Genomic DNA, 57,671 nt, shown 5'->3' on the forward strand with positions numbered 1-57,671 from the left:
GCGGAGCCGTTGTTGTTGGCGCCGGAGGTGTAGGCGTAGAGGATCTCGGAGAAGCCGTGCGCGCCGGAGTTGGTCATCGAGCGCGCCGGGGTGTCCAGGACGAACGAGGCCGCCGTGAAGCAGAGCACGAGCGCCGGGGTGACCAGGATGTAGCAGGCGGCGAACGTGATCTCGCGGGTGCCGATCTTCTTCCCCAGGTACTCCGGGGTGCGGCCGACCATCAGGCCCGCGAGGAACACGGCGATGACCGCCATGACGAGCATGCCGTAGAGGCCGGAGCCGACGCCGCCGGGCGCGATCTCGCCGAGCTGCATGCCCAGCAGGGTGATGCCGCCGCCGAAGCCGGTGTAGGAGGAGTGGAAGGAGTTCACCGCGCCGGTCGACGTCAGCGTCGTGGCCACCGCGAACAGCGACGAGCCGGCGATCCCGAACCGGGTCTCCTTGCCCTCCATGGCCCCGCCGGCCAGCTCGAACGCCGGGCCCCTGCCGGCGAACTCGGTCCACATCATCAGGGCGGTGAACCCGAGCCAGATGGCGGCCATCGCGCCGAGGATCGCGTACCCCTGCTTCGGCGATCCGGCCATGCGGCCGAAGGTGCGGGTCAGGGCGAAGGGGATGAGCAGGATCAGATAGATCTCGAAGAGGTTGGACAGGGGGCCGGGGTTCTCGAAGGGGTGGGCGGAGTTGGCGTTGAAGTAGCCGCCGCCGTTGGTGCCCAGCTCCTTGATGACCTCCTGGGAGGCGACCGCGCCGCCGTTCCACTGCTGGGTGCCGCCGGTGAACTGCCCGACCTCGTGGATGCCGGAGAAGTTCTGGATCGCGCCGCAGGCCACCAGGACGAGCGCGCCGACCACGGAGATCGGCAGCAGGATCCGGACGACGCCGCGGACCAGGTCGGCCCAGAAGTTGCCCAGTCCACCCGTGCGCGACCGGGTGAAGCCCCGCACGAGGGCGACCGCCACGGCCATGCCGACCGCCGCCGACACGAAGTTCTGCACCGCGAGGCCGCCGGTCTGCACGACGTGGCCCATGGCCTGCTCGCCGTAGTACGACTGCCAGTTGGTGTTGGCCACGAAGGACGCGGCCGTGTTGAACGCCTGGTCCGGGTCGATCGACACGAAGCCGAGCGAACCGGGCAGCGACCCCTGCACCCGCTGGAGCAGGTACAGGAACAGCACGCTCACGGCGGAGAAGGCGAGCACCCCGCGCAGATAGGCGGGCCAGCGCATCGCCACCGACGGGTCCGCGCCGATCGCCTGGTAGATCCACCTCTCGGGCCGGTGGTGCTTCTCCGAGGAGTACACCCTGGCCATGTGGTCGCCCAGCGGCCGGTAGGAGAGGCCGAGGGCGACGACCAGTGCCAGGAGCTGGAGCACACCGGAAAGAACAGGACTCATCTCTTGGCTCAGAACCTCTCCGGCTTGAGGAGGGCGAGGACGAGATAGCCCAGGAGGGCGGCGGCGACGAGCAGACCGACGACGTTCTCGGCAGTCACGGCTTCGTCACCCCCTTGGCGATGAACGCCACCAGCGCGAAGATCGCGACCGTGGTGGCGACGAAGGCCAGGTCGGCCATCGTGAACTCCCGATGAAGAGGGAAAGCGGATTCTCGGACGAGATGAGGAAACGCCCTTTCCAGCCGCCCTCCGCCTTCGTTGACGAGGCCCTTACGCCCCTGGCGCCCCTTTTGACGCGTCCTCTACGCGGAGCCGTTCCCGCGCGGCCCGGGACGCCGGATCGGGACGGCCCCGGGGGACGGCCTCAGGAGACGTAGGCCGCGGGAGGGTTCCAGATGGTGTGGCCCGCCGCCCACCGCCGTACGAACGGCCTCGCCCTCGGGAGCAGCCGCGGCGTCAGCGCCTCCAGGTCGGCGGACGGATCCGTACGCGCCCTGAGCAGCAGCGCCACGGACAGCGGGCACCGGAAATCGCCCGGGAAGAGCTCGTCGAGGATCTCCACGAGGCCCGCGCACAGGTACGTCATCCCCGTCAGGGCGCCGCTCGCCCCGACGTGCCCGACGTCGCTCCCCCGCTCGTACAGCATCCGGAAGGCCCGGTCGCAGCGGACGGCGCCGGACGTGTTCCAGTAGTCCAGGAAGACGTTGTCCAGCCGGGGCGTGTCGAGGTGCGTCAGGGAGTCCAGGGGGTCGCCGAGGACGTCGGCCAGGCCCTCCAGGGCGCCGACGGCCCGGTCGTGCCGCCACAAGTCGGTGTGCGTGTCGCCGAGCACGTCGAAGATCCAGGCCGCGGGAGAGACGGGGCCCAGGGAGTGCGGCGTGCCCGCCGTGTCGAGCATGACCGACAGGACGTTGCTGTGGGCCGCGTCCGGGGGGCCCGCGGACCGGCGGGCCTCGGGGGCGGCCAGGGTCCGGATGCCCGACGCCCCGGTGTACAGGCTCAGGGCCCAGCCGGCGGCGGATGCCCGTTCGCAGCTCTTCGCGATCCGTCCGAGTTCCTTCTCGACGACGGGATCGCCGAGGAGGGAAGCGGTACGACGCCGGGCCCGGAGCCGGTCGGCGGGATCCCTGATCAGGTACGACGCGTTCACGACGAGCCACGCCGCCGAGAGGCCGCGGACCGTCCTTCCGTCCGGCGGCACCGAGGTCAGGTGCTCCCGGGCGACGTCCTCGAACGCGGCCCAGGCCGCTTCCGGGTAGGGGCCCGAGGGCGACAGGAAGCCGCTCAGGTCCCCCGAGCCGGTGGACAGGTAGCTTTCGACGGCGAGCTGCATGAGCAGCCGCATCGTCGGGACGTTGATCCTGACCACGTCGAGCCGGCGGGCCATGAACTCCACGAGCGTCCGCAGTCCCCGCCCCTCGGCCGTGCGCCCCCGCTCCAGCAGCCGCGTCACGACGCGGCTGCTGCCGGCCGTCCACTTGTCGTCCGCCAGGTTCATGCAGATCTGGGCGAGGACCTCCCACCTGCCTCCGGTCAGCTCGGGCAGGAGGTGGTCCGCCAGCAGCTCGGGGGTGCCGCTGTTGCGCGTCAGGTGGAGGGCGGCGAAGTACTCCTGGAGGCTCTGGTGGGTGAACCCGAAGATCCCGGATCCGTCCGTCTCCGTGCCCAGCTCGGTGAAGATCCAGGCACGGCCGCGGCAGAGGTCGACCAGGTCCCCGGCGAGCCGGCGCGCCGCGTCCAGGGCGGGGACCGACTCGTCGGCCATGGCGGCCGCCGCGACCAGCCTGACGTCGGCCTCGGGCATGCCCGCCAGCCACTGCGGGTCGGTGATCGACCGGTAGGCCAGCGCCGCGAGCGTGTGCCGCACGGCGTCCAGGTCCGTCTCGCGGTCGACCGGCAGCCCCTGGAAGTTGTCCCATTCGGCCAGCAGCAGTTCCGCGCACTTCCGGTACAGCTGGGCGCGGCTGCGGGGGATGAAGCGGTGCCCCCGGTACAGCACGCAGATGTACGCCAGGAGCAGCGGATTGCAGCGGAGGTCCGGGATGCTCGCGCTCTCGCGCATGAACGCGTCCGTGACGCGGTCGGGCGGGTCGGGCAGGCGGGAGCCCGCCGCGAACCACTTGGAGACGTACGCGCGGACCTCGCCGTCGTCCAGGACCTCCCCGTCGTCGAACGGCCGGATCCGGAACTCGTGGAAGGTGGAGGCGTCGAGCTTCGCGGAGCCGTATCCCACGATCCGCGACGTGGCGAGGATCCGGGACAGGGGGTACAGACGGCTCGCCGTCTCGATGATCTCGGACGTGCGCCGGCGCACGCTCTCCGACTGCACCTCGTCCAGGCCGTCGAAGAGCAGGAGGGCGGAGCCGTCGAGGAGCAGTTCCTCGACGAACCCCTCCGCCACCTCGATCTGGTACCGGTGGGAGAGCTGGGCCTCGATCACCTTGACCAGCGAGAAGCCCGAGGCGGTGAAGTCGACCTCGCGCATGACCACGTAGAAGGGGACCGCCCGCCCCCGCCGGAAGAGGAACGCGGCCGACAGGGCGCTGGTCGTGGACTTCCCGGCGCCGGGGTCGCCGAGCAGCACGGTCCGGTCGACGGAGTCGAGGAAGGCGTCGAACGGGACGGGGGCTTCCGCGTGTCCGTCGGAGAGGCGGGGTCTGACGAAGATCTCGCTGTGATGGATGCGGCGCCGGTTGCCGAGGTCCGGCAGCGAGATCTCCTCGTGCAGCGCGAACGCCCGCCGGTAGCGCTCCGTCCACTCCTCCCGCTCCCCGGCGGTCGGCCGGTGCGGGCGGGTCAGGGCCGAGCGGTACGAGTCGAGCGAGTCGACGGTCGCCCTCGCCAGGGTGAGGTCCGACCAGTCGAGGAAATCCGTGTCGCCCTTCTGCGTCGCGCGCAGCGACCCCACCAGTCCCTTGCACCTGCGGTGGAGGCGGGTGAAGACGAGTTCCGCGTAGGTGTTCGCGGCGGCGGCGTCGACGCCGGGGAACCGCCTCCGGAAGTGGTCGCGCAGCGCGAGCCCGAGCCACATCACCGACCGGCGCGCCCCTTCGCCGTGGATCTCGGCCGCGACGAGGTGCTGGGCGATCGCGAGGGTCTCCGGGTCCGCGAGACAGCCGAGCACGTCCCGCTCGGTCAGTCCCCCGGGCGGTTCGTCCACCGGGGTGCCCGTGTACGAGGCGGACGGGGTGGAGTCGGCGAGGGAGGCCAGGGTCTGGGCGAGGTTCCTCCTCGCCACGCCCCTGCGGACGAGTTCGCGTTCCACCCGGCTCACGAGGCGCCGTACGGCCGTGCCCGCCAGCCGGCCGTCGACGGCCGCGGTGATGCTCACGCGTCTTCCCCCTCCTCCACCCGCGGCGTCGGCCGCCGGTCACCGTGACGCCGCCGTGCCGCGTCCGTCCGCCCACCGGATCCGAGGCGTCTTCGTCCCCTCCTCGGACCCGGATCTTCGCCCGGGGACCTCAGAAGCCGACCGGGATCCCCAGGAAGGCCGCGACCGCCTGGGCGGAGCCCGTCGCGAGGACCGGCGGCAGATGGGTCCTCGCTCCCTGCCACACCCGCTGCGCCAGTCGGCGGACCCTGCCCTCGTCCGGCTCGGGGCCGGCCAGCTCCGCCCGCAACGCCTCGGCGTCGGCCACGACCACGGTGCGGTGCCCGGCGGGCATGTCCGCGTCGTGCGCGGCGGCGAGGACCTCGCGGGCGAAGTCCGCGAGCTGCCGGGGGTCGTAGCCGAACGCGTTGTGCTGGACGTTGTCCTGTCCCATCTGCGGCGCGCCGCCGTGGACGGTGACGTTCCAGGTGTTCTGGACGCCGGGCCGCTGTTCCGTCATGTCGTCCTCGCAGGGGTCGTGGTGTGCGTACGGGGCGGGGGCACGGGGGCCGGCAGGAGGCGGGCGATCTCGTCGAGGGCCGTCCTGGTGTCCGGGGTCGCGAGGGCCTCGCGGAGCCCCACGAGGAGTTCCCGTACGCGGTCGGGCCGGGGCTCCGCCCGCCCCGCCTCGCGCTCCAGGGCGTCGACGTCCCGGGCGACCCGGTGCCGTGCGTCCTCCGGGACGGTCACCGAGCCCCCGGCCACCTTCTCGCGCAGGGTGCCGGCGAAACGGAGGACCGGGCCGGGGTCGGGTCCGTGAGGGTGCCGGTGCTGGACGTTGTCGTGGCCGATCTGGGGAGCACCGCCGTGGACCGTGACGTTCCAGTTCTGGTGGAGTCCGCCGGGCCGTCGTCCCATCACGTAGGCGCGGACGTCGGTCGTGTCCGTCCAGCCGCATTCGCGCCCGCGCGACGTCAGCGCGATCGCCGTGGGCGTGGCGTCGGCGCGCTCGACGGTGACCAGGCCCTCCTTCTCCAGGAAGTCCACGGCGGTGGCGATCTCGGCGGGGCTCAGGACCGTGTCGAGCACCCGCGCGTGCGGGGAGAGGGCGAACTCCCGCAGTTCCAGGCGGTGGTGCGGGAACTCGTCGACGGCGGCGGTGACCAGGCCGTTGACCGCCGCGTCGTACCGGACGATCGGCCGGTCCCGGTCGCGCAGCAGCCTCTCGGCCCGCGCGACACCGGTCGGGGTCGTCCTCCAGACCATGCCGCCGGTGATCCCCAGCGACTCGGCGAGCCCCGCTTCCCGGAGATGTCCGGTGAGCACCCGCAGCCGGCGAAGGCCCTTCTCCGCCCAGCCGGGCAGCCGATCGACGGCGACGAACCCGGCCGGATCGGCCTCGTTGTCCTGATGCATCGCCACGAGCAGTAAAGCCGCGTCCCGTTCGGTGTCCACCGGCCGATCGTAGGGCGCGGACCGTCCACCGGTCCCGCGTATGGGACAAGCGGTCCGCGGGACCGGCTCTCCCCGGGGGCGCCCCCGACGCGCCCGCCTCCCCCGCCGGGTCCTCCCGTTCGCCTTCCGGGCGCCCGCGGCTCCACGTGTCTCCCCGGCGCCGAGAGGATCACCGCCATGACCACCTCGTTCCGCGGCGACCGGATCCTCGGTGACCGTCCCTTCGCCGAGACCGGTGACCCGGTCGTCGGCGGTCCGTCCGGGACCGGTGCCGGGGGTCTCCACCGGGCCGCCGGCGGAGAGGACGGGGGTCGTCCCCGGGGGGCAGGGGCGGGGCGGCGAGCGGCCGGGCTCGTCCCCTTCACCGGCCGCCGGCGAGGCCGCCCGTCGCCCGGTCCGCGTGGACGACTTCGAGGAAGTGGAGGACGCCGGTGATCTCCAGGACCCTGCGCGTCGAAGGGGACAGGGGGCCGATGAGGACGACCGGCCCGTCCCGGCGCAGCCCGACGAGGAGGTTGACGGCGGACGAGTCGGCGAAGGTCACCTCGCGCATGTCCAGGACCAGGGGCCCCGTCTCGTCTGTCCGCGCTTCCTCGGCCAGTTCGGCCAGGGCGGGAACGGTGTCCGTGTCCAGCTCTCCCCGGCACAGCAGACGACGCGTGCCGGGAACGCGGGAGAACATTGTTCGTACTGTCATCGCGCCTCCTGCGATACGACGGCGGCCATGACCTCTTGTTCCTCCTGCATGATGATCATCCATTTTTATCGCTTCCCGGATTCCTGTCAGCCCTCTGGGCGAAATAGGGCGGACTCGATATCCACGGAGCGAAACACGAGCGCTCTCACCAGCGGCTCCCTGAGGTGGAGGCCCTTATTCACCACACCTTCCACCGGAAAGAAAGCAATGGAACAGAACCCTCCGGCACCACGCATGGAAATCGAATAACGGGGAACGGATTTCTTTTTGCGCGACGAGGGAACAAGACCGCCTCGGTTTTCCTTCGTTCGCGGCACCGCTGACGCCGACCGGAAGGGGTAGGGACGGTGACGCAGACGGCCGCCCCCTTCCGAGAGCAGGAACCGATGAGAGAACAAAACGAGCGGATCGGCGGATCCGGCGACACCTCCCCGACCGGGCTGCGGCGCACCCTGACCACCCCGCTGCTCTACTTCTTCATCCTCGGCGACGTGCTCGGCGCCGGGGTGTACGTACTGGTGGGACAGGTCGCCGCCGCCTCCGGAGGCGCGGTGTGGGTGCCGCTGCTCGTGGCGCTGGCACTGGCCCTGCTGACCGCCGCCTCCTACGCCGAGCTGGTGACGAAGTACCCGCGGGCCGGCGGCGCCTCCCACTACGCCACGCGGGCGTTCGGCCCGGCGGTCGGTTTCGTCGCCGGGTTCTGCATGCTGGCGGCCGGCGTCGTCTCGGTCGCCGCGCTCGCCCGCGGCTTCGCGGGCGACTACCTCGGCGCGTTCGTCACCCTGCCCGTCGCGCTGGTGGCCGTGGCCTTCCTGGTCCTGCTGGCCCTGGTCAACGCCCGGGGCATCAGGGAGTCCACCCGCGCCAACGTCGTCGCCACCGTGGTCGAGGTCGGCGGTCTGGTCCTCGTGGTGGTGCTCGGCGCCTGGCTGGTGCTGCGCGGGGAGGGCGATCCGGGGCGCCTGTTCCAGCTCGGCACTCCGGAGAAGGGCGCCGCGGCGGCCGTGCTGAGCGGCTCCGTCCTCGCCTTCTACTCCTTCGTCGGCTTCGAGACCTCGGTGAACGTCGCCGAGGAGACCCGGGACCCCGGGCGTTCCTATCCCCGCGCCCTGTTCGCCGCGCTCGCCACCGCCGGGGCCGTCTACGTCCTGGTCGGCGTCGCCGCCTCGGTCGCCGTGCCCACCGATGTCCTCGCCTCCTCCAGCGGCCCCCTCCTGGAGGTCGTCCGCGAGGCCGGCGGCGTCCCGCCGCGCCTGTTCAGCGCCGTGGCCCTGGTCGCCGTCGCCAACGGGGCGCTGCTCACCGGCATCATGGCCTCGCGCCTGGCGTACGGGATGGCGCGCGACGGACTGCTGCCCGCCGTGCTGACCCGGGTGCTGCCGGGCCGCCGCACCCCCTGGGCCGCGATCGCCGCCACCACCGTCCCCGCCCTCCTGCTGGCGCTGACCGGCAGTGTCGCCACCCTGGCGTCCACTCTGGTGCTGCTGCTCCTGATCGTCTTCCTGATCGTCAACACCGCCGTCCTCGTACTGCGTTCCGACCCGGGCGAGCCGGACCACTTCCGGGCCCCTACCGTCCTGCCCGTCCTCGGCGCCGCCTCCTGCGTGCTGCTCGCCACCCGGATCGAGGCCGAGGTGTGGCTGCGCGGGTCGGCGGTCCTCGCCCTGGCGGTGGTCCTCGCCGTGGTCGCGGCGAAGCGGCGACGGCGCCCGGGGGCGGAGTCCTGAACCGCCCCCGGGGGTTCCGGCGGCCGGTTCAGCTGTCGGCGCCCTGCAGGGTGGCGGACGGCGGGACGCCGTAGGCGTCGCGGTAGGCGGCGGCGAAGCGGCCCTGGTGGGCGAAGCCCCACTTCGTGGCGACGGCGCTGACGGTGGTGGAGCCCGGGTCGGCGGCCCTCAGTTCGGCGTGGGCACGGTCGAGGCGGACCCGGCGCAGGTACCCGAGCGGGGTGCTGCCGGCGTGGCGGCTGAAGGCGTATTGGGCGGCCCGCGGGGTGACGTACGCGGCGGCGGCGATGTCGACGAGGCCGATGTCCCGGTGGGCGTTGTCCTCGATGAAGGCGACGGCCCGGCGCAGGGTCGCGCCGCCGGCGTCGCGGCTGTCCGTCCGGGCGGGCTCCTGGTCCGTCGTGGAGTTCGGCAGACAGGCGAGGGTGACGGCGGCCAGGTGCCGGACGGCGGTGGCGACGACCAGGCCGCCGGCGTCCCGGTCGGCGAGGACGTGGTCCCGCAGGAACGCCACGGTGGCGCCCAGGCGCCGGTTGGCCGCGGGGTCCACCGGGCGGTTTCCGGTGAGGGTGACCGGCCCCCGGGTGCGCGCGCCGGTGACGGCGACCTCGGTCAGCAGCTCGGTGTCGAACATGGCCACCGTGTAACGGGCGGCGCGGACCTCGCCGGTGTAGGGCCGGTCGGGCTGGGTGATCAGGAACGACTCGCCCGGGCCGTAGACCTCGTCGCGGCCCCGGGTGGTGTCCGCGAGGGCGCCGGCGTGGAGGGTCAGCAGGGTGACCCGGTTCAGCGCTCCGGCGTCGTAGGCCATCGTGAAGTCGAGGGCCAGCCTGTCGACGCTGACCCTCTCGGCCGCCGTGCGGACGACGCGGGTTCGGGTGTCGCGCGGCCGGCCGCCGATCCGCATCGGGGTGTACGCCCGCGACATGAAAGCCTCGGTCGCCCCCAGGTCGCTGCTGTCAAAACGAAGGGTCTCCACCCCGGTGCCTCCAGGCCCGATCCGTCCGGGATCGCGCCCGGTCCCCCGACCGTACGCCCGACCACGGACCACATGCGAACACTCGTTCCGTCCGAGCTGTCGGACGGACACGGCCGCGGACGTCGTCCCGCCGGTCCGTCCCGTGGATCCGCCGGGCGCGCGCGGGCCGTGCGTGATCCGGTTTCCACCTGTCCGCCGAACGAAACCTCCGGCACCGGCGGGGAGAGGGAGGGGCGCCCTCGCCCGTCTGCCCCGCCGGCCACGGAAGGCCGACGGGGCAGACGGGAAGGAAGGGGATCAGATCGCCGGCGGGAAGCGGTCCCAGACCCGGTGCTCGGCCAGGAGGGGGGTGAGGCCGGACAGGACCGCCTCGCCGCTGTCGGCGAGGACGACGCCGGGGGCGCCGGTGGGGATCGCGGCCGCTTCCAGGACGGTCTCGGCGCCGGCCCAGCCGCCGATGGCCTTGGCGTGCCGGAACGCCTCGGAGACCAGGAGCACCAGGCGCGGATCGACCGGCGCCGTGCCCTGCCCGGGCGCGCCGGCCTTGGCGTCGCGGGCGCCCTGGGCGTCGGCGCCCGGGGCGGGGGCACCGGCCAGGACCAGGGCGTCGAACTCGATCGAACGGGCGGTGGCGAAGGTGCGCTGGACGGTGATCGGGTCGGCGTCGCCGCCGATCGTGCCGCCCGCGGGTGCGATCACCAGCGGGACCATGCCCGCGTCGAGGACCGCCCGGCGCAGGGCGCGCACCCCGTCGGCGTCGGCGGATCCGTCGGTGACGACGCCGACGATCCGTCCGTCGGCCGGCCACGCGCGGCCGACCTGGGAGAGCGCGGGGCTGGGGTCGCTGTCGGGCGCGGGCTCGGTGGCCCGGGGCACCGGCAGCCCCAGGCCGGTGGCGACCTGGGTGCACAGCTCGGTGTCGATGTTGGCCAGCGCCTGGAGCTGGCGCTCCTTGATCGCCTGGTCCCAGCACTTGCCGAGTTCGAAGGTGTAGGCCGCGACGATGTGCTCGCGCTCGACGGGGGTCATGCTCAGCCAGAACAGCCGCACCTGGCTGAAGTGGTCGGCGAAGGAGGCGGGCGCCTCGCGGACCTTGCGTCCGGCCGGGACCTCCACGGGCACCTCGACGAAGGCGCCGGTGTCCGCGCCCGCGAAGAACGGGCAGCCGCCGTCCAGGGAGTTCGGCTTGTAGGGCGCGACGCCGGTGTGCACGGCCTGCTGGTGGAAGCCGTCGCGGAGCATGTCGTTGACGGGCGCGTGCGGCCGGTTGATCGGGATCTGGTTGAAGTTGGGCCCGGCCAGGCGGGTGATCTGGGTGTCCAGGTAGGAGAAGAGGCGTCCGGCGAGCAGCGGGTCGTCGGTGACGTCGATGCCGGGGACCAGGTGGCCGACGTGGAAGGCGACCTGCTCCGTCTCGGCGAAGTAGTTGCTCGGGTTGCGGTTGAGGGTGAGCAGGCCGATCGGCCGGACCGGGGCGAGCTCCTCGGGGACGATCTTCGTCGCGTCGAGCAGGTCGATGCCCTCGAAGGTCTGGTCGGGGGTGTCGGGGAAGGTCTGGATGCCCAGCTCCCACTGCGGGTAGGCGCCCGCCTCGATGGCGTCGGCGAGGTCCCGCCGGTGGAAGTCCGGGTCCACGCCGCCCGCGATCTGCGCCTCCTCCCAGACCAGCGAGTGCACGCCCAGCCTGGGCTTCCAGTGGAACTTCACCAGTGTCGTGGCGCCCTCGGCGTTGACGAGCCGGAAGGTGTGGACGCCGAAGCCCTCCATCGTCCGGTAGGAGCGGGGGATGCCCCGGTCGGACATGTTCCAGATGGTGTGGTGCTGGGCCTCGGTGTGGAGCGACACGAAGTCCCAGAAGGTGTCGTGGGCGCTCTGGGCCTGCGGGATCTCCCGGTCGGGGTGGGGCTTGCCCGCGTGGATGACGTCGGGGAACTTGATGGCGTCCTGGATGAAGAAGACCGGGATGTTGTTGCCGACGAGGTCGAAGACCCCCTCCTCGGTGTAGAACTTCGTCGCGAAGCCCCGGGTGTCGCGGACCGTGTCGGCGGAGCCTCGCGAGCCGAGCACGGTCGAGAAGCGGACGAACACCGGGGTCTCGGCGTCGGCGGCGAGGAAGGCCGCCTTCGTCACGCCCTCCGCCGTGCCGTACGACTGGAAGACGCCGTGCGCACCGGCGCCGCGCGCGTGGACCACGCGCTCCGGGATCCGCTCGTGGTCGAAGTGCATGATCTTCTCGCGCAGGTGGTGGTCCTGGAGCAGGACCGGGCCGCGCGGGCCCGCCTTGAGCGAGTGGTCGGTGTCGTACAGCCGGGTGCCCTGCGCGGTGGTCAGGTAGGAGCCGCTCTGCGCGACCCGCGCCTGGTCCGCGCCGGTGGGCTGACCGGTGGGGCCGACCGTCTCCGGCCCGCTCTGGTCCGGCTTCGGCGGCAGCGGCCCGTGCGGCTCGGTGGGCTCCTCCGGCGACGCGGGCGCCGAGGAGGGCACGCCGGGAACGCCTTCGGCGGGCCCGTTCTCCCGGAAGGGTTCGGTCAGCTTCTCGACGGCTGCTTTCAGCGGGTTCTCGTGGGACATGCTTTTCCTTCGAGCTCGAAACAGGGACCGTGCGGGACTGCCACAGCCATGACCGCCATTACCGGCGCCGTAACGGTTGTGCCGTCGTCGTCCGCCCAACGGCACAACCGCTCCACACGGCTGCCCCCGCGTCACCACGGGAACCACAGGGCTTCGTTTCGCGGACGAAACGACGGCGATGGCGGGGGTGGCCGGAGGGACACGGCTCCGGGCCGTGCCGGTGGGGGCCGCACGGTCGAGGGCGGCGAGGGCCGCGCGGGAGCGTCACGCGTCCGGCTCGCCCGGGTCGAAGTCGATGGCGTCCAGGGGGCGGATGCGGGCCGACATGTTGTGCTCCATCATGCGCAGGGCCGCGTCGGCGAGGTCCGCGTCGATGTGGGCGACGGCTTCGGGGGCGAGGCTGACGTCGAAGTGCCGGATGTGGGCGTCCAGCGCCGAATAGAGGATGCACTGTTCGGTGACCTGACCGCACAGGACCACGCGCCGGACTCCCAGCTGCCCCAGGAGGTAGGCCAGGGGGGTCTCGAAGAAGGCCGAGTGCCGGGCCTTGACGACGAAGAGGGACTCCTCGTCGGGGGCGATGGGCTCGACCAGGTCCGGGTGGCGGCCGGCGAGGGCCGCCTCGAGGATCTCGCCGTGGTGGGAGCGCCACCGGCCGAAGTTGTCGTTGACGTAGATCACCGGGGCGCCGGCCTCGCGAGCGCGCCTCAGGAGCTCCTCCACGCCCGGTAGCGCCTCGCGCACGGAGGGGACGAGGGCCTCCGCGTCCTCGTGCTCGTAGGCGTTCAGCATGTCGATCACGACGAGTGCCGTCTGTGCCACGGTGGCCACCTCTCTTCTGCCGCTCCTCCCGCCGGGCCCCGCCCCCGGACGGGCCGTGGTCGGGGGGCGCCGTGGCCGCGTCGGCGAAGGGCCTGAGCTCGCGGGGCCGGGCGGTGGAACTCCACGGACGGTCGCCCGTCCGGAGGACGGCGGGGCGAAGACCGTGTCGTCGGTCCTGATGAAGGCGCCTGCCCAGGGCGACGCGTTCATAACACCGGAGCCTTCCCGGCCCGCCGCCGGGGACGGACCGTCCGCCCGCCTCCACCGGCCCGTCCGCCGCCCCGGTCCTCGTCCCCGTCCCGTCCCCGTCTCCCCCGCCCCGTCCCGTCCCCGTCTCACCCGCCCCGTCCCCGTCCGCCGGACGACTTCTGCCGTCCGGACGGAGCTGGGGGATGCTGAAAGCGGCGGTACTCCGCGCGGAGCGGGGGCTTCGGCCTCGGGCCGCGCGTCCGTGGACACCACCGGGAAAGGAGCGGATCCATGCAGGAGAACACCCCGTCACAGGCGGAGGGCGAGCGGACCGACGAGGTCCCTTCGGACGAGCCGGGCCGCCGGGACGTCCAGCCCGAACGCACGACACCGTCCCAGGCCGAGGGTGAGCGGGAGCCCGACGAGGACGACGAGGACGACGAGAGCGCGTAGGCGCCGGGTCCACGCCGTGGGGAGCCGTCCCGGCTCCGCCTCCGCCGGTCGCCGAGCGGCCGGAGCGCGGCGCTGGTCGACGCGGTCTCCCCCGCACCCGTCGACGCCGACGCCGTGAAGACGCCGTCTGCCGGACGGCGGCATCCGGCGCGGTTCCGGTCGCGCGATCCCGGCGCAGCGCTTTTGCTGGTCCTGCGGCGGATGCTTCGTCGCGCACCGTCGACCGCGAAGTGTTCCGCAGGAGAGCCGTATGGGGCGCGAGCCGAGCCTGCCGGACCCCCGGCCCGGGGCCTCCCCCGCAGAAAGCCCGGAGCCTCCCCCCGCGGAAAAGGACCGACCGGCGCGTCCGCGTCGCGCGCGGCCGCTCCCGCCGCCGCGTGCGGTGGTCGTGGCGGCGGCCACCGCGATCCCCCGCTCCCTGCTGCTGTTCGCGGCCACCCGCTTCCCGTACGCACGGGAGCGGGCTGCACCCGAACGGTCCTTCTCCGGGCCGTGACGCCCGTACCGCCCGATCCGGAAGGACGGAATCCCTTGACCGCTCCGAAAGCAGCTCCGGCGTCCTCCCCGCAGTCCGGGGAGGTCCCGGAGGCCGACCGGCTGCGGGTCCTCCTGCGGACGCCCGCGTACCTCAAGGCCCTGGTCTTCAGCGCCCTGATCGGCGTCCCCGTCTCGCTGGCCGCCTTCTGGTTCCTCGTCGGTCTGCACCAGTTGGAGCACGTGCTGTGGGCGGACCTGCCGGAGGCGCTCGGTCTGGGGGCTCCTCCGGCCTGGTGGCCGCTGCCGCTGCTCGCCCTCGCCGGGGTCGTCGTGGGCCTGGTGGTGACCCGGCTGCCCGGCGCGGGCGGTCACGTCCCCGCCGGCGGCCTGCACGCGGGAGGGGCCTCGGCGGCCGCCCTGCCGGGGGTCGTCGTCGCCGCGGTCGCGAGCCTGCCGCTCGGTGCCGTCCTCGGCCCCGAGGCGCCCCTGATCGCGCTCGGCGGCGGTCTGGCCCTGCTCTTCCGGCACCTCGTCCGCGCCCCGGCCACCCCGCAGAGCACCGCGCTGCTGGGCGCGGCCGGTGCGGCGGCGGCCATCGCCGCGATCTTCGGCAACCCCCTCGTCGCCGCCGTCCTCCTGATCGAGGTGGCGGGCGTGGGCGGTCCGCAGCTGTTCGTCGTCATGCTGCCCGCCCTGCTGTCCAGCGGCGTCGGGGCCGTGGTGTTCACCGGCTTCGGGCGCTGGACCGGCCTGGAGACGGGCAGTCTGACCGCCCACTTCCCCACCGCGCCCCCGCGCCTGGACACCGGGGACGTGGTGTGGTCGATCGTGCTCGCGGCGGGCGTCGGCGCGCTGGTGCACCTGGTGATCGCCGGCGGCCGGCTGACCGCCGCCCTCGTGGCGGCCTCCCCCTTCGTACGGACGGTGGTCTGCGCGGTCGGCGCCGGAGGCTGCGCCGCCCTCTACGCGGTCGTCACGGGGCGCACGCCCGTCGAGGTCGCCTCGTCCGGCCAGGCCACGCTGGTCGCGCTCGCCGCCGACCCCCATGCCTGGAGCGTGGGCGTGCTCCTCGCCCTGCTGCTGTTCAAGGGCGCCGCGTACGCCCTGTGCCTGGGCAGCCTCCGCGGCGGCCTGGTGTTCCCCGTCCTCTTCCTGGGCGCGGCCGCGGGCGTGCTGCTCGCGCCGCTGCCCGGCCTCGGGGTGATCCCCGGTGTCGCGGCGGGCATGGCCGCGGCCTCGGCGGCCGCTCTGCGGCTCCCGGTCAGCAGCGTGGTCCTGGTGGTCCTGGTGCTCGGCAACGCCGAGACGATCCCGGTGGTGATCCTGGCGGCGGTGACCGCCTTCGTCACCGCCGAGCTGCTGCCTCCGGGACCGCCGCTCACGCCCCGCCGTCCGCGCGGGGGGCGCGTCAGGAGCGGCCCCGCCTGAGCGAGTCCCTGACGCCCCTGGCCCGTTCGCGGACGTCCTTCACCGCTTCGCGGGCCCTGGCCCTCGCCTGATCGGTCCTGCCCTCGGCCTCCAGCCTCTCGTTTCCGCCGATCCTGCCGGTGATCTCCTTGATCCTGCCCTTGGCCTTGTCCATGGCGCTGCTCATGACCGGGTTCCCTTCCATTGCCCGCCCTCGCCGTGCCCCCGTTCCCGGAGCCCCCTTCCCGGCACGGGCCCCTGTTCGCGGGGCGCACGGTTCAGGACGCGAGGATGCGGCGCTTCTGCGCCTCGAACTCCTCCTCGGTGAGCACTCCCTGGTCCTTCAGGCGACCGAGTTCGTGCAGCTGGGAGATCTTGGCGTCCATCGGCACCGCGGCCGGGGGCTGCGCTTCCCGACCGGTCTGCGGGGGTGCGTACCGCTGCTCGTCCTGTTGCGCCCAGCGGCCGGCCTGCCGGCGCGAGACGCGGTTGGAGACGGCGGTGGCCGTACCGGAGATGACCGCGGTACGGGCGACGCCGCGCAGGAGTCCGGGCATGGCGGGGTCCTTGTCGTCGGGACCGTCGGGACCGGCAAAGCTGTCGGGACCGTCGGGTCGGGGTGCCGTCAGGGGGAGGGGGCGGCGGGAGAACCCTCTTCGGCCTCGACGGCCTCCAGGCTCGCCAGGAAGGCCTCGGCGGGGATCCTCCCGCCGGCGACCATGCGGGCGCCGCCGCGTCGCAGCGCCGCCGCCAGGGGCGCGGCCCAGAGGTTCTCGTACACGATGACGCCCGCCGAGCTGTCCGGTCCGAGAGCGGCGGCCGCCTCCCGCAGGTCGTCCTCGTCCAGCAGTCCGGAGGAGGCGCCGTCGAAGACGGCGAGGTCGAGTTCGCCGTCGCCGTCCAGGTCCGCGATCTCCAGCGCGGTGACGGAGCCGTCCGCGTCCTTGCGGATGAAGGACAGGTCGAGGACGCGGATGACGTGCCGGTCGACCAGGTCGAGCAGGCGGGACAGCCCCTCCCCGGTCATGCGGTTGCCGGGGAACTCCAGGACCAGGTAGTCGATGGGCCCCATCTCGGAAACGTCGTCGGTGCTCATGGCGGCTCCTCGCCGGGCGTTGCTCCGCCTCCGGTGACCGGTGGTCGCGCGCCGTACGGGCGGGGCGGCGCGTCACCCTCCATTGCAGCACCGGGGACCCGTACGCGCATCCGGGTGGCGGGCGGTCCGGCGTCCCCCGGGCCGGTGCGGCCCACGGCCGATCCGGTCGCCGCGGTCCTCCTCCGGGGATACGTTGGACGAGGAGGCACGCGCGCCGGTGCGAGCCCCGGCCGTGGCGACGACCGCGACGGTTCCCGGGACGCCGCGCGCCGGAGCGGTCCGGTCCTCCTCCACGTCCCCTTCGACGGCCGCCGTCACCCGAGGGCGGGGGCGTCCGTCCTTCGGAGCCGATGCCATGACCGAGAACCCCGTGGACGGCCGCGGATCGCGGCACCGCACTCCCCGGGAGCGCGCCGCGCTGGGCAGGGCCGCGCGGACCGCCGTGCCCCGGTCGAGCCACGCGGAGTTCGCGCCCGGGCCCGGGCGGCTGGACCCGCTGGACATCCTCGAGGGGCAGTCGGCGGCGCGGCTGCCGGAACTCGTGCCGATCCGCTACGGAAGGATGTCCGAGTCGCCGTTCCGGTTCTACCGGGGAGCCGCCGCCGTCATGGCGTCCGACCTCGCGGAAACGCCGAGGACGGGATTCCGGACCCAGTTGTGCGGGGACGCCCACATGCTGAACTTCCGGCTGCTGGCCTCGCCCGAGCGCCGTCTCGTGTTCGACATCAACGACTTCGACGAGACGCTGCCGGGCCCCTGGGAGTGGGACGTCAAGCGCCTGGCCGCCAGTCTCGTCATCGCCGGCCGGACGAACGGCTTCGGCACCGAGGAACGCGCCGGAATCGTGCGGGCCGCCGTGCGGTCCTACCGGGAAACCATGCGCGCCTTCGCCGACAGCGGCAACCTGGCCGTCTGGTACGCCGGGTTCGACCAGGCGTGGGTGCGGGAGCACTTCGGTCCGCAGCTGTCGGCCCGGGGCCGCGAGCACTGGGCGCGGGCCACCGCCAAGGCGCGGTCGCACGACACCCTCCAGGTCTTCGACAAGCTCACCCGCGTCGTCGACGGAGAGCGCCGGATCACCCCCGATCCCCCGCTCGTGACCCCGCTCGCGGACCTGCTGCCGGACGACCGGCGCGACCGGCTGGAGCGGCAGATCCGCCGGCTGATCAAGCGGTACGGCAAGACCCTGCAGTCGGATCGGCGGTTCCTGCTCGGGCAGTACCGGGTGGTCGACATGGCGCGCAAGGTCGTCGGGGTCGGCAGCGTGGGCACCCGCTGCTGGATCGTGCTCCTGCTCGGGCGGGACGACGGGGACCCGCTCTTCCTCCAGGCCAAGGAGGCCGACGAGTCGGTGCTCGCGCCCCACGTCGGAGCCGGCGCTTACGCGACGCAGGGCGAGCGGGTCGTCTCCGGGCAGCGGCTGATGCAGGCCACCAGCGACATCTTCCTCGGCTGGGAACGGGCCGAGGGGACGGACGGCCGGCAACGGGACTTCTACGTCCGGCAGCTGCGGGACTGGAAGGGCGTCGCCGTCGCCGAGGACATGGTGCCGCGGGGCATGCGCACGTTCGGCGCCCTGTGCGGTGCGACGCTGGCCCGCGCCCACGCCAGGTCCGGCGACCGCATCGCCATCGCCGCCTACCTGGGCGGCGGGGACGTCTTCGACCGGGCCCTGGTGACGTTCGCAGAGCTCTACGCCGATCAGAACGAGCGGGACCACAGGGCGCTCGTCGACGCCGTCGGCGCGGGACGGCTGCCGGCCGAAACCGCCTGAGAGGACGTCGTACCGGGCCGTGCCGGCCGCCACGGACCGCCGGCACGGCGCCCCTCCCCCGGGTTCAGTGGAGGATCTTCTCCTTGGCCCGCTGGAATTCGGCGTCGGTGATGTCGCCCTTGGCCCGGATCTCGGCGAGCTTGGCGAGCTGGTCCGCCTCGTTCCCCGGCCCCGCTCCGCCGCCGGCGGTCTCGCGGACGTAGTCGTCGAAGGCCCGTTGCCGGTCCTGGAGGTGCCGGGCCTCGCGCTTGCCCATGTCCCCGCCCCGGGCCAGGACGTAGACGAACACGCCGAGGAAGGGGATCAGGACCACGAAGACGAGCCAGCCCGTCTTGGCCGCTCCACCGAGGTCGTCGTCCCGGAAGACGTCGGCGATGACCCGGAAGAGCAGAACGATCCACAGGACCCACAGGAAGATCCACAGGACCGTCCAGAACGCTCCGAGGACCGGATAGTCGTAGGCCAGGTTCATGACGTCGCTCCTTCTTCGTCGCCCCGCCGGCCGGCGTCGCCCCTTCCTCACGGCCTCCGCCGGACGGCGTCGTCCCTCCAGCGTCACAGGGGACGGCGCGCCCCGCCTCACCCCTGACGGGTGAAACGGGGGGGCCGGGGGGTCGCGGTGCCCGGGGAGCGGACGTACGGCGTCACCGGGCGGTGATGCGCCGGTGGGCGGCCCCGGGGACCGGCGCCCCCTCACGCAGCTCCGCGCCTCCGGCCGTGGTCGTCTCGATCCAGCGGCCGTACCGGTCGGCGAGGGCGACGGCCGAGACGCCGTGGAGGAGGACGCTCAGGCCGACGGTGACCGCGACCGCCCTGCCCAGGAGCCCCGCGCCGGGCACGTGTTCCTCCAGGACGAGCAGTCCCAGCACGACGGACGCCAGGCCGCGCGGCCCGAACCATCCGGTGTACGCCACCGTGGGCAGTCGCAGTCCGCTGCCGGCGAGAGCGACGGCCACCGGCAGCATCCGGACGACGGTCAGGCTGAGCACCGCGTAGCCGACGAGCCGCCAGCTCAGGTGTTCGAGCGTCGGCCCGAGGAGCACCGCGCCGAAGACGAGCAGGCTGATCGAGGCCAGGAGCCCGCCGAGGTGTTCGGTGAATTCGGCGGTGCGGCCGATCCCTTCCTCCGGAGCGGTGGCCGTCCCCTCGGCCCGGAGGCGGCGCAGGACGAGGCCGAAGGCGAAGCCGGCGACCCAGGCGGCGATGAAGCCGCTGCCGCCCACCACGACCCCCAGCCCGTACGAGGCGGCCGCGACGGCTGGGACGAAGAGCTGCGCCCACTCGCGTGAGACCCAGCCCCGCGCCCGCGCCGCTCCCAGCAGTCGGGCGCCGGCCGCGCCGACCAGGAGGCCCAGTACCGTGCTCAGCACGAGCGCCCGTCCGAACACGCCCGCCATGCCCTCCTCGGCCGCGGACGTTCCCGGGACGCCGGCCAGGAAGAGTACGAAGAAGGGCAGCACCATGCCGTCGTTCAGGCCGCTCTCCACGTTGAGTCCCTGCCGTACGAGCGGCGGGACCCGCGGGCTGGTCATCGCGGTCTTGCCGAGGGCCGCGTCCGTCGGGGCGAGGACGGCGCCGATCAGGGCGAGCTCCCAGACGGTCAGCCCGGGCAGCAGGGGCCACGCCAGCAGCCAGCCCGCCCCGATGCTCAGCGGCAGTCCGATGCCGAGGAGCCGGCCCGGCAGGAAGCCGCCGGACCGCAGGTCCTTCGGCCGCACGACCATGGCATCGGTGAACAGGACCAGGGCGAGAGCGGCTTCGAGCAGGGTGAGGATCTGTCCGGCGTTGCGCTGAAGGTCGATGACGCCGAGCACGGCGGGCCCCAGGAGCACCCCGCAGCCGACGAACACCATCGCCGACGACACCGGTGTCGAGGCCAGCCGGCGGGAGACCAGCGCGTACGCGGCGGTGACGCCCGCCACCGCCACACCGGCCCACGCTTCCCCGCTCATCTCCGGTCCTCCAGCCCTTCGGTCCCCGGCGTGTCAGGGAGCGGTCCTGCGCAGTTCCACCACCCGGAGGCCGAGGGACTGGAACCGCGCGAGCAGCCCGTAGAGGTGCGCCTCGTCGACGACCCGGCCGAACAGCAGGGTCTGGCCGGACACGACACAGCTCTCCAGCTCCGGGAACGTGTCGGTCATCGTCCTCGACATCTGCCCCTCGATGCGGATCTCGTACTGCATGGATGCGCGTCCCTCGCAGGTGTGGTCGCTCCCGGCCCGGCCCCTCCTCTCATGATGCGGCGTCTCGCGGGAGCGGCACATCACCCGGCCCGGGTGACTCCGGCCGGCCGTCGGGTGCCGTCACAGCAGGCCGAGTTCCCTGGCCCGTCGCACGGCCTCGCCGCGCCGGGTCACCGCGAGTTTGCGGTAGATGTGCCTCAAGTGGGTCTTGACCGTGTTGACGGACAGGAAGAGGGTGGCGGCGATCTCCTCCGTCGACATCATCTGCGCCAGCCGGACGAGGACCTCGTGTTCGCGGGCGCTGAGCGGCTCGGGCGCAGGGCCCGAGCCGCCGCCGCCCGGCGTCTGCGCCCCCGGAACCGGACCGGCCGGAAGCCGGTCGTGCCCCCGCCCCGGCACGGGCGGGCGGCCGAGCAGGTCCGGGATCCGGATCCCGGCCTCCAGGAAGGGGCGTCTCAGGCGCTCGGGCCGTGCGACGGCCAGAGCGCGCGCGACGAGGCGCCGGGCCGCGGCCCCGTCTCCAAGCGTGCGGGCGGTCTCCGCCCGCACCAGCAGGGCGCGGACCGTGAGGGCCGGGCCATGGCCGTCGAGGGCGGGCAGCGCGGCGGCGAGCGCACGCGCCGCTTCGTCGTCGCCCGCCGCCAGCAGGGCCCGGGCCGTGGCGATCGCGTGTTCCGGTCCCGCTCCCCGCGCTCCGGCCAGTGCCTCGACCGCTGCCCCCGGACGTCCGCGGGCCATGTGCGCGGCCGCCGCCGCCAGCGCCACCTGGGCGTCCATCCACGGCGAGGGCGTCGCGGCGGCCGGCGCCTCCCGGAGGTCGTCGAGAACGCGGAGGGCCTCGGCCGCGCGGCCCGCGGCGGACAGCAGCCTCGACCGCGTGACGGCCGACCAGGAGGCGACGAGCGGATCGTGGGGGCGGGGCGGTCCCGGGGTCGTCCGGTCGAGGTGCGCCCGGGCGGAGGCGAGGTCGTCGCGTTCGACGTCGACGGCCGCCCGCACCAGCTGCCCGAGAGGGCTGCGCGCCGAGGGCTCCAGGCCGAACCGCTCCGCCTCCGCGATCGTCTGCCGCGCGCGGGCCTCCGCCCGGCCCGGCCATCCGTCCAGGAAGTCGATCAGGGCGAGTCCGCCCAGGGCGTCGTGCCGGGGAAGGGCCGTCGAGGGCGTGTCGGGCGCCTCCGCCGCGGCGGTCAGCCCCGCTCGGGCCGCGTCGAGGTCGCCCGCCCACAGCCGTGTCGCTCCCAGAGCGGCGGAACTCAGCGCGCGGACCTCGGGGCGGGCCCGCAGTCGCTCCGTGAGCACCTCCCGCTCCTCCAGTCGCTCCACCGACCGGGCGGCGGCCTCGGCCGTTTCCGGCGAGCCGAGCATCCGGCCGGCCAGTACCCGCAGCAGTGCACCGCTCAGGCGGGCGGCCGACGGCGACTCCTCGCCGACGGGGGCCGGGTGCGCCTCGGCGCGGTCCAGGTGCGCGAGGCACCGGTCGACGTCGTACCGGGCCAGTGCGCGGGCGGCGCGGACCAGGTCGGCGGCGGGCCCCGGCGTGTCCGGTGGCATCCCGGCGAACAGCTCGCCGAGGCGGTCGGCGTCCAGGCCCGTGACGAGCCGCCCGATCGCCAGGTCGTCGACCAGCCGGTCCGCCGCGAACTCCCAGTCCCCCGCGCGGGCCGCGTGCGGCAGGGCCTCCATGAGCAGTCCGGCGTCGCTCAGCCAGCGGGCGGCCGAGCCGTGCAGTTCGCCTTCGAGGCCCGGGTGCCGGGTGTTCAGGTGGGCGCGCAGGATCTCGGCGAACAGGGGGTGCAGCCGGTACCACGCGTGACCGACGGGCTCGACGAACGCGTTCGCGCGCCACAGCTCCGCGAGCATCGGGGCGGCGTCGTCCCGCCCGGTGAGGGCGTTCGCCAGGCCGGGGTGGACGCGCTCGCAGACGCTGGCCCTCAGCAGCAGGTCCTGGTTCCCGGCGGACTGGGCGTCGAGGACCTCGGACAGGAGGAAGTCCGCGATCGCGCTCCGCCCCGTCTCGAACTCCTTCAGGAAGCTCTCCGGGTCCTCCGCCCGCTGGGCCGCGAGGACGCACAGCCGTAGCCCCGCGGCCCATCCGCCCGTGCGTTCCGTCAGCGTGCGCGCGCCCTCGTCCGACAGGGACAGGCCGTGGCGGCGCGCCAGGTCGGCCGTCTCCCGGGGCCGGAACGCCAGGTCGGCGTCGCGGATCTCGGCCACCTGCCCGGCGGCCCGGTACCGGTGGAGGGGAAGCAGGGGGTCGGTGCGACCGACGAGGACCAGGCGCAGCCCCGCGCCCGCGTGGTGCAGTACGAACCGCAGTTCTTCGGCCACATCCGGCGAGGAGACCCGCTCGAACTCGTCGAGGACGAGGATCACCGGCTCGGTCAGGTCGTTCAGGTGCGCCGCGAGCCGGGACAGCAGCGAGAGGTCGACCTCGCCGGGGCGGGCGGGCCGGCCGACGGCGCCGGGCAGGGCGAGCCCGTGGTGGCAGAGGGCCCCCAGGACGTAGGACCAGAAGACCCCGGGGGCGTTGTCCCCGGCCTCGACCGTCAGCCACGCCGCGGGCCCCGGCAGCGGCCGCGTGCCGAACCAGTCGGCGGCCAGCAGGGTCTTGCCCGCCCCCGCCGGCCCGTTGACCAGCACCAGGGGCTCCGGACCGGTCAGGGCACGGGTGAGGCTCTCTGCCAGGCGAGGCCTGCGGAGGAAGGTCTCGGGCAGGCGGGGAACGGCGAACCGGGCGGCGAGGAGGGGGTCGCCGCCCGGTGTGGCGGTCCCGGCGGTGCCTTCGCGGCCAGGGCCGCGGAACGTGTGGGGCATGACACCCACCACGGTGGCAGAACCGACCGGGGAGTCAAATCGGACATGACTGCCGTGCGGGTCCGTGGCGGCGTCGGCGGGCTCGGCGACCCGGCGGGGCGGCGGGGCGGCGGGTGCGGGCCTCCTCGGCGGGTTCCGGGGCCACCGGGCCTTGTCGGGAGAGGAGCGGAGAGGTCGGCGAACGGACGCCGCGGCCGGTGGAGGGGCCGGGCCGACCGTTCGCCGACCGGGGCGGCGACGGGACGCGCGGGCCGGTCGGCGGGAGGGACGACGGGCCGCGCGACCGGGGGTCAGCGCATCGATGAAGCGGATCGGAGGGTCACGGGTGGAGGGTCACGGGGCGGAGGTCTTCCCGCCGGCTCCGATCGCCGCCCCGGCCGGGACGGCTTCCGGTGCTTCGACGCCCCGGGTGGTCACCAGGCGGGCGCTCCCCTCGGCGAGGGCGTAGCCCAGGCCGACGACGGCGACCTCCCCGGCCGCGACCTGCTCGGAGAGCAGACGGGACCGGTCGAGCAGCAGGTCCACGGTGTGGCGGATGTGCTCGTCGATCACGTCGCTGTCCGACGTCAGGCCGGCGGTGCGCGCGGCCAGGATGCTCGGCGTGACGCGTTCCACGATGTCGCGGACGAAGCCGCCCGCCGCGAACCCGTCCTCGACCGCCGCACGGGCGGCGGCGACCGCACCGCACGAGTCGTGCCCGAGCACGACGACGAGGCGGGCGCCGAGGACGCTGGTGGCGTATTCGATGCTTCCCAGCACCTCGGAGCCGAGCACGTGTCCCGCGGTCCGCACCATGAACAGGTCCCCGAGGCCCTGGTCGAAGATGATCTCGGCGGCGAGACGCGAATCGGAGCAGCCGAGAACGACGGCGAACGGATCTTGCCCCGGGGCCAGCTCCGCACGGCGGGCCGCGTCCTGGTTGGGATGCTCGGGCGCGCCCGAGACGAAACGCTTGTTGCCGGCCAGGAGGGCGTCGAGAGCGACGGAAGGAGAAGTTCTAGGCATGGCATCACCTTACGGCCCGGCGTCTGCGGGCCGGGGCAGGACGGCGCGGGACGTGCGCCCGGCTTCACCGCGGAGGGGGCCGGCTCCGGCGGGCCGCGGCACGCGGCGCGTGGTCGTGCCGCTCGGCGCCCCGTCGCGAGGCCGGTCCCGCCCGGCCGTCGCCCCGTGCGGGGCGAGAGGACTTCCGCGAGCCGTCCGGGTCCTTCCGGGCCCCGGCCCGGGGCCGTAGGACGGGGCGACGCCGTGGCGTGTGTGCCGGACGACGGCATGATGGCGATCACGACCGCCCCCTCGGCGGGGATCGAGCCGGTGGAGACCGGGGTGTACCGGGGATTCGGAGCCGCGCGGCCGCCGGATGGCGCGTCCGGTGTTCTCGGGAGCGGTCCGCCCGTCCGGCTACGCCAGCGGGCCGTCCCCGGCCGTGATGGGGGCGGGCAGCTCGCCGGAACCCCTCAGATAGCGGTCCGCCGAGGCCGCCGCGGAACGGCCCTCCGCCAGGGCCCAGACCACCAGGGACTGTCCGCGCCCCGCGTCGCCCGCCACGAAGACCCCCTCCGGAACCGGAGCCGTGTCCGCCGTCCGCGCCGCGAAGTCGGCGGCGCGGGCGAAGTTGCCCCGGTCGTCGGGGACGAGCCCGAGCGCCGCCGCGAGGGGCGTGCCGTGTGCGGGACCGCGGAACCCCAGGGCGAGCAGGACCAGTTGGGCGGGCAGCGTCCGCTCGGTTCCCGGACGCGGAGTCCGGTCCGAGGGGTCCACCTCCGTGAGGCACACCGCCTCGACCCGGCCAGCCGCGTCGTGCTCGAACCACAGGGCGGCCGTGCCGAAGACCCTCGGGTCGTCGCCGTCCCGGTCGCGGGCCTCCTCGTGGGCGTGGGAGACGCGGTGGATCCTCGGGTGGACCAGGGGCCACGGCTCGCTCTCCCGCCGGGCCGCGCCCGCCATCGGGTTGATGTCCACGTGCACCACGGACGCGGCGCCCTGGCGCAGGGCGGTGCCGAGGCAGTCCGTGCCGGTGTCGCCCCCTCCGATGATCACCACGTGCCTGCCCTCGGCCGTCACGGCCGGCCGCGCGCGGTCGCCCTCGGCCGCCCGGTTCGCCGCCGTCAGGTACTCCATGGCCTGGTGAACGCCCGTCGATTCCCTTCCCGGCACGCCCAGTTCGCGGGGTTCCGTCGCCCCGACGGCCACGATCACCGCGTCGTGCGCGTTCCTCATCGCGGTCGCGTCCAGATCGGTGCCGACGTCGACCCCGGTGCGGAACAGCGTGCCCTCCTCCCGCATCTGCGCGACGCGCCGGTCCAGCCACCGCTTCTCCAGCTTGAAGGCGGGGATGCCGTAGCGCAGCAGTCCGCCGACGCGGTCGGCCCGTTCGAAGACCGTGACGCGGTGGCCGGCCCGGGTGAGCTGCTGCGCCGCCGCCAGTCCCGCGGGGCCCGAGCCCACCACCGCGACCGACCGTCCCGTCAGCCGCTCCGGGGGGTGGGCGCGGACGTGGCCCCGCGCCCAGGCCTCGTCGGCGATGGCCTGCTCGACGTTCTTGATGGTCACCGGCTCCCCCGCGAGCGCCAGGACGCAGGCGTCCTCGCAGGGCGCCGGACAGACGCGCCCGGTGAACTCGGGGAAGTTGTCGGTCGCGTGCAGCCGTTCCGAGGCGGTGCGCCAGTCGCCGTGGGCCGCGTACGCGTTCCACTCGGGTATGAGGTTTCCCAGGGGGCAGCCCCCGTGGCAGAACGGGACGCCGCAGTCCATGCAGCGGCGGGCCTGCCCGGAGACGAGCGGCAGCAGGGCCTGGCCGGCGTACACCTCGTCCCAGTCGCCGAGGCGCTCCCCGGAGGGCCGCGCGGGGACGGGCCTGCGGGGTGTGGTGAGGAAGCCGAAGGGGTCGGTCATGCCGCCCTCCGCAACGCTGCTCGGGGATCCGGCGGAGTCCTCCCAGCGTACGTCCGCGGCGCGGGGCCGTCCGGGGCGCGGGACAGTCCGGGGCGCGGGGCCGTCCGGGAAGCGCGGCGACCTTCCCGACGTGTCGACGGGGGGCGTCCACCGGCGTCCGGCGATCAGGGGCCTGAGCGCGCTCCTCGACGACGGTGAAGCGCCTCTCGCCGTCCCGTCCCCGTGCCCGGGAACCGCCCTTCCGGCTCCGCGCCGCCCGTTCCCGCCGCGCCATCGCCCGGATCGTCACCGTGGCCACGGACATCGGCGTCGACAAGTACCCGCTGAAGCCCTCCCCGCTGCGGCCGGAGTTCCGCCGCGGGATGCTCCACGCGGTCGATCCGGTCGGCGTCGTCTCCTTCGCCGCCGCCTCGGGCCTGTCCATCGCCCTGTGCTTCCACGCCCTCGGCGGCGCCCTCCAGCCGTACTCCCCCGTCACCCCGGCCGCCATCGCCTCCGTCCCCACCCCGCCCGTGGCGATCGTCACCGGGGGCGGGCACCGACTGCGCCGCCCACGACGCCGTCGTCACTCCCGGCCGGCGGGACGCAGTTCGCGCCGGAGGGCGGACAGGGCGAACGCGTGTGCGGAGGTGTGCTGCCAGCGGGACCGTCCGAACATCACGTCCTCGGAGAGCCCGCTCAGCATGGCCACGGCCCGGACGGTGAACTCGGGGAGGTCCACCTCGGCGAAGTGCCCCGAGTCCCGGCCCTCGCGGAGGATGGCCTCCAGCCGTTCGTCCCACCCGTCCAGCAGCTCGGTGAGGATCCGCCGGCCCGCTTCGTCGTGGCGCTGGGCCAGGACCTGCGTCCACAGCGCGTAGCGTTCGTCGCCCCGGTGGCGGGGCAGGTAGAAGCGGACGAACAGGTCCAGCCTCTCGTCGGGGGACGCGGCCCGGTCGGCGGCCTCCCCGAACCGGGTCCAGAGGTCCGCCTGGCTCCACGCGAGGACTTCGAGCAGGAGCCGGTCCTTCCTGCCGAAGTGGTAGAGGATGTGCCCGGTGCTCATGCCGGCCCGCGCGGCGATGTCCGCCATGCGCACGGCCGCCGCGCCCTTCTCGGCGATGACGCCGATGGCGGCCCGCATGGCCCGCTCCCGCGCGTCGTCCCCGCTGGGCTGACGCCTCCTGTCGATCGGGATCCGGGCGGCGGGCCGCGGGGCGGCCCCGGTCCCGCCGTCCGCCGATCCGGCCGCGCCGTTCGACGGGGGGAGGCGGTCGGGCGACGCGGGCCCGGTCTCTGACGTCGGCATGAGCTCACTCCCGGTTCCGGAAATTCGGCTCCCAAGTGTAGGTTCCGGCCATCTAGACTTTTACTCTAGACTAAAAATCTAGGGAGATCGGCAGAGGTACGCCGACCGGCTCCGTACGCGGCCGCCCCGACGGCCGGCGGCCCGCCCGTCCCGCCCACCACCCAGGAGACACCCTCATGACGCGCGGATTCGATGTCGTGGAAGCCCGTATCGCCGACCTGCGCACGGCGCTGGAGGAGGGGGAGACGACCGCGGTGGAGCTGCTCGACGCCCACCTCGCGCGGATCGAGGCGTACGACCGGCCCGGTACGGCCACCGCGCTGAACGCGATGGTCGTGATGAACCCGCACGCCCGGGCCGAAGCGGAGGCGTCCGACGCCCGCCGCGCCCGCGGCGGGACGCTGGGCCCGCTGGACGGCATCCCGTACACCGCCAAGAACAGCTACCTCGTCAAGGGGCTCACGGCCGCGTGCGGCTCTCCGGCCTTCGAGCACCTCGTGGCCCAGCACGACGCCTTCGCCGTCGAGCGGCTGCGCGCGGGCGGCGCGATCCTCATCGGCCTGACCAACATGCCGCCGATGGCCAACGGCGGCATGCAGCGCGGCGTGTACGGCCGCGCGGAGAGCCCCTACAGCGCCGACTGGCTCACCAGCGCCTACGGCTCCGGCTCCTCCAACGGCTCCGGCACGGCGACGGCGGCCTGCTTCGGCGCGTTCGGCCTCGGCGAGGAGACCTGGTCCTCGGGCCGCGCCCCCGCCTCGAACAACGCGCTGTGCGCCTACACCCCCAGCCGGGGCGTGATCTCGGTCCGCGGCAACTGGCCGCTCGTACCGACCATGGACGTCGTGGTCCCGCACACCCGCACCATGGCCGACCTGCTCGAACTGCTCGACGTCGTCGTCGCCGACGACCCGCACACGCGCGGTGACCTGTGGCGCGCGCAGCCGTGGGTGGCGCTGCCCCCGGCGTCACGGGTGCGCCCCGCCTCCTACCCGGCCCTCGCGCCCGCCGACGCCGGGGCCGCGTCCGCCGCGCTCGCCGGCAAGCGCTTCGGCGTGCCCCGGATGTACGTCAACGCCGACCCCGACGCCGGGACGAACCCCGACGGAGGCATCGGCGGCCAGACCGGGCAGCGCATCGACACCCGCCCCTCGGTGATCGCCCTGTGGGAAGCCGCCCGCCGCGACCTGGAGGCCGCCGGGGCCGAGGTGGTCGAGGTCGACTTCCCCGTCGTGTCGAACTACGAGTCCGACCGCCCCGGAGCGCCCTCGCTGCTCACCCGCGGGCTGGTCGACCGCGCGTACCTGACCTTCGAGATCGAGGACCTGTCCGCCTGGGCCTGGGACGACTTCCTGCGCGCCAACGGCGACCCGGCGCTCTCCACCCTGGCCGACGTCGACGGGGACCTCATCTGGCCCGCGCGGGAGGGCGAACTGCCCGACCGGTACGAGGGCTTCGAGGACACGATCGGCGAGTACCCCCGCTTCGTGCGCGAGCGCCCGTACGCGTCCCTCACCGACATGCCCCTCCTGGAGCGGGGGCTGCGCGGCCTGGAGGAGACGCGGCGCGTCGACCTGGAACTGTGGATGGACGGACTGGGCCTGGACGCGGTGGTCTTCCCCGCGGTGGCCGACGTGGGCCCCGCCGACATGGACGTCGACGCGGCGTCCGCCGACCTCGGCTGGCGCAACGGCGTCTGGGTCGCCAACGGCAACCTGGTCCCCCGCCACCTCGGCATCCCGACCGTGACCGTGCCCATGGGCACCATGCGGGACATCGGCATGCCCGTCGGTCTGACCTTCGCGGGCCGCGCCTACGACGACAACGCCCTGCTGTCCCTCGCGGCGGCGTTCGAGAAGACCGGCGACCGCCGCACGCCGCCGCCGCGCACGCCGCGCCTGTAGGCGGAGCGATCCGCCCGGAGGGCCTCCGGACGGATCGCGACCGCCGGCGACGGGACGGGACGGTGTCGCGGGAGAAGGCGTTGCGCGCGTGCGCCGCGTGGCGCGGGTCCGTACCGCGTGGCGCGGGCGTCGTCCGGGCGCGGGCCCGGAGCGTGGGAGCGGTGGGCCCGGTGCGCGGCCCCCTCCCCCCGGGGAGCCGCGCACCGGGCGTCCCGCCGCCGGCGGCGTGGTCAGGTACGCAGCCAGACGGCGGTGTCCGGGGGGAGGGTGCCGTCCACCGGCAGCTCGTCGCTGGCCAGCAGGACGTCGGCGTGCGGCGGGAGGGGCACGGGGCGGTCGGAGAGGTTGACGGCGCAGAGGAGGTTCTCGGCCCGCGCGAAGGTCAGGACTCCGTCCGGCGACGGCAGCCATTCCAGGGGGCCGTCGCCGAATCCGGGCTCGCCGCGGCGCAGCCGCAGCGCCGTGCGGTAGAGGCTGAGCATCGAGCCGGGGTCGGCGGCCTGCCGGTCGACGGCGTAGCGGGCCCAGTCGGCGGGCTGCGGCAGCCACGGTTCCGTACCGGCGTCGGTGCCGAAGCCGTACGCGGGGGCGTCGGCCTCCCACGGCAGGGGGACGCGGCAGCCGTCGCGGCCCGGGTCGGTGCCGCCGGAGCGGGCGTGCATGGGGTCCTGGATGCGGTCGCGGGGGACGTCGGCCTCGGGAAGGCCGAGTTCCTCGCCCTGGTACAGGTAGACCGAGCCGGGCAGGGCGAGGGTGAGCAGGGCGGCGGCGCGGGCCCGGCGGGTGCCGAGGTCCGGGTCGGAGGGGGTGCCGAAGCGCTTCTTGGCGAAGTCGAAGCCGGTGTCCTCGCGGCCGTAGCGGGTGACCGTCCGGGTGACGTCGTGGTTGCAGAGGACCCAGGTGGCGGGGGCGTGGACGGGGGCGTGTTCGGCGAGGGTGTCGTCGATGGTGCGGCGCAGCCGGTCCGGGTCCCAGGGGCAGGCGAGGAAGTTGAAGTTGAAGGCGGTGTGCAGTTCGTCGGGCCGCAGGTAGCGGGCGAAGCGCTCGGCGTCGGGCAGCCAGACCTCGCCGACGAAGACGCCGCCGTACTCGTCGGCGATGGCCCGCCAGGAGCGGTAGACGTCGTGGATCTCGTCGAGGTCGATGTACGGGTGGGGGTCGACGCCCTCGGTGAAGTCCCGGAGGTCGGGGTCCTTGGTGAGGAGGGCGGCCGAGTCGATCCGCACGCCGGCGACGCCGCGCGCGAACCAGAAGCGCAGGACGTCCTCGTGCTCGCGGCGGACGTCGGGGTGGGCCCAGTTGAGGTCGGGCTGTTCCGGGGTGAAGAGGTGGAGGTACCACTCGCCGTCGGGGACCCGGGTCCAGGTGTTCCCGGAGAACTGCGAGGGCCAGTCGTTGGGCGGGAGTTCGCCGTGCTCGCCGCGTCCCGGGCGGAAGTGGAAGCGTTCCCGCTCGGGGCTGCCGGGGCCGGCGGCGAGGGCCTCCCGGAACCAGGCGTGCCGGTCGGAGACGTGGTTGGGCACGATGTCGACGATGACGCGCAGGCCGAGTCCGGCCGCTTCGGCGATGAGCTTCTCGGCCTCGTCGAGGGTGCCGAAGGCCGGGTCGATGGCCCGGTAGTCGGCGACGTCGTAGCCGCCGTCCACCATCGGGGAGGCGTACCAGGGGGTGAACCAGACGGCGTCGACGCCGAGTTCGGCGAGGTGGGGCAGTCTCGCCCGGACGCCCGCGAGGTCCCCGGTGCCGTCGCCGTCGCCGTCGGCGAAGCTGCGTGGGTACACCTGGTAGATGACGGCGTCGCGCCACCAGTCGTCGGTGCGGGGCGGTTGAGGGGCTGCCACGGGACGTTCCTTTCGGGCAGGGCGGTTCTTCGCCGCCGGCCCCGGTGGCGGGGCGGCGAACGGGCCGGCGGCGAAGGCTTATGGGGTGGTGGCCCGGGGGCCGGGCGGGGCGGGGCCGGTCAGCCCTTGAGGCCGCCGGCGGTGAGGCCGCTCATGATGTTCCGCTGGAAGACCAGGAAGATCAGCAGCGTGGGGAGGGAGGCGATGGTGAGCGCGGCGATCAGGACGTTCACCGGGACGCCGTTGGAGAGCGAGTAGATCCCCACGTTGAGGGTCTGCTTCGACGGGTCGGGCAGGGTGAGCATCGGCCAGAGGAAGTCCTTCCAGACCCCGACGACCGCGAAGATCGACACCACGCCGAGGATGGGCCGGGAGATCGGCAGCACGATCGACCACAGCACCCGCGTGGGCGAGGCGCCGTCCATCGAGGCCGCGTCGAGCAGCTCCTTGGGGATGGAGTCGAAGAACCGCTTGAGCAGGAAGATGTTGAAGGCGTTCGTGACGGCCGGGAGCCAGATCGCCCACGGCGTGTTCAGCAGGTTGCGCTCGACGACCGGTACGTCGAGCACGGTCAGGTACTGCGGGACGACGAGGACGGTCGCCGGGATCATCAGCGTGGCGAGCATCATGCCGAGGATCGCCTTGCCGAACACGGGCCGCAGCTTCGACAGCGAGTAGGCGGCCGCCACGTCGAGGACCAGTTGGAAGGCGAGGGCGCCGAAGGCGTAGTAGAGGGTGTTGAAGAGGAGGGTGGAGAGGTCCATGACCTCCCAGGCCCGTGAGTAGTTCTCCGGCTCGAAGGTGTTCGGGACCAGGGTGGGCGGGGTCTGGATGACCTCCTGGGCGTCCTTGAAGCCGCTGGACACGAGCCAGTAGAGGGGGCCGAGGAAGACCAGGGTGAACAGGAGGACGACGGCGGTGAGGACGGTCCGGTAGAGGATCTTGCCCCGGGGCCTGGCGAGGACGGCCGGCGAGATGAGCGTGCGTGTGGACATGGCTGGGTCTCCGGTCCTATTCGTCCTCGGCGCGGCTGAGCCTGACGTACACGGCCGAGAATCCGGCGAGCAGTACGAGCAGGAGCAGGCCGAGCGCCGCCGCGGCACCGTAGTCGTTGAAGTTGAAGGCGTACTGGTAGATGAGGTGGACGACCGTGGTGGTCGAGCCCTCGGGGCCGGCGCCGCCGGTGAGCAGGAACGGCTCCACGAAGACCTGCATCGTGGCGATGACCTGCATGAGCGCCATGAGCGAGAGGATGAGCCGGGTCTGCGGGATGGTGACGTGCCAGATCTTGCGCAGCAGTCCGGCGCCGTCGAGCTCGGCGGCCTCGTACAGCTCGCCGGGGATGGACTGGAGCGAGGCGAGGTAGATCAGGGTCGCGCCGCCCATGTTCATCCAGGTCGAGGCGACGACGACGGCGAGCATCGAGAGGTCCGGGTCCTGGAGCCACTGCTGTTCGGGCAGGCCGATCGAGGTGAACAGCTCGTTGAGGAGGCCGTAGCCGGGGTCGTAGAGGTACTTGAAGAGCAGGACCGAGGCGACGGGCGGCAGCATCACCGGCAGGTAGACGAGCAGCCGGAGGTAGCCCTGGGCGTGGTGGAACTCGTTGATGACCACCGCGACGAGGAACGGCACCGCGAACCCGAGGAGCAGGGCGAGGGCGGTGAACAGGGCGGTGTTGCCCCAGGCCTGCCAGAAGGCCGGGTCGTTGACGACCGTCACCAGGTTGTCGAGGCCGACCCAGGTGGTGCGGCCGTTCTCCGTCTTCTGGAACGCGAGGAGGAACTCCCGGACCATCGGGTACCAGGAGAAGACGCCGAAGCAGAGGACCGCGCCGACGAGGAAGCCGTGGGCGGTCAGGTTGCGCCGCAGGGCGCGGGCGAAGCCGCCGGGGGCGGGCGGGGGCGCCGTCTCGCGCGGCGGGGCCGGGCGGGCGGGATCCGCCTTGGTCCGGGTCGGGCTGGGGGCCGACATGGTCGCTCCTTGGTGCTGTCTGCCGGTTCTGGTGCCCGATCGGGCGGGCGGGTGGTGCGGGGCGGCGGCCGGCCGGTCCCGCTGGGCGGGGGCGGGCGTGCGCCCGCCCCGCGCCCGACCGGTCACTGGTGGGCGAGGACCTGGTTGACCTGCGTCTCCGCGGTCGAGAGGAGCTTGTCGATGTCGGCGTCCTTGTTGGTGAGGATGCCGGACATGACGTTGTCGAGGACCTTGTAGACCTCCTGGGCCTTCGGGGGCTCGGCCTTGCCGGCGACCGGGTTGTCCATGAAGGTCTTGAAGTTGGCGACCGGCATGGTGGCGTGCTCCACGCGGGCGGCGTCGTCCCGGGTCTTGGATTCGTTCAGCCAGAAGTTGGGCTGCGGGATGCCGACGGGCAGCTCGTCGGCCTTGGTGCGGGCCCAGTCGAACTGGCCCTTGCCGACGGTGAGGTTCTTGAAGTTGAGCCAGGCGATCGCGGCCTTGATCTTGTCGCCGGAGATGCCCTTCTTGATCATGTAGTTGTTGCCGCCGGCGAGCGTGTTCTTGCCGCCGGGGATCGGTCCCATGCCGAAGTTCTCGTACTGGGCGCCGAGTTGCTGGACCATGTAGGCGATGTCGTCGGGCGCGGCGAGGAACATGCCGAGCTTGTCGGTGGCGATCTGCTTCTGGAGGTCGCCCCACTGGAGGAGCTGGGTCTTGCCCATGGAGTCGTCCTCCCAGCGCATGGCGTGGAGGTTCTTCGCGACCTGCCTGCCGAGGTCGTCGTTGAAGGCGGCCTTCCTGCCGCTCGCGTCGACGACGTCGCCGCCGACGCTGTACATCTGGGCGGTGAAGTGCCAGCCGCCGGTGTTGCCCGCGCTGTACTCGCCGAAGCCGGCGGTCCCGTTGCCGAGGCCGGCGATCTTCTTGGCGGCGGCGCGGACCTCGTCCCAGGTGCGCGGCGGGGCGTCGGGGTCGAGCCCGGCGTCCTTGAAGAGCTTGCGGTTGATCAGCAGGCCCATGGTGTAGTTGCTGGTGGGCAGGCCGTACAGCTTGCCGTCGTTCTTGAGCGAGCCGAGGACGCCGGGGTCGATGTCCTTGAGGAGCGGCACGGTCTTGTCGTTGACGTACGCGCTGATGTCGGCGGCGCCGTCGTTGTCGAGGACCTGCGGCAGGTCGGTGAAGTACGTGTAGAACACGTCCGGTTGCGACTTGGCCTTGAGCATCGCGGTGAAGCGCGGGGGCTCCAGGCACTGACCGGGGGTGGAGCGGCCCTCGATGGTGACGTTCGGGTACGTCTTGTTGAACTCGGCGACGTCCTCCTTCCACTCCTTGAGCTCGGCCGCCTTCGCCGTGGGCGGCATGCAGTCGATCGTGAGCGTGACCTTCGTCCTGGGGTCCAGCGGCGCCGTCGGGTCGGACGAGCCGTTCTGCTGGGATCCGTCGTTGCTGTCGTCGCTGCTGCTGCTCGTGCCGCAGGCCGCGAGCGCGGTCAGCGACAGGGCGGAGACGAGGGTGATCGCGGCGGCACGACGGCTGCGGCGGAACCGGGCACTTCTCATGAGTGGACCCCTTCGGGCATGGATGAGGAAAGCGATGCGTGAACGGGAGGTCTCCCCACCGCCGGTGACGTTGCGGGGGTGCGGCACACTCAACCACCACCAACAAGTGAACGCAATATCTCGCGCTGATTTCGCAATTGTGCGACAGTAGAGCGTAATCGAAACGTGACCGGCATGTACCTGGTCGACAGGACCGCGGCTCGCACGGAGGCGCGCCGGGGCCCCGGCGGCCCGTGCCGGCCGCGGGAGCGCGTCGGGGCGCGCCGGGGCGCCGCGGCCGGTCCGGGCCCCGGACGAGGGCCCGGACCGGCCGCGGTCACCCGCGGGAGACGTCCGCGGGAGGGCGGATCACGGGTTGATGTCGATCTTGAAGGTGGAGGTGTTGTTGCGGATGTCGACGGCGTTGCCGTTCATCCGCAGCCCGTTGAAGGTCACCTCGCCGACGGCGGGACCCTGCCCCGACTCGGGCATCTCGTTGGCCCAGAGGCCGAAGCCGGACTTGGCGTCCCAGGCGTCGCCGCTCTTGCGGGCCCCGGTGACGGAGATGTCCGTGAGGACGGTGTCCTTGATCGGGAACTGCGGCTGTCCGCCCACGTAGTTGGTCTGGAACATGATGCCGCTGTAGGTGGGGTCGACGATGTCGACGTGGTTGACCCTGATCCCCTGGAAGACCTTGGAGGCGGAGAAGAGCCAGATGCCGGGGAAGGTCTGGTTGCCCCAGAAGTGGCCGCCCGCCCGGACCACCGAGATGTTCTCGAAGGTCGTGGGCTCGGTGCCGAAGCCGTTCATGGCGTAACCGAAGTCGAGCGAGGAGATGGTGACGCCGGAATAGACCAGGGTGTCGGCGATGTGGATGTTGCGGAAGGTGTTGCTGTAGCCGCCGTAGACGGCGAGGCCCGCGGCCCGCCAGGTGAGCGTGCTGGTGAGGTTCTCGTAGACGTTGTTCTTCATGTCGGCGCCGCCGGCGTCGATCGCGGAGAACAGCGCGAAGCTGTCGTCTCCGGTGGCCCGGGCGTCGTTGTTGACGACGTGGTTGTCCGTGGAGCCGTTGGTCATGTTGACGCCGTCGGCGAACATGTTGCGGATCCGGGAGTTCCTGATCGTGATCCGGTCCGCGTTGGCGCCCCAGTAGAGGCACACCATGTGCTCGTTCCAGATGTCGTCGATCACGATGTCGGTGACGTTCGCGAAGTCGAACACCTTGCCCGGGCCGTCGATCCGCGAGGTGTAGTTGCCGAAGTAGGCGAAGCCCTTGAAGAGCGAGCCCTTCGCCGCCGCCTCGGCGCGGAAGCCGACGTCGGTGTTGTCCTGGGTCGAGGGCGCGTGGAACTTCGTGTACCAGGGCCCGGCGCCGACCACCTGGACCGCCTTGCCGTACACCTGGAACTTGCTGGACGTCTGGTAGTCGCCCGGCGGCAGGTAGACGCCGGTGAGCCTGCCGGTGGTGTCCATGCGGACCCTGTCCAGGGCGTTCTGCACGTCCTGGTGGGTGAAGCCGGCCGGGACGGTGTACGCCGCCGGGTCCGGGTTCGCGACCGGGGCGACCTGCTCCAGGTCGACGAAGTCGATCGCGTAGTACGCGGCGCCGTTGGCGGCGTCCTTCTGGAGCCGGATCCTGCTGCCGGCCGGGACGGTCTCGCCGAGGAGCAGGTGCGCCTCGTCGTAGACGTGGCGCGGGCCTCCGGAGCCCGGAGAGTTGCCGGGCGCGATCTCGGAACCGTACAGCCAGGCGTACTTCGAGGTCAGCGGGAGCGCCTTCTTGAAGACGCCGTCGACGTAGACGTTGATCGTGGAGTCGATGCCGCCGCCGCCCGGGGCGTCCGGGATGGAGAAGCGGGTGACCAGGGTGTTGGTGGCGGCGCGGGTGGTGAACTCGACGTACTCGCCGGTCGCGTCCAGGTGGGCGGCCCTGCGGCCGGAGGCCTCGCCCGCGAGGTCGCCGACGGTGCGGTTGGGCCCGACGACGGTGGCGCCGCCGCCGACGGTGCCGTCCTCCGCCTCGTACGTGGTGTACGGCATGTTGGCGCCGCGCCCGACGAAGAGCGGCTGGGAGGCGGTGTTGTTGGCGCCCTTGACCGGCAGTTCGCCGGCGTCGTCGGCGAGGACCGTCCGCACGGTGTACGAGCCGTTGACGGCGGTCCACGGGCCGAGGGTCACCACGGTCGAGGCACCGGCGGCGAGGCTGCCGCCGTACGAGCCGGTCAGGGTCTTGACCGTGGCGCCCTGCTTGTCGAGCAGGTTCAGGGTGACGGCGTGGCCGCCCGCCGAGGTGGCCTCGTTGCCCTGGTTCCGCACGGTCGCCCGGAAGGAGACGGCGTCACCGGCGGACGGGCTGGACGGGGTGGTCGTGACCGAGGCGGTGACCACGTCGGGGCTGGTGACCGGCTTGACCACGAGCGGGGTGGGGCTGGTGAGGGTGTTGTTGGACTCGTTCTGCTCGACGACCGCGTTCGCCTCGTCCGCGACCGCGCTCAGCTCGTACGAGCCGGCCTCCCGCGCGCCGATGGAGGCGCTGACGGTGGTCTGCGCCCCGGCGGCGAGGGCGCCGACCTGGGCGGTGGCGACCTTGGTGCCGCCCAGGCGCAGCGCGACGGCGCTGGCCGGAGCGGCGGCCGGGCCGCTGTTGCGGACGGTGGCGCTCACCGTGATCCGGTCCGACTCGACCGGGGCGGCCGGCGTGGTGGTCAGGCCGGTCACCTCCAGGTCCGGGTTGGGCGCGGGCACGCCGATCACCTGGAACTCGGCGAGCTGGCCCGCCGAGGAGCCGGTGTTGGCGGTGAACCTGAGCTGGACGTCGGCGACGCGGGCGGTGACCGGGACGGTCACGGTGTTCCCGCCGGCCGGGTCGAAGGCGTAGCTCTTCGCGGCGACCAGGCTGGTGAAGCCCGGGGCGCTCTGCTCGCGCCCGAGGACCTCGACGGTCTGGTTGCGCGCGGCCCAGGCGGTGGCCGGGTCGAGCTTCAGGACGAGCCGGTCGAGGTCGGCGTTGGAGCCGAGCCCGACGGTGAGGGTGTTGGGGTAGCTGCCGCCCGCGCCCTCCCAGTAGGTGCCGGTGTCGTTGTCGTTGGCGTTCGCCGCGACGAAGCCGTGGACCGTCGAGGAGGCGCTGATCGGCTTGCCGACGGCCAGGTTGGAGCCCGTGGAGCCGCTGCCGTTGCGGGTGACGGTGTTGCTGTTGACCGACTGGTTGCCCGCCGCGTCCTTGGCCCGCACGTGGTAGGTCACCGTCTGGTGGGCCGGACGGCTGTCCGTGTACGTGGTGACGTTCCCCGCCACGCTCGTCAGGAGCGTGTTGTTCGCGTACACGTCGTACCCCGTGACACCGGTGTTGTCGGAGGAGGCGCCCCAGGCCAGCCTCACCTGCCCGGAGGTCGCTTCCGTGAACGCCAGGTTCGCCGGGGCCGTCGGCGCCTGCGTGTCCCCGGTGTCGCCCTGCCGGGTGACGGCGTTGCTGTTGGCGGACTGGTTGCCGGCCGCGTCCTTGGCCCGCACGTGGTAGGTCACCGTCTGGTGGGCCGGACGGCTGTCCGTGTACGTGGTGACGTTCCCCGCCACGCTCGTCAGGAGCGTGTTGTTCGCGTAGATGTCGTACCCGGTGACGGCGGTGTTGTCCGTGGCGGCGGTCCAGGTCAGCCTCACCTGGCCGGTCGCGGGCTCGGTGAACGCCAGGTTCGCCGGGGCCGTCGGCGCCTGCGTGTCCCCGGTGCCCGGGCCGTAGACCTCCAGCTCGGACAGTTGGGCGGCCGGCTGCACGGTGTTCGCCGTGACCAGGACCCGGACGTACCGGGTGGTGGTCGCGCCGAACGGGATCGTCACGGTGTTCCGGGCGGACGGCGCGAACTCGTACGCCTTCGACGCGGTGAGGTCGGTGAAGTCCGTGCCGTTGTCGCTGCCCTGGATCTTCAGGGTCTGGCTGCGCGCGCCCCAGTTGTCGGGCAGGCGCAGGACGACGCGGTCGACGCGGACGGAGGAGCCGAGGTCGGCCCGGAGCCACTGGGGCAGCTCGTTGTTCCGGCTCTCCCAGTAGGTCGCCTTGTCGCCGTCGTTGGCGTTGCCCGCCGCGTACACCTCGGTGTGGCTGCTGGCGGTCAGGGCCCTGCCCGCGGCGAGGTTCGCCGAGGTGCTGTCGGCTCCGTGCACCTCCAGCTCGGACAGCTGGGCGGCCCGCCAGCCGGTGTTGGCGGTGATGTCGACGCGCACGAATCGGGCCTGGGCGGCCGGGAAGCCCACCGTGACGGTGTTGCCGGAGCCCGGGCTGAAGGTGTAGGTGGCCGAGCTCTTCAGGGTGGAGAAGCTGGTGCCGTCGGCGCTGCCCTGGACGGACAGCGTCTGGTTGCGGCTCTCCCAGCCCGCCGGGAGCTTCAGGACGACCTCGTCGATGCGGGTGCTCGTGCCGAGGTCGGTCTGCACCCACTGCGGCAGGCCCGACCCGGAGCTCTGCCAGTACGTGCCCTGGTTGCCGTCGGTGACGTTCGCGGCGCCGTACTCCGGCAGCGCGCTGGCGGCCGCCGCGGGATCGCCCAGCGCGATGTTGGGGCCTCCGGCGGCCTGGGCGGCCATGAGGGGACCCCCCAGCGCCAGGAGGCTCGTCGCGATCACGGCGCTCGTGCCCCGTGATCTCCAGCTGTGCAGTTTCATCTGTCCTCGATCTCGGCCCCGCAGGCGATGGCTGCGTGGCGCGGCTCGTCGGGTGGGACTCCGGCTCGCACATGTCGTCAATTTGCTGCGAGCGGTCAGAGAGTTGCAGAGAATTGCCAACGCGTCTACATCTCGCGACGGCGGGCTTCTCCCGGTCCGCCGTGGCGCACGAGGGCATGCCGAAGGCCCCGCGCACGAGGGGCTACGGGGTCGTCGGGACGTACGGGAGGGGCGGGGGTCCGGCCACCGCCGCGGCCGGACCTCCTCGTCACGGCGCCTCGGGCGCCGTCGACGGCGTCACGGGCGGGTGATGACGAACTGGGATCCGGGCTCGACCAGGATGTCGCCCTGGGCCGAGTCGGTGATCGTCACGTTCGACAGGGTGGCGCTGCCTCGGGCGCCGCTCATCGCGAGGATGCCGGAGCCGTTGTTCGACTTGTCGATGCGGACGTTGGTGATCTTCACGTTCGGCACCTCGCCGCCGCCGGTCTTGAACTGGATGCCGTCGTAGGTGGAGTCGACGATGTCCGTGTCCTTGACGGTGACGCCGGGGATGGGCTGGCCCTGCGCGAACAGGGTGATGGCGCCGAACTCCTGGTCCTCGTTCCAGAACGCGCCGCCCGTGCGGTACAGGGCGTTGTTGGAGATGAGGGTCTGCCCGGAGAAGGGCAGCGGGTCGTGGTCGGTCGCCAGCATGATGCCGGGGTAGTTCATGGTGTCGGAGATGATGTTGTTCTCGATGGTGTTGCCGAACCCGCCGTAGACCGCGATGCCGTTGGCCCGCCAGGGCAGCTGGATCGTGTTGTTGCGGAAGTGGTTGTTCGAGCCGATGTCCACCGAGGTGTCCTTGACGTACTTGCTGGCCCAGACGGCCAGCGCGTCGTCGCCGTTGTTGCGGAAGGACGAGTTGAAGACGGTGGAGTTGCGGGTGCCGTTGGCGAAGTTGATGCCGTCGGCGTAGGTGTTGCGAATGCGCATCCCCGAGAACTCGACGCCGTCGCCCGGTCCCCACAGCTCGGGGATGTTGGTGTAGTCGCGGCCGGCCCAGACGCCGACGTTGGCGTGCTCGATCCAGACGTTGTTTATCTTCGTGTTCTTGCCGAAGCGCCCGTTGAGGCCGACGCCGCCCTCCTCGTCGGCGTTGTTGCCGCGGATGGTGCCGGAGCCGAAGATCGCGATGTCGGAGATCTGCGTGTTGTGGTCGATGTCGAAGCCGAAGTTGCCCTCGTGCGGGTGGTTGATGCCGCCCGCCTGGTGCGGCGGGGTGAGGGTGTAGAGCTGCGAGTGCCACATGCCGGCGCCCCGGATGGTCACGTCGCGGATGCCGACGGTGTTGTAGTTGCCCCGGTTCAGCGGGTCGTCGGTCAGGATCTTCTGCTCCTGGCGCCACTGGCCCGCCGGGATCCACACGCAGGGGATCTCGCCGTTCTGGTCGGCGGTCACGGCGCGCTGGATCGCGTCGGTGTCGTCGAGGCCGTCGTTGGGCACCGCGCCGTAGTTCGTGATCGAGACGCAGCCGGCCGGCTGGGCGGCCGGGGGCGCGACCTGCTCCAGGTCGATGAGGTCGATGATGTAGAAGGAGGCGGTGTCGCCCGCGTCCCGCTGGAGCCGGAACTTGGTGCCGGCCGGGTAGGACCGGGCCAGCAGGGCGTTGGACTCGTCGAACAGGCGGCGGGCGTCGGCGCCCGGGGTGTTGCTGAGCCCCTCCGGATCGTCGGTGGTGCCGTAGAGCCAGCTGTGCTTGGAGGAGAGCGTCAGCTTCCGCACGAACTGCCCGTCGGCGTACAGGCTGAGCGTGGCCTCCCGTCCGCCGCCGCCGGGGGCGTCGGGGATCGAGTTGCGCACGACGAGGGAGTTGGCCGCGTTGGTGGAGGTGAACTCCACGTACTCGCCGGTGGAGTTCAGCCGGACCGACTTGCGGCCGGAGGACTCGGTGGCGAAGTTGGTGTGGCCGAAGGTCCGCGTGGCATCGGCGGTGAGCAGGGTCCCCTGGTAGCGGGCGTCCTCCGCCTCGTACTCCGTGTAGGGGACGGCGGCGCCGCGGCCGACGACCAGGGAGCGGCCGAAGACGTTGTTGTTCTCGTTGGTCTCGGCCACGATCGCGGTGGCGTCGGCCGTCGCGGTGAGGGTGACTCCGCCGCTCGCGGCGGTCCAGGTGCCGGAGAGCGGTACGGCGACCGACTGTCCGGCGGCGATCGCCGGGGTGGTCCCGTTGAGGGTGGTGGTGCCGGCCGCGAGGCGGGTGACGGTGCCGGCGGGGACGCCGGCGGTGCCCCGGTTCTGGACCGTGGCCGTGAAGGAGACCTGCGCGCCGACCGCCGGGGAGGACGGGTTCGGGGTGATCGCGGTGACCGTGAGGTCGGGGCCGGGCGCCTGGCCGACGACCAGCTTGGTGGAACCGGTCCTGCTGTTGTTGGTGTCGTCCTGCTCCACGACGGTGTTCGCCGGGTCGACGACGGCGGACACGGTGTAGCTGCCCATCGCCTTCCTGCCGACGGGGATCCTGACGGTCGTGGAGGCGCCGGCGGCGAGCGCGCCGACCTGCGCGCCGCCCGCCACGGCGCCTTCGAGGCTGACGTCGACGGAGGTGGCCGGCGAGGCGGCGGTCCCGGCGTTGCGGACGGTGGCGCTGACCTCGACGGGGTCCGTCTCCGAGGGGGAGGAGGGGGTCCACGCGAGGTCGGTGACGGTGAGGTCCGGGTTCGGGGCGGCGGCGCCCACCACCTCGAACTCGGCGACCTGGGCGCCGGGAGCGCCGTTGTTGGCGAAGAACTTGAGCTGCACGTCGGCGTAGCGGCCGGTCACCGGGACGGTGACCGTGTTGGCGCCCGAGGACGGGCTGAACCGGTAATCGGCGCGGGCCTTGAGCGTCGTGAAGCCGGACGCCGACTGCTCGCGTCCGAGCACCTCGACGGCCTGGGTGCGCGGCCCCCACGCCTGGTCGGGGTTGAGCTTGATCCGGACCGCTTCGACGTCGGCGTCGGCGCCGAGCTTCGCGGTCAGGGTCGCGGGGAGGCCGGCCGACTCCCAGTAGGTGCCGGTGTTCCCGTCGTTGGCGTGGGCGGCCACGTACGACTGGGTGACCGAGGAGGCCTCGATCGGTTTGCCACGTGCCAGGTCGGTGCCGGTCGGCGGCGGGTCGACCGGGCCGCCGCCGGCCTCGCCGAAGACCTCCAGCTCGGACAACTGGGCCGCGTTCCATCCGGTGTTGGCGGCCACCTGGACGCGGATGTAGCGGGCCGTGGTCGCGGTGACGGGGATGCTGACCGTGTTGGCGGCGGCCGGGTCGAAGGTGCGCGCCCCGGATCCGGAGAGCGCGGCGAAGGAGGACCCGTTCGTGCTGCCGAGGACGCTCAGCGTCTGGACGCGGGAGCCCCAGGAGGTCGGCAGCTTCAGTGCGACCCGGTCGACCTGGGCACTGGCCCCCAGGTCGACCTGCACCCACTGGGGGAACGACCCGTTGGGGCCCTCCCAGTAGGACGCCTGGCTCCCGTCGGTCACGTGGGCGGCGACGTAGCCTCCGTTCGTGCCGCCCGCGGTCGCGGGCCTGCCCAGGGCGAGGTTGGGGCCCTCGGCGGCGTGGGCGGGGGCGGGCAGCATCCCCACGCCCATCAGGCCCGCCATCACCGAGCCGACGATCACTCGCCGCCCGTGGTTTCTCGATCGCATGAAGTCCTCTTGATTCCTCGCCCGGACGGCCGGCCGCGACTCGCCCCGCCGACGGCGTGAACAGCGCCGGGGAAGGAGGACGGGCCTGGGGACGTATACACCGGGCAAACGTCGACAGGGTCCTCGCACAGCACCTTTCGCGCCCAAAGAGGGAACATCCAAGTGCAAGCAAGGCTTTTTGAGCTGTTCAGTCAATCTTTTGCGATGACCAGGTGACAGGTTTCCGCCAGGTCACCGCTTTGTCAACGGGGCCGACACAACCGGCCGTTGGGAGGGCTCGGCGACGGGGAGGTCGTCGGAGTGGCTCCCGGGCGCGTGGGCACGCGAAACCGGGGCGCGGGCACGCCGGACCGGCGCAGGACACGCCGAACCAGTACGCGGGCGCGCGAAACCGGTGCGCGGGCGCCGCATCGGTGCGCGGGCGCGCCGAAAAGGGCCAGACCATCAGGTCTGGCCCTCGGGTGGGCGTGGGCGCGGAGGGGCTCCGGCGGACTCGGATCAGGCGCTGGACGGCGGCGCGGTCGAGCCCCGCACCACGAGCTCCGGCTCGAAGAGCAGCTCGCCGGGGTGGGTCTGCGATCCCTGGATCTGGGCGCACAGCAGGTCCACGGCCGCCCGCCCCATCGCCTCGATCGGCTGCCGGACCGTCGACAGCGGCGGCTCGGTGCAGTTCATGAACGCCGAGTCGTCGAACCCGAGCACGGACACGTCCCCGGGAACGGCGAGCCCGCGCCGGCGGGCGGCCCGGATGGCACCCAGGGCCAGCGGGTCGCTCGCGCAGATGACTCCGGTCACGCCCCGGTCCCAGAGCCGGCCCGCGGCCGCCTGTCCCCCTTCGAGCGAGAACATCGAGCGTTCCACTGCCTCCTCCGACAGCTCCGTTCCCGCCGCGGCGGCCGCCGCCCGCGCCGCGGTCAGCTTCCGGCGCGAGGGGATGTGGTCCTCGGGGCCGAGGACCAGGCCGATGCGCTCGTGCCCCAGGGAGGAGAGGTGGCGCCACGCCTGCTCGACCGCGGCGATGTCGTCGCAGGAGACGCAGGGGAAGTCGAGCTCCTCTATGGGGGCGTTGACGAGCACGACGGGAATGTTGCGCTCCGCCAGCTGCCGGTAGTGCTCGTGCGGCGCGTCCGCCTGCGCGAAGAGGCCTCCGGCGAAGATCACTCCGGACACCTGCTGCTGCAGGAGCAGGTCGACGTAGTCGGCCTCCGAGACGCCGCCCTTGGTCTGCGTGCAGAGCACGGGCGTGAGCCCCTGCTGCGCCAGGGAACCGCCGATGACCTCGGCGAACGCCGGGAAGATGGGGTTCTGAAGCTCGGGCAGGACCAGACCCACCAGCCTGGCCCGCTCCCCGCGCAACTGCGTGGGACGCTCGTAGCCGAGGACGTCCAGCGCGCTGAGCACGGACTGGCGGGTGGCCTCCGAGACGCCCGGCTTGCCGTTGAGAACTCGGCTGACCGTGGCCTCGCTGACTCCCACTTTTTTCGCTACCAGAGCAAGTCGTCGCGTCACGAACGCAACTCTAGCGCAAAGAGAGTCAGGAAGTTACACATTTCTTGCCACGCTTGCAGCGTGACAGGCTCTCCGCCCCGACGCCCGACCCCCGGGAAGGCCCGTGCTCCCGCCTCCGCCGGGGCGCCGGGGCCCGGGGTTCGTTCACGGCGGGAACGGAGACGGAACGGAGCCACCGCCAACTTGACGGCGCAGGTCAAAGGGCTGGTGTGACCGGTCCCCGGGATACTCGTGCTGGCCATGGGCGGGAGTCCGCGGGGAAGATCATCGGTCGGCAGTCGACTTCGAGGTTCGTCAGCACGAGCAGGGTGTGCAGGAGGTGGGCGGCAGGGGCTGGGGCGGTGCGGAGTCGGTGTTGGGTTCAGGCAGGTGGTCGGAAGCCGATCTGCCAGTGCCACATGCCACCCCGGCAGCTCAGGACCGTGCCGCCGTCCCTCACATACAGGACGTCCTCGTTTTGATCCCAGGCCATGCGCAGCAGCTCGTCCTGGGGATCTCCTTGCAACATCCGCTTCCACAGCGGGCCCGTCGAGGCCCCGAGGGTCTCCATGCCGAGGGACCGCACGCCCTCAAGGCTCAGGAGCACAGGCCCGATCCGCCGGTACGGCATCACTTCGGACTCCACGTACGCATCGGAGAAAGCCAGCTCGATGTGCAGGGATCCGTCCGACGGCAGCACCGACGTGCGGTACCCCTCCGACTCGACATCCATCTCCCCTGTGCCGGGGATCTCCCAGCCGGTGATCTCCCGGAGGAACGGCTCGGACTCCGCCCCCAGAACCGGGATGCAGCCTTCCCACATGGCCAACCTTTCATTGCGGCAGATCGGGGACGCAGGAGCGGATCAGCGGCATCCAGGCACGCTCTCTGCGCGGAATGATCCCATCGACCGCCTTCCGACTCAGGTGCCGACCATGCCGGCGGACGATCTACTGCTCAGACAGTCGGCCGTGAGCAGTGCGAGTACTTCGACAGTCGATCACACCAGCCCTTTGACGTGCGACTTCAAGTGGACGGAGGCTCACGGCTCCGGGCGCCCGCCCGGCGCTCGGCGTCACCGCCGACGGTTACCGCGCCGACGCGCCAGAGCGCCCGCCCGTCCGAAGGGCGCGCCCGGCGCACCACGTATCCCGTCCCGGTCTCCCCTCACCATGCCGTCGTACCGCCCACCGCACGGCCGGGCCGGCGGCGCTCCTGCGGCAGGACGGAGCACGCACGCGCCGGGACTCGCCCCGGGGCCGTCCGAGGAGGCTCGACCGGACCCGGCGTTCCGGGTCGTCCTTGTTGGTGTCCACCGACCCCCGCAAGGACGACCCGTACGGTGGCCGTCCGGCCGATGCCCCGGCCCTTCGGCCCGCTCCGCCGCTTGGTCGTGGGCAGCTGCGCGGACCGCGTACGCGCGTGCCGGTCCCCGTCCCGGTCCGGTGGCTCACGTCTCCCGTCGTGCCGTCACCAGGCCCGTCTCGTAGGCGGCGATGACCGCCTGGGCCCGGTCGCGGACCCGTAGCTTGGCGAAGAGGGCGGTGATGTGGTTCTTCACGGTGGAGGCGCTCAGACCGAGCCGGTCGGCTATCTCCGCGTTGTCCGAGCCGTCGGCGATCAGCCGCCACACCTCCCGCTCCCGCGGCGTGAGCCCCTCGGCGCCGGAGGGTGCCGGGGACACCGCCCGGCGGTCCGGGGCCGTGACGTGCCTGGAGATGAGCCGGGTCAGGAGTCTCGGGGCGAGGATCGCCTCGCCGTCGCGGACCACGCGCAGGGCGGCGACGAGGTCCTCGGGCGAGATGTCCTTGGGCAGGAAGCCGCACGCCCCGGCCCTCAGGGCGCCCACGACGTGTTCGTCCATGTCGAAGGTGCTCAGGGCCAGGACCCGGCAGCCGGGCAGTTCGGAGGTGAGCCGCTCGGTGGCCGCGATGCCGTCCAGCACCGGCATCCGGATGTCCATGACGACCACGTCGGGCCGGTGCTCGTGGGCGAGGCGGACCGCCTCGGCGCCGTCCGCGGCCTCGGCCACGACCTGGAAACCCGGTTCGGGAGCGAGCATCAGGGCGAGGCCGCGTCGGACGAGCGGCTGGTCGTCGGCGATGAGGACCCTCACGGTCGCGCTCACGCGTACGCCTCCTGACGGTCGGTGGGCAGGGGCAGCCGGGCGCGGACGGCGAATCCCCCGCCCTCCGGCCCCGCCCGCAGGGTGCCGCCGTGGAGGGCGACGCGTTCGCGCATCCCCATGAGTCCGTGGCCCGAGCCGCGTGCGACGGGGCGGCCTGGACGGGGACCGTCGTCGGTGACGGCGACCCGTACCTCGTGGACGGCGAAGGTAAGCCGCACGTCGACGTGCGCGCCGTCGCCCGCGTGTCTGAGGGCGTTGGTGAGTGCCTCCTGGACGATGCGGAAGACGGTGAGGGCGACACCGGGCGGAAGCGACCGCGGGTCGCCGTCCGTGGTGAGGGTGGTGGGAAGGCCCGCGCGGCGGCTGTCCCCGACGATGCGGTCGAGGTCGCCGATGCCGGGCTGCGGCGCCGTCGCCTCGCCCTCGTCGTTCTCGTCGCCGGCCCGGAGCACGTCGAGGAGGTGGCGCATCTCGCGCAGGGCGGTGCGACCGGAGCCCTCCAGGGTGACGAGCGCCTCGCGGGCTGCCTCCGGCGCCCGGTCCAGGTTGGCCCGGGCACCTCCCGCGAGCAGCTGCATCGTGGTCAGGTGGTGGGCGACGATGTCGTGCAGTTCCCGGGCGATGCGGCGCCGTTCGTCGGAGACGGCCCGCTCGGCGAGCAGCCGCCGCCGGGCCTCGGCGTTGCGCTGCCAGCGGCCGACCACGACGGCGGCGCCGACCACGAACAGCGCGGACACGACGTTGGGGACGAACTCCATCAAGGAGGGCGCGGGCAGCCCCGGGCGGACGAACTGGAGCACCGCGACGCAGCCGGTGACGGCCGCCGCGCCGACCGCGGCGCTGTGGTGCCGCACGGCGGTGTAGAGGGCGACGACGGTGGCCGCCCCGTAGTGCTGGCCCACGGAGCTGAACCAGGTGAGCAACAGGTTCCCCGCGAGCACGCACGCGAGGACGCACAGGGGCGCGCGGCGGCGTGCCAGGAGGAACAGCGAGGCGGCGACCACGATCAGACACCCGGACGCCGGCACGTGGCCCCGGTCCATCTGGCTGGTGACGGTGAAGCCCACGAGGTCGACGGCCACGGCGCCGATGGCGACGAGTCCGTCGTGCCGACTCCACAGCCCCGGATTTCCCCGTCGGCTCCCCTTCCCTGCCCCGTCGGAGATCGTCCCGGTCATGTCGTCCGGAAGCCCGGCGCCGGACGCGCTCGCCCGGTCCCGCGCCCGATCGGGGCACGTTGCGTCCGTGCGCCGCCCCATCCCCGCCTCCCCCTGCACGTCCGTGCTCTCCCCGGGGCCGCCGCAGCGGCCCGATGACCTGCGGTTCGTACGCCCAGTGTCCCATGGTGCCGGTGCGCCGGGGCCGTGGCGTCGGAGCCGGGAGGGAGCCGTGGCCGGGAGCAGGCTCCCAGTGGCCGGGCGGTGCGGGCCCGTGCTCCCAGCGGTTTTCTCGTCCCCGGCTCCGAGGCGCGGGCCGCGCGCCGCTGATGTGCTGGACACGTGCCGGAACGACCCGGCACGGGGCGCCGCACCGAGCGTTCACGGTCCCGCGACCCCTCGCCCGTACCCCTCCCGGAGGACTTCCGTGATTCGTGCCCTGACCGGTTTCTCGACCCGCAGACCATGGCGGGTCATCGTCGTGTGGGCGGTGGTCGGCGTCTTCTTGACGCTCATGGGCCAGGCTCTCGTCTTCCGCGTGACGCACACGGACAGCGCCGGTTTCCTGCCTCCGGAGTACGACGCGGCCGCGGCGCTGCGGATCGCCCGGGAGGAGTTCGGCGCGGAGCCCGACGCCGACGCGGTGACGGTGCTGGTGGCGCGGCGCGACGGCAGGCCGCTGGAGGACGCGGACAGGAAGCGCGTGGAGGGCGTGGCGCGTGAACTGAGCGCCACGCGCGTGGAGATGCCGTGGACGGACGAACAGATACGGGGGATCTCCGAGGACTACTCCCAGGTCCCCCGCGTGGCACTGGTGACGACCGCCCCGGACGGGTCGTTCGCGCTGCTCGGCGTACGGCTGCGGGGCAACTCCACCGATCCCGGCATGCACTCCGTGTACCGGGTCCTCCACGACCGGGCCGAGCAGGAGTTCGGCGAGGCCGGGCTGCGCACCGGGTTCACCGGCGGCCTGGCGGACGTGGTGGACCGCGCGGACGCGGAGAGGACCACGCAGACGGTGGTCGGGCTCGTGATGGTCGTACTGATCGTGCTGATCAACGTGCTGGTGTTCCGCAGCGTCCTGGCCGCGTTCGTCCCCCTGTTCGCGGTGTCCGTGGTGGGCGGCGCCGCCACCGGCACGGTCGTGGGAGCCGCCCTCCTGACCGGTCTCGAACTGGACCCGGGCACCCCGAGCATGATCGGCACCGTGCTGATCGGCATTGGCGTGGACTACTTCCTCTTCCTGCTGTTCCGCTTCCGGGAGGAGCTGCGACGGCGCCCGGAGGAACACCACCGTCCGGTGGCCGCGGACGTGGCCGCACGGGTGGGCACGGCGGTGACCTCGGCGGCGCTGACGATCGTGGCGGCCTTCGCGACGCTCGGCGTGGCGACGTTCGGGCAGTTCCGGGTGCTCGGCCCCTCGGTGGCGGTGTCCGTACTGGTGATGCTGGTGGCGAGCCTGACCCTGATGCCGGCGCTGCTGGCGGTGGCCGGCCGGAGGATGTTCTGGCCCTCGCGGACCCTCTCGAAGACCGGCCGGACCGGTCCGGCCTCCCGTACCGGGGAGCTGGTGGCGCGCCGTCCGCTCCTGGTCCTCGTGGCGTCGGTCGCCCTCCTCGGCGCGCTCGCGGTCGGCATGGCGGGCGTCCGCATGGACTTCGGCACCGGCGGCACCCCGCACGGCACGGCGGCCGCCGCGACGGCGCGGGAGATCGCCGACGCCCTGCCGGCGGGGGTGTCCGACCCGACGACGGTGTACGTCACCGCCGACGACGGACGGCCCCTGGACCTCGCCGGGCTGGACTTCCTGCGTCGGGCCCTGTCCGGGGTGCCAGGGGTGGGCGAGGTGGCCGCTCCCGTGCTCGACACCGACCGCAACGCCGCCCGGCTGGACGCCTATCTGACGGAGGACGCCCGCTCCCAGCGGGCCAGGGACCTCGTGGCCGGACCCGTGCGCCAGGCCGTGCGGGAAGCGACACCGGCCGGTACCACCGCACACGTGGGCGGCACCGCGGCCGTGTTCGCCGATGTGGCGACCGCGGTCGACCGGGACCTCCGGACGGTGTTCCCGGTGGCCGCGGCACTGATCGCGCTGATCCTGGTGGTGCTGCTGCGCAGCCTGGCGGCCCCGGTGGTGCTGATGCTCTCGGTCGGGCTGTGCTTCGCGGCGACGTTCGGCGCCTCCGCCCTGGTCTTCCAGCACGCCGGCGGCGAGCCGGGGGTGAACTTCGTCCTGCCGTTGGTGCTGTTCCTGTTCGTCGTGGCACTGGGCACCGACTACAACATCCTCGTCAGCGACCGTCTGCGTGAGGAGATGGCCCACGGGGGCCCGGCCCGTGCCGCCGTGGCCCGTGCGGTACGGCACACGGCGCCGGCCGTCGCCACGGCCGGTGTGGTCCTCGCGGCCTCCTTCGGCAGCCTCGCGGTGAACGCGGACGCCTCCACCCGCCAGCTGGGCTTCGCCACGGCGCTGGGCATCCTCCTGTCCTCCTTCGTCCTATCGCTCCTGCTCGTCCCGGCGGCCGCGGCGCTGCTGGGCCGGGCGATGTGGTGGCCGGTGCGCGGGGCGCGAAGCCGGAACGACGCGACCCGGCCCGCGGACGGGCAGGACGCCGGGCCGCTCGCTCCGTACGCCGGGGAAGGGCCCTCGCGGTCGCGACCGCTTCCGGACTATCCGAGGAAGCTCAACCGGACCTGACGGTCCGCGTTGTCGACGTTCGTGTCCACCAGACACACCGACTGCCACGTCCCGAGGGCCAGTTCGCCGCCGATCACGGGGAGGGTCGCGTGGGGCGGGACGAGGGCCGGGAGGACGTGGTCGCGGCCGTGGCCCCGGCTTCCGTGGCGGTGTCGCCAGCGTTCGTCGGCGGGGAGGAGGCGGTGGAGGGCCGACAGGAGGTCGTCGTCGCTGCCCGCGCCCGTCTCGATCAGGGCGATGCCCGTGGTCGCGTGGGGCGCGAAGACGTTGAGGAGTCCGTCCCGGCCCTGCGCCACCTCCGCCAGGAAGGACGCGCACTCCCGGGTCAGGTCGTGGACCGTCTCCGACGATCCGGTGGTGACGTCAAGGGTGCGGGTTTCGAATCCGTGGCTCATGGCTCCATGGTGGCCGACCCCGCGGTCCTCTCAAACTGTCCACGCGGGCGGCCGGCCCGCCGGGCAGGGGGACGCGGCGGCGGGCCGGCCTGCGCGGGCGTAACGGGGCCGTGCTCCACCCGGGCCAGGATGCGCGCGGGGTCGGGCCGGCGGGCGAGGTCGGCGACGACGCCCCGCGCGCGGGCGGCGGGGCGGTCCGCGGCGCGACGGGCTGTCCGGGCGGGTCGGGGCGCACCCGTGCCCCTGGTCCGGGGCGGCGGCGCGGGTGGGGGCGCGGCATGGGGCGGTTCTCCTCGCGGCTCGGAGAGGGCGGGAACGGCGCGGGGGGAGGGAACGGGGTGCAGGGGAAGCGCCGGTGTCGAGGGGAGGGGCCGGTGGGGAGGGCTTCGCGGGGAGGGCGGGGGTGCGCTTGAAGACAAGTCCTGAACCAGTGGGAGCGCTCCCACTGTGCAGTCGGGACGCAACGGCGTCAAGCCGTGCGAAGAGTCGAACGCGGACGGCGGGGAATTTGCCCCGCCCCTCTTCTCCTCGGCCGCCGTTGGCGCTACGGTCTGCCGGACCCAGTGGGAGCGATTCCGTCCGGTCGGCACATCCTCGTGGTGTGCCCTCGCTGTGAGGACTCGCTCATGCGACACCTTGCGCATCCCGCACGCTCCGTACGCCCCGCACGTTCCGCGCACTTCCCGTACGGCTCACGCCTCTTACGTCCGTCCGCGCTGCTCGCGGGAGCCGCGCTCACGACGGCGAGCACCGCTCTCGCCCTCATGGGTACGGCCTCCGGAGCCGCGGCCGCGTCCGCCTGCACGGTGGAGTACGCGGTCGTCGGCCAGTGGGCCGGCGGCTACCAGGGCTCCGTCACCGTCACCAACAACGGCGCCGCGCTGAACGGGTGGAGCCTCGGCTTCTCCTTCCCGGCCGGCCAGGTCGTCGGCCAGGGCTGGGGCGGCAAGTGGTCCCAGTCCGGCGCCGACGTCACCGTGGTGAACGAGAGCTGGAACGGCTCGCTCGCCACGGGGGCGAAGGTCACGGGCGGCTTCGTCGCCTCCTGGTCGGGGACCAACACCGCCCCCACCGCGTTCACCCTCGACGGCGTCCCCTGCGACACGGGCACTCCCCCGGGCCCCACCCCGACCCCCACACCCACTCCCACACCCACCGGACCGACCTCCCCGCCCCCCACCCCCGCCCCCGGCGCCCCCGAACTCGGCGTCTTCGGCAACAAGTTCGTCGACCAGAACGGCGCCGTCCGCCGGCTCCTCGGCGTCAACCGCTCCGGCGGCGAGTTCATGTGCGTCCAGGGCCACGGCTTCTTCGACGGTCCCGTCGACGACGCCTCGATCAGGGCCATCGCCGACTGGAAGGCCAACACGGTCCGCATCCCCCTCAACGAGGAGTGCTGGCTCGGCCTCGACAACATCAAGCCCGAGTACCGGGGCACGCACTACGTCGCCGCCGTCGAGGAGCTGGTGGGCCGGGTCCTCGCCCACGGCATGACCCCGGTCGTCGAACTGCACTGGACCCACGGCCGGTACACAGGCAACTCGGCGGGCTGCTCCGACGTGCACGCCTCCTGCCAGAAGCCGATGCCCGGCGCGCGGTACACCCCGGCGTTCTGGACCTCGGTCGCGAACACCTTCAAGCACGACCGGCGGATCGTCTTCGACCTGTTCAACGAGCCCTATCCCGACCGGGCGACCCCCACCGCGGCGCAGGCCTGGTCCTGCTGGCGCGACGGCGGCACCTGCCCCGGCATCGGCTACGAGGTCGCCGGCATGCAGGACCTGGTGGACGCCGTCCGCGCCACGGGGGCGAAGAACCTCGTCCTCGTGCCGGGCATCGCGTACTCCAACGACCTGAGCCAGTGGCTCGCGCACGCTCCCACGGACCCGGCGGGCAATCTGGCCGCCGCCTGGCACGTCTACAACTTCAACTCCTGCTCCACCGAGACGTGCTGGAACGACACCCTCGCCCCCGTCGCCGCGCGAGTGCCCCTGCTCGCGGGCGAGATCGGTGAGAACACCTGCGGACACGCGTTCGTCGACCGCGTCATGAAGTGGTTCGACGACCGCGGCCTGTCGTACCTGGGCTGGACCTGGAACACCTGGGACTGCGGTTCCGGGCCCGCCCTGATCAGCGCGTACGACGGCACTCCCACCGCGTTCGGCATCGGGCTGCGCGACCACCTGCGCGCCCTCGCCCCCTGACGGCCCCTCCCTCCCGACCGCCGCTTCCCGGCGATCGCCTCTTCTCCTCGATCGCCCTCCCGGCGATCGAGGCCCCTCCCCCCGATCGCCCTCCCGGCGATCGTCCCTTCCCGTTCGAGAGGAATCCCCACCCGCATGAGCCGCACCCGTCGCACCAGCCGCACCGCCCTCCTGGCGGCGCTCGGCCTCATCACGGCCACCGGCGCCACCGCCACCGTCCTCGGCGCCGCCACCGCCGGCGCCGCCGCGCCCGGCTGCAAGGTCGACTACCGGATCACCAACCAGTGGAACACCGGCTTCGGCGCCGACGTGACCGTCACCAACACCGGCGACCCGGTGGCCTCCTGGACCGTCGAGTGGTCCTACGCCGGGAACCAGCAGGTCACCCAGGGCTGGAACGCCACGATCACCCAGTCCGGCACCGCCGTCACCGCCAAGAGCCTCTCCTACAACGGGGCGCTGGCCACCGGGGGCTCGGCCTCCTTCGGCTTCAACGGTTCCCACAGCGGTACGAACGCGGTACCGGCGACCTTCAAGCTCAACGGGGTCACCTGCAACACGACCACCACCCCGCCCACGGACCCGCCCACCACTCCCCCGACGACCCCGCCCACCACCCCGCCCGCCGGTTCCAGGGCCGACAACCCCTACGCCGGCGCCAAGGTGTACGTGAACCCCGAGTGGTCCGCGAAGGCCGCCGCCGAGCCGGGCGGGACCAAGGTGGCGAACCAGCCCACCGGCGTCTGGCTCGACCGGATCGCCGCCATCGACGGCTCCGCGACCTCCATGGGCCTGCGCGCCCACCTGGACGAGGCCCTGAAGCAGAAGGGCTCCGGCGAGCTGGTCGTCCAGCTGGTCGTCTACAACCTGCCCGGCCGCGACTGCGCGGCGCTCGCCTCCAACGGCGAGCTGGGCCCGACCGAGATCGGCCGCTACAAGACCCAGTACATCGACCCGATCGCCGCGATCCTCGCCGACCCGAAGTACGCGGGCCTGCGGATCGTCACCACCGTCGAGATCGACTCGCTGCCCAACCTGGTCACCAACGTCAGCGGACGGCCGACCGCCACCGCCAACTGCGACGTCATGAAGGCCAACGGCAACTACGTCACCGGCGTCGGCTACGCCCTGAACAAGCTGGGCTCGATCGCCAACGTCTACAACTACGTGGACGCCGGCCACCACGGCTGGCTGGGCTGGGACGACAACTTCGGCGCCTCCGCCGAGCTGTTCAAGCAGGCCGCCACCGCCGAGGGCTCCACGGTCGCGAACGTGCACGGCTTCATCGTCAACACCGCCAACTACAGCGCCCTGAAGGAGGACCACTTCGGGATCGGCGACAGCGTGAACGGCGTCTCCGTGCGCCAGTCGAAGTGGGTCGACTGGAACCGGTACACCGACGAGCTGTCGTACGCCCAGGCCATGCGCGCCAAGCTGGTCTCGCTCGGCTTCGACGCCGGCCTCGGCATGCTGATCGACACCTCCCGCAACGGCTGGGGCGGCACCGCCCGGCCCACCGCCCCGGGCGCGACGACGAACGTCGACACGTACGTGAACGGCGGGCGCTACGACCGGCGCATCCACCTCGGCAACTGGTGCAACCAGGCCGGCGCTGGGCTCGGCGAGCGGCCCCAGGCGGCGCCCGCCGCGGGCATCGACGCGTACGTCTGGATGAAGCCCCCGGGCGAGTCCGACGGCGCCAGCAAGGAGATCCCGAACGACGAGGGCAAGGGCTTCGACCGGATGTGCGACCCGACGTACACGGGCAACGCGCGCAACGGGAACAGCATGTCGGGCGCGCTGCCGGACGCCCCGGTCTCGGGCCGGTGGTTCTCGGCCCAGTTCCGGGAACTCCTGAAGAACGCCCACCCGGCACTGTGACGCCCGCGCCGCGACGCCCGCGCCGCGGCACCCGCGCCGTGACGCCCGCGCCGTAGCGCCCCGTACGGGGGCGGGACCCGCGGTCCGGAATCCACCGGGCCGCGGGTCCCGTCCGCTCAGGACGACGCGCGCACCACGAGCTCCGTCGGCAGCACGTGCCGGCAGGGCTCCGTCCGCTCCTCCACGATGCCCCGGACCAGCATCCGCGCCATCGTGCGGCCCATCTCCTCGATCGGCTGCCGCACGCTGGTCAGCGGCGGGTCCATCAGCCGTGCCACCGGCGAGTCGTCGACCCCGACGAGGGCCACGTCCTCGGGCACCCGGCGGCCCGCCTCCCGCAGGGCTCCGCGTGCCCCGGCCGCCATCACGTCGGAGGCGGCGAAGACCGCGTCCAGGTCCGGCCGGCGTTCGAGCAGCAGGCGCGTGGCCCGCCGGCCGCCCTCCTCGGTGAAGTCGCCCGCCGCGACCAGCTCCTCGTCGGGCGCGAGACCGGCCTCGGCGAGACCGGCCCGGTAGCCGCCGAGCCGGGCGCGCGCCACGTACATGTCGAGGGGCCCGGTGACGGTCGCGATCCGGCTCCGGCCGCGTCCCACCAGGTGGGCGACGGCCGCCCGCCCCGCCCCGATGTTGTCGGAGTCCACGTAGGGCACGGGTTCGGCCTCCGTGCGGCGCCCGTTCATGACGACCGGCAGGCCCAGCTCCCCGATCCGGTCGGGCAGCGGGTCGTCGCCGTGGACGGAGGCGAGCAGCACCCCGTCGACGCGCTGGGCCGCGAGGTACTGCTCGAAGCGCTGCCGCTCCTGCTCGCTGCGGACCAGGGTCAGCAGCAACTGCTTGTCGTGATCGGCCAGTTCGGCGCTGACGCCGCGGATGAGGTCGAGGAAGTAGGGCTCCGCGAAGAGTCGGGCCTCGGCCTCGGGGATGACGAGCGCGATCGCGTCGGTGCGACTGCCGGCCAGGGCGCGGGCGGCCTGGTTGGGCACGTAGCCGAGCTCCGCGACGGCCCTGGCGACGGCCGTCCTGGCCCGTTCGCTGACCCGGGGGGAGCCGTTGATGACCCGGGAGACCGTGCCCCGGCCGACCCCGGCCCTGGCCGCGACCTGCTCCAGGGTGGGTCTGCCGCTCTGCCGTCCGTTCACGACCCCACCGGCTCCCCTCGTAGACAGAAGTGCTGTTCAAGCGGCCCCCACACCGATGGGAGCGCTCCCACATTAGATCACCCGCACCCCTCCGCGCCATGAGGCGCACCCCGGAGATCGTTCGGGAAGTGACGGGAGTGTGGCGCGGGGAGGGCGCGAAACCCCCGGAAAACCTTCCGGTAACGAATCCGCGTTCATGTCTTGACACTCGCACCCGGCAGGCAGCAACCTTCCGGCAACGACGTGGGAGCGCTCCCATACGGGAGGCGCGAAACCCGCCACGGATCCGGCCGGCCGCCGCCGAGCCGCGTTCAGCCGACCGGATCCCCCGGCGCACAACGAGCACCACCTTGGACGAGGAGAGTGGAATGCGCACTTCCAGCAGCAGACGCGGGCGCCGCACGGCGGCAGCGGCGGTCGCCGTCGTCATGACCGGCACGGCCCTGCTCACCGGCTGTGGCGGCGACGGCGACGACGACGGCGCCAAGAGCGGCGGCACGATCACGCTGCGGGTCGGGACCTTCGGTTCCTTCGGCTACGACGACAAGACCGGCGCCAAGCTCTACGCCGAGTACGAGAAGACCCACCCCGGCATCAAGATCGAGGAGTCGAACGTCGCCGACGGGCAGAAGTACTGGGACACGCTGAAGCTGCGCCTCTCCCGCAACAGCGGACTCGCGGACGTCCAGGCGATCGAGGTCGGCTACATCGCCGAGGCGACCGGCCCCACCATGGCGGACAAGTGGGTCGACCTGGGCAAGGAGGGCGGCGCGAAGCTCGACGCCTTCCTCGACTGGAAGGTGAAGCAGGCGACCACCGCCGACGGCAGCGTGATCGGCCTCGGCACCGACATCGGCCCCATGGCCGTCTGCTACAACAAGGACCTCTTCGCCAAGGCCAAGCTGCCCACCGACCGCGACGCCGTCGGGAAGCTGTGGGCCGGCGACTGGTCCAAGTTCCTGGAGACCGGCAAGACCTACCAGAAGAACGCGCCCGCCGGCACCGCCTTCCACGACTCGGCGAGCGGCCTCTTCAACGCGGTCGTCTCCAGCGACCCGGTGCAGTACGCCGACGCGAGCGGCAACCTCGACTGGGAGAACAGTCCCGGCGTGAAGAAGGCCTGGAACACCGCCGTCGCGGCGGCGCAGGGCGGACTCACCGCCAAGCTGCGCCAGTTCGACGAGAAGGGCACCTGGAACGCGGCCTTCAAGAACTCGAAGTTCGCCACCGTCGCCTGCCCGAGCTGGATGACCGGCATCATCAAGGACCAGGCGGGGCCCGCCAACCAGGGCAAGTGGGACATCGCCGCGCCGCCGGTGGCCGGCAACTGGGGCGGCGCCTTCCTCGCCGTGCCGAAGTCCGGGAAGCACGCCAAGGAGGCGGCCGAGCTCGCCGCCTGGCTGACCGCCCCGGAGCAGCACGCCAAGGTGTTCGCGGTGAACGGCAACATCCCCTCGTCCAAGGACACGCTGACCTCGGTCGCC

Annotated in this window: 40 protein-coding genes and 1 pseudogene (2 of these 41 cut by a window edge); 10 read left to right on the forward strand and 31 right to left on the reverse strand. The window is 73.0% G+C overall.

Annotated elements, in window-relative coordinates; translation table 11 throughout:
• From kdpA to ACIQKA_RS11265, 6 genes are all read right to left on the reverse strand, one after another.
• Window positions 1-1,397 carry the 5' portion of a potassium-transporting ATPase subunit KdpA gene (kdpA, locus tag ACIQKA_RS11240; RefSeq protein ID WP_402540735.1) on the reverse strand. Its footprint begins 268 nt before the window's first position, so 1,397 of the gene's 1,665 nt are visible here — the first part of the coding sequence; it begins with the start codon at window positions 1,395-1,397; its stop codon lies beyond the left edge, outside the window.
• Between the two features lie 8 nt (window positions 1,398-1,405).
• Complete coding sequence (kdpF, locus tag ACIQKA_RS11245; protein WP_383431639.1) at window positions 1,406-1,495, reverse strand: K(+)-transporting ATPase subunit F; 90 nt, start codon at window positions 1,493-1,495, stop codon at window positions 1,406-1,408.
• Window positions 1,496-1,760: 265 nt separating this feature from the next.
• Window positions 1,761-4,727 carry an NACHT domain-containing protein gene (locus ACIQKA_RS11250; RefSeq protein ID WP_402540736.1) on the reverse strand — a complete coding sequence of 989 codons (2,967 nt, stop codon included), beginning with the start codon at window positions 4,725-4,727 and terminating at the stop codon, window positions 1,761-1,763.
• Between the two features lie 130 nt (window positions 4,728-4,857).
• Entirely contained in the window at window positions 4,858-5,226 is a 369-nt protein-coding gene (locus tag ACIQKA_RS11255) for a hypothetical protein (protein ID WP_383154819.1), read from the reverse strand.
• A complete protein-coding gene (locus ACIQKA_RS11260) occupies window positions 5,223-6,161 on the reverse strand; it encodes a hypothetical protein (RefSeq protein WP_383154822.1) in 939 nt (312 codons plus the stop codon). The genes ACIQKA_RS11255 and ACIQKA_RS11260 overlap by 4 nt, the downstream gene beginning before the upstream one ends.
• A gap of 361 nt (window positions 6,162-6,522) precedes the next feature.
• A complete protein-coding gene (locus ACIQKA_RS11265; RefSeq protein ID WP_391093990.1) occupies window positions 6,523-6,858 on the reverse strand; it encodes an STAS domain-containing protein in 336 nt (111 codons plus the stop codon).
• A gap of 386 nt (window positions 6,859-7,244) precedes the next feature.
• Here ACIQKA_RS11265 and ACIQKA_RS11270 point away from each other — a divergent pair, with 386 nt between their 5' ends.
• Window positions 7,245-8,585: an APC family permease gene (locus tag ACIQKA_RS11270; protein WP_402540737.1), complete on the forward strand. Its 1,341-nt coding sequence runs from the start codon at window positions 7,245-7,247 to the stop codon at window positions 8,583-8,585.
• Window positions 8,586-8,613: 28 nt separating this feature from the next.
• Here ACIQKA_RS11270 and ACIQKA_RS11275 read toward each other — a convergent pair whose 3' ends face one another.
• The 3 genes from ACIQKA_RS11275 to ACIQKA_RS11285 all read right to left on the reverse strand — a co-directional run bounded on the left by ACIQKA_RS11275 (window position 8,614) and on the right by ACIQKA_RS11285 (window position 12,957).
• On the reverse strand, window positions 8,614-9,513 hold the full coding sequence (locus tag ACIQKA_RS11275) for a helix-turn-helix domain-containing protein (RefSeq protein WP_391093993.1): 900 nt from the start codon (window positions 9,511-9,513) through the stop codon (window positions 8,614-8,616).
• A 348-nt stretch (window positions 9,514-9,861) separates the two neighbouring features.
• Window positions 9,862-12,135 carry a catalase gene (locus ACIQKA_RS11280; RefSeq protein WP_391093994.1) on the reverse strand — a complete coding sequence of 758 codons (2,274 nt, stop codon included), beginning with the start codon at window positions 12,133-12,135 and terminating at the stop codon, window positions 9,862-9,864.
• 264 nt (window positions 12,136-12,399) lie between these two features.
• The gene (locus ACIQKA_RS11285) at window positions 12,400-12,957 is read right to left on the reverse strand and encodes an isochorismatase family cysteine hydrolase (protein WP_383431653.1); all 558 of its coding nucleotides are present in this window, start codon (window positions 12,955-12,957) and stop codon (window positions 12,400-12,402) included.
• A gap of 480 nt (window positions 12,958-13,437) precedes the next feature.
• On the opposite strand from ACIQKA_RS11285, the gene ACIQKA_RS11290 reads away from it, so the two are divergent.
• Together ACIQKA_RS11290 and ACIQKA_RS11295 are read left to right on the forward strand one after the other, a co-directional pair.
• Complete coding sequence (locus ACIQKA_RS11290; protein WP_383154839.1) at window positions 13,438-13,599, forward strand: hypothetical protein; 162 nt, start codon at window positions 13,438-13,440, stop codon at window positions 13,597-13,599.
• Between the two features lie 531 nt (window positions 13,600-14,130).
• Window positions 14,131-15,504 carry a chloride channel protein gene (locus tag ACIQKA_RS11295; RefSeq protein ID WP_402540738.1) on the forward strand — a complete coding sequence of 458 codons (1,374 nt, stop codon included), beginning with the start codon at window positions 14,131-14,133 and terminating at the stop codon, window positions 15,502-15,504.
• On the opposite strand, the gene ACIQKA_RS11300 is transcribed toward ACIQKA_RS11295, so the two are convergent.
• The 3 genes from ACIQKA_RS11300 to ACIQKA_RS11310 all read right to left on the reverse strand — a co-directional run bounded on the left by ACIQKA_RS11300 (window position 15,485) and on the right by ACIQKA_RS11310 (window position 16,579).
• The gene (locus ACIQKA_RS11300; protein ID WP_383154844.1) at window positions 15,485-15,670 is read right to left on the reverse strand and encodes a CsbD family protein; all 186 of its coding nucleotides are present in this window, start codon (window positions 15,668-15,670) and stop codon (window positions 15,485-15,487) included. The two genes, ACIQKA_RS11295 and ACIQKA_RS11300, sit on opposite strands and share 20 nt — an antisense overlap.
• A 91-nt stretch (window positions 15,671-15,761) precedes the next feature.
• Complete coding sequence (locus ACIQKA_RS11305; protein ID WP_383154846.1) at window positions 15,762-16,040, reverse strand: SHOCT domain-containing protein; 279 nt, start codon at window positions 16,038-16,040, stop codon at window positions 15,762-15,764.
• 68 nt (window positions 16,041-16,108) lie between these two features.
• On the reverse strand, window positions 16,109-16,579 hold the full coding sequence (locus ACIQKA_RS11310) for a DUF6325 family protein (RefSeq protein ID WP_383154849.1): 471 nt from the start codon (window positions 16,577-16,579) through the stop codon (window positions 16,109-16,111).
• 355 nt (window positions 16,580-16,934) lie between these two features.
• On the opposite strand from ACIQKA_RS11310, the gene ACIQKA_RS11315 reads away from it, so the two are divergent.
• Entirely contained in the window at window positions 16,935-18,353 is a 1,419-nt protein-coding gene (locus ACIQKA_RS11315; RefSeq protein ID WP_391094002.1) for a DUF2252 family protein, read from the forward strand.
• Window positions 18,354-18,417: 64 nt separating this feature from the next.
• Here the strand turns inward: ACIQKA_RS11315 and ACIQKA_RS11320 are convergent, their stop codons facing one another.
• The 6 genes from ACIQKA_RS11320 to ACIQKA_RS11345 form a co-directional block, all read right to left on the reverse strand.
• A complete protein-coding gene (locus tag ACIQKA_RS11320) occupies window positions 18,418-18,825 on the reverse strand; it encodes an SHOCT domain-containing protein (protein ID WP_383431660.1) in 408 nt (135 codons plus the stop codon).
• 172 nt (window positions 18,826-18,997) lie between these two features.
• Window positions 18,998-20,305: a cation:proton antiporter gene (locus ACIQKA_RS11325; RefSeq protein ID WP_391094003.1), complete on the reverse strand. Its 1,308-nt coding sequence runs from the start codon at window positions 20,303-20,305 to the stop codon at window positions 18,998-19,000.
• A gap of 33 nt (window positions 20,306-20,338) precedes the next feature.
• Window positions 20,339-20,536, reverse strand: coding sequence for a hypothetical protein (locus tag ACIQKA_RS11330; RefSeq protein WP_383154859.1), 198 nt, complete (start codon window positions 20,534-20,536; stop codon window positions 20,339-20,341).
• Between the two features lie 120 nt (window positions 20,537-20,656).
• On the reverse strand, window positions 20,657-23,350 hold the full coding sequence (locus ACIQKA_RS11335; protein ID WP_391094005.1) for a LuxR C-terminal-related transcriptional regulator: 2,694 nt from the start codon (window positions 23,348-23,350) through the stop codon (window positions 20,657-20,659).
• Window positions 23,351-23,683: 333 nt separating this feature from the next.
• Window positions 23,684-24,355 (reverse strand): carbonic anhydrase, encoded by a 672-nt coding sequence (locus ACIQKA_RS11340; protein WP_383154864.1) that lies wholly within the window; start codon window positions 24,353-24,355, stop codon window positions 23,684-23,686.
• Between the two features lie 396 nt (window positions 24,356-24,751).
• Entirely contained in the window at window positions 24,752-26,245 is a 1,494-nt protein-coding gene (locus ACIQKA_RS11345; RefSeq protein ID WP_391094006.1) for a glutamate synthase small subunit, read from the reverse strand.
• A 260-nt stretch (window positions 26,246-26,505) separates the two neighbouring features.
• On the opposite strand from ACIQKA_RS11345, the pseudogene ACIQKA_RS11350 reads away from it, so the two are divergent.
• Window positions 26,506-26,796, forward strand: a pseudogene (locus ACIQKA_RS11350) (allantoin permease); the annotation flags it as partial.
• Window positions 26,797-26,810: 14 nt separating this feature from the next.
• Here the strand turns inward: ACIQKA_RS11350 and ACIQKA_RS11355 are convergent.
• On the reverse strand, window positions 26,811-27,533 hold the full coding sequence (locus tag ACIQKA_RS11355) for a TetR/AcrR family transcriptional regulator (RefSeq protein WP_402540740.1): 723 nt from the start codon (window positions 27,531-27,533) through the stop codon (window positions 26,811-26,813).
• A gap of 176 nt (window positions 27,534-27,709) precedes the next feature.
• Between ACIQKA_RS11355 and ACIQKA_RS11360 the strand changes: the two genes are divergently transcribed.
• Window positions 27,710-29,437: an amidase gene (locus ACIQKA_RS11360; RefSeq protein ID WP_383446241.1), complete on the forward strand. Its 1,728-nt coding sequence runs from the start codon at window positions 27,710-27,712 to the stop codon at window positions 29,435-29,437.
• A 230-nt stretch (window positions 29,438-29,667) separates the two neighbouring features.
• Here ACIQKA_RS11360 and ACIQKA_RS11365 read toward each other — a convergent pair whose 3' ends face one another.
• From ACIQKA_RS11365 to ACIQKA_RS11410, 10 genes are all read right to left on the reverse strand, one after another.
• The gene (locus ACIQKA_RS11365) at window positions 29,668-31,278 is read right to left on the reverse strand and encodes a glycoside hydrolase family 13 protein (RefSeq protein ID WP_402540741.1); all 1,611 of its coding nucleotides are present in this window, start codon (window positions 31,276-31,278) and stop codon (window positions 29,668-29,670) included.
• Window positions 31,279-31,397: 119 nt separating this feature from the next.
• Window positions 31,398-32,273, reverse strand: a complete 876-nt coding sequence (locus ACIQKA_RS11370) for a carbohydrate ABC transporter permease (RefSeq protein WP_383154879.1) — start codon at window positions 32,271-32,273, stop codon at window positions 31,398-31,400.
• A gap of 16 nt (window positions 32,274-32,289) precedes the next feature.
• Window positions 32,290-33,249: a carbohydrate ABC transporter permease gene (locus tag ACIQKA_RS11375; protein WP_383154881.1), complete on the reverse strand. Its 960-nt coding sequence runs from the start codon at window positions 33,247-33,249 to the stop codon at window positions 32,290-32,292.
• Between the two features lie 122 nt (window positions 33,250-33,371).
• A complete protein-coding gene (locus ACIQKA_RS11380) occupies window positions 33,372-34,790 on the reverse strand; it encodes an extracellular solute-binding protein (protein WP_402540742.1) in 1,419 nt (472 codons plus the stop codon).
• Window positions 34,791-35,138: 348 nt separating this feature from the next.
• Window positions 35,139-39,428, reverse strand: a complete 4,290-nt coding sequence (locus ACIQKA_RS11385) for a discoidin domain-containing protein (RefSeq protein ID WP_402540743.1) — start codon at window positions 39,426-39,428, stop codon at window positions 35,139-35,141.
• Window positions 39,429-39,725: 297 nt separating this feature from the next.
• A complete protein-coding gene (locus ACIQKA_RS11390) occupies window positions 39,726-43,097 on the reverse strand; it encodes a CARDB domain-containing protein (RefSeq protein WP_402540744.1) in 3,372 nt (1,123 codons plus the stop codon).
• A gap of 498 nt (window positions 43,098-43,595) precedes the next feature.
• Entirely contained in the window at window positions 43,596-44,606 is a 1,011-nt protein-coding gene (locus tag ACIQKA_RS11395) for a LacI family DNA-binding transcriptional regulator (RefSeq protein WP_383153890.1), read from the reverse strand.
• Window positions 44,607-44,967: 361 nt separating this feature from the next.
• Entirely contained in the window at window positions 44,968-45,408 is a 441-nt protein-coding gene (locus ACIQKA_RS11400; RefSeq protein ID WP_383153901.1) for a hypothetical protein, read from the reverse strand.
• A 627-nt stretch (window positions 45,409-46,035) separates the two neighbouring features.
• Window positions 46,036-46,713 carry a response regulator gene (locus tag ACIQKA_RS11405; protein ID WP_383446916.1) on the reverse strand — a complete coding sequence of 226 codons (678 nt, stop codon included), beginning with the start codon at window positions 46,711-46,713 and terminating at the stop codon, window positions 46,036-46,038.
• Complete coding sequence (locus ACIQKA_RS11410) at window positions 46,710-47,795, reverse strand: sensor histidine kinase (RefSeq protein WP_402540745.1); 1,086 nt, start codon at window positions 47,793-47,795, stop codon at window positions 46,710-46,712. The genes ACIQKA_RS11405 and ACIQKA_RS11410 overlap by 4 nt, the downstream gene beginning before the upstream one ends.
• A gap of 502 nt (window positions 47,796-48,297) precedes the next feature.
• Between ACIQKA_RS11410 and ACIQKA_RS11415 the strand changes: the two genes are divergently transcribed.
• Complete coding sequence (locus ACIQKA_RS11415; protein ID WP_402540746.1) at window positions 48,298-50,568, forward strand: MMPL family transporter; 2,271 nt, start codon at window positions 48,298-48,300, stop codon at window positions 50,566-50,568.
• On the opposite strand, the gene ACIQKA_RS11420 is transcribed toward ACIQKA_RS11415, so the two are convergent.
• Window positions 50,541-50,963: a secondary thiamine-phosphate synthase enzyme YjbQ gene (locus ACIQKA_RS11420; protein WP_383153880.1), complete on the reverse strand. Its 423-nt coding sequence runs from the start codon at window positions 50,961-50,963 to the stop codon at window positions 50,541-50,543. The two genes, ACIQKA_RS11415 and ACIQKA_RS11420, sit on opposite strands and share 28 nt — an antisense overlap.
• A 764-nt stretch (window positions 50,964-51,727) precedes the next feature.
• Here ACIQKA_RS11420 and ACIQKA_RS11425 point away from each other — a divergent pair.
• Both ACIQKA_RS11425 and ACIQKA_RS11430 read left to right on the forward strand, forming a co-directional pair.
• On the forward strand, window positions 51,728-53,167 hold the full coding sequence (locus ACIQKA_RS11425) for a cellulase family glycosylhydrolase (RefSeq protein ID WP_402540961.1): 1,440 nt from the start codon (window positions 51,728-51,730) through the stop codon (window positions 53,165-53,167).
• A gap of 135 nt (window positions 53,168-53,302) precedes the next feature.
• Entirely contained in the window at window positions 53,303-55,048 is a 1,746-nt protein-coding gene (locus ACIQKA_RS11430; RefSeq protein ID WP_402540747.1) for a glycoside hydrolase family 6 protein, read from the forward strand.
• A gap of 116 nt (window positions 55,049-55,164) precedes the next feature.
• Here the strand turns inward: ACIQKA_RS11430 and ACIQKA_RS11435 are convergent, their stop codons facing one another.
• The gene (locus ACIQKA_RS11435; protein ID WP_402540748.1) at window positions 55,165-56,187 is read right to left on the reverse strand and encodes a LacI family DNA-binding transcriptional regulator; all 1,023 of its coding nucleotides are present in this window, start codon (window positions 56,185-56,187) and stop codon (window positions 55,165-55,167) included.
• Window positions 56,188-56,555: 368 nt separating this feature from the next.
• Here ACIQKA_RS11435 and ACIQKA_RS11440 point away from each other — a divergent pair, with 368 nt between their 5' ends.
• Window positions 56,556-57,671, forward strand: the 5' portion of a protein-coding gene (locus ACIQKA_RS11440; RefSeq protein ID WP_383446930.1) for an ABC transporter substrate-binding protein. 222 nt of this gene lie beyond the right edge of the window; the window shows 1,116 of its 1,338 coding nt (coding positions 1-1,116); its start codon is at window positions 56,556-56,558; the stop codon falls past the right edge of the window.

The organism is Streptomyces sp. NPDC092045 (assembly GCF_044756005.1).
Classification (GTDB): Bacteria; Actinomycetota; Actinomycetes; order Streptomycetales; family Streptomycetaceae; genus Streptomyces.

What these genes read in the sequence shown, in the direction of transcription:
- ACIQKA_RS11255 (WP_383154819.1), bottom strand. Translation starts at nt 5,226, where the DNA reads ATGACGGAACAGCGGCCCGGCGTCCAGAACACCTGGAACGTCACCGTC.
- ACIQKA_RS11265 (WP_391093990.1), bottom strand. Translation starts at nt 6,858, where the DNA reads ATGACAGTACGAACAATGTTCTCCCGCGTTCCCGGCACGCGTCGTCTG.
- ACIQKA_RS11270 (WP_402540737.1), top strand. Translation starts at nt 7,245, where the DNA reads ATGAGAGAACAAAACGAGCGGATCGGCGGATCCGGCGACACCTCCCCG.
- ACIQKA_RS11275 (WP_391093993.1), bottom strand. Translation starts at nt 9,513, where the DNA reads ATGTCGCGGGCGTACACCCCGATGCGGATCGGCGGCCGGCCGCGCGAC.
- ACIQKA_RS11280 (WP_391093994.1), bottom strand. Translation starts at nt 12,135, where the DNA reads ATGTCCCACGAGAACCCGCTGAAAGCAGCCGTCGAGAAGCTGACCGAA.
- ACIQKA_RS11290 (WP_383154839.1), top strand. Translation starts at nt 13,438, where the DNA reads ATGCAGGAGAACACCCCGTCACAGGCGGAGGGCGAGCGGACCGACGAG.
- ACIQKA_RS11300 (WP_383154844.1), bottom strand. Translation starts at nt 15,670, where the DNA reads ATGAGCAGCGCCATGGACAAGGCCAAGGGCAGGATCAAGGAGATCACC.
- ACIQKA_RS11305 (WP_383154846.1), bottom strand. Translation starts at nt 16,040, where the DNA reads ATGCCCGGACTCCTGCGCGGCGTCGCCCGTACCGCGGTCATCTCCGGT.
- ACIQKA_RS11310 (WP_383154849.1), bottom strand. Translation starts at nt 16,579, where the DNA reads ATGAGCACCGACGACGTTTCCGAGATGGGGCCCATCGACTACCTGGTC.
- ACIQKA_RS11315 (WP_391094002.1), top strand. Translation starts at nt 16,935, where the DNA reads ATGACCGAGAACCCCGTGGACGGCCGCGGATCGCGGCACCGCACTCCC.
- ACIQKA_RS11320 (WP_383431660.1), bottom strand. Translation starts at nt 18,825, where the DNA reads ATGAACCTGGCCTACGACTATCCGGTCCTCGGAGCGTTCTGGACGGTC.
- ACIQKA_RS11325 (WP_391094003.1), bottom strand. Translation starts at nt 20,305, where the DNA reads ATGAGCGGGGAAGCGTGGGCCGGTGTGGCGGTGGCGGGCGTCACCGCC.
- ACIQKA_RS11330 (WP_383154859.1), bottom strand. Translation starts at nt 20,536, where the DNA reads ATGCAGTACGAGATCCGCATCGAGGGGCAGATGTCGAGGACGATGACC.
- ACIQKA_RS11335 (WP_391094005.1), bottom strand. Translation starts at nt 23,350, where the DNA reads ATGCCCCACACGTTCCGCGGCCCTGGCCGCGAAGGCACCGCCGGGACC.
- ACIQKA_RS11340 (WP_383154864.1), bottom strand. Translation starts at nt 24,355, where the DNA reads ATGCCTAGAACTTCTCCTTCCGTCGCTCTCGACGCCCTCCTGGCCGGC.
- ACIQKA_RS11345 (WP_391094006.1), bottom strand. Translation starts at nt 26,245, where the DNA reads ATGACCGACCCCTTCGGCTTCCTCACCACACCCCGCAGGCCCGTCCCC.
- ACIQKA_RS11355 (WP_402540740.1), bottom strand. Translation starts at nt 27,533, where the DNA reads ATGCCGACGTCAGAGACCGGGCCCGCGTCGCCCGACCGCCTCCCCCCG.
- ACIQKA_RS11360 (WP_383446241.1), top strand. Translation starts at nt 27,710, where the DNA reads ATGACGCGCGGATTCGATGTCGTGGAAGCCCGTATCGCCGACCTGCGC.
- ACIQKA_RS11370 (WP_383154879.1), bottom strand. Translation starts at nt 32,273, where the DNA reads ATGTCCACACGCACGCTCATCTCGCCGGCCGTCCTCGCCAGGCCCCGG.
- ACIQKA_RS11375 (WP_383154881.1), bottom strand. Translation starts at nt 33,249, where the DNA reads ATGTCGGCCCCCAGCCCGACCCGGACCAAGGCGGATCCCGCCCGCCCG.
- ACIQKA_RS11380 (WP_402540742.1), bottom strand. Translation starts at nt 34,790, where the DNA reads ATGAGAAGTGCCCGGTTCCGCCGCAGCCGTCGTGCCGCCGCGATCACC.
- ACIQKA_RS11385 (WP_402540743.1), bottom strand. Translation starts at nt 39,428, where the DNA reads ATGAAACTGCACAGCTGGAGATCACGGGGCACGAGCGCCGTGATCGCG.
- ACIQKA_RS11390 (WP_402540744.1), bottom strand. Translation starts at nt 43,097, where the DNA reads ATGCGATCGAGAAACCACGGGCGGCGAGTGATCGTCGGCTCGGTGATG.
- ACIQKA_RS11400 (WP_383153901.1), bottom strand. Translation starts at nt 45,408, where the DNA reads ATGTGGGAAGGCTGCATCCCGGTTCTGGGGGCGGAGTCCGAGCCGTTC.
- ACIQKA_RS11420 (WP_383153880.1), bottom strand. Translation starts at nt 50,963, where the DNA reads ATGAGCCACGGATTCGAAACCCGCACCCTTGACGTCACCACCGGATCG.
- ACIQKA_RS11425 (WP_402540961.1), top strand. Translation starts at nt 51,728, where the DNA reads ATGGGTACGGCCTCCGGAGCCGCGGCCGCGTCCGCCTGCACGGTGGAG.
- ACIQKA_RS11430 (WP_402540747.1), top strand. Translation starts at nt 53,303, where the DNA reads ATGAGCCGCACCCGTCGCACCAGCCGCACCGCCCTCCTGGCGGCGCTC.